The organism is Akkermansia sp. KLE1798, assembly GCF_001580195.1.
In the GTDB taxonomy this organism is placed as follows: domain Bacteria; phylum Verrucomicrobiota; class Verrucomicrobiia; order Verrucomicrobiales; family Akkermansiaceae; genus Akkermansia; species Akkermansia biwaensis.
In genome coordinates this window covers 34343-90508 of record NZ_KQ971100.1, presented here as the reverse complement: position 1 = coordinate 90508, position 56166 = coordinate 34343, and the positions used below count along the sequence as shown (strand labels likewise).

The following is a 56166-nucleotide window of genomic DNA, read 5'->3' as shown; positions in this document are numbered from 1 at the left end:
GCTCCAGCTCCAGCTCCAGTTCCAGCTCCAGTTCTTCCCTTTCTTCCTCCTCCAGCGAACCGCCTACTGAAGAAGAGCCATGCCCGTGCCCCTGTGAATGCGGTGAAGAAGGCGATGAGAACTGCATCCAGCAGCAACCCACTCCGGGGGATCCTAATGGCGGACTGCGCTGTCAAGGCGAGGCCTGCATCAACTCCTCCTCTCCGGGAGGCCCGACGCCCCCCTCTCCGACCAGATTCATGCGCATGGCCCGCACTTCCCCTACCTTCAACACTAATAGCGGGCTATCCATACGCTACAACCACCCCATGGCATGGAGCGCTTCCTTCTCTGAAGACGAACGGCGAGTGACCGTCAAACGCCCCTCTGGAAGTCATATCTATTTCAAAGCAGATAAGGGAAGCAGCAACGCTTCTCCCATTGGCAGCTCCAGAAAGCTTGATTACCATGTTCAATTGCTCAATGGGGATATCACTCCCAACACTGAAGGCACTCCCGCCTACATGGATATGGCCCTTCCTGATGGCATGATCCTGCGCTTCTCTACCTCTACAGGAGAGATTTTTTCCGTCATCACCTCCGCTGGCCACATCATTTCTGCCGAAGAGTATGCCAAAAAGGTTCAAGTCACCTACAACCAGAGCGGTTCGCTCAACAGCGTCTATTCCCAGGCCCAAGGGCTAATGCGAAGCATTCCCGGAAACAACAGCCTCTCCTTGGAGTGGTACGCTCCCGAGAATGTTTCTGCCTCCCATGATGGGGAATTTGTGGTTACCGGAGAACCCTACAAGACGGCCCTCTATGAGACTTCCGTTGAGAACGGCGCTACAGTAACCCGTATCACTAACCAGCGAGCTGGACAGGAACCGCACTTCATCGAGCGTCGCGAGGAAGGCAACAAAGTGAGCATCATCAAGGGAGAGGGAGACGAGCGCATCCTGCGCACGATTGAACGAAATGCACTGCCCGACTCCAAGTGGGAGCGCATTGAAACCATCAAGGGCATCAACGACTCCAAGCCACTACGCAGCACGCGTACAGTCAGAAAATACACCGATGGAGGCTGGCTGACTATCAGCTATACGGAAGGCTACAATACTTCCAAGGAACAAACAACCCTCTATATCTACAACGACCAGTTCCACATTTCCTTGGAAATCAAACCAGATGGAGGCTATACGCGTTATGAATACGACGAAGAGGGACGGGTAGTTCTACAAGCTGCACCGTGGGCTGGAGGAGGCGAAAAAGCTACACGTACCACGTATGCCGAACTGCGCTTCAATGACTTCAGACCGGCGACTCAAATGGAGTTAATCATTGCACCAGACGGAACAGAAACTGTATTGCACACAAAAACTTACGTATATGAAAACGGACCTCAGATCAACCGTACGACAATAACGGAAACCGCTTTGGGTTCAAATCAAGTCCATACAAGCATTTCGGAAACCTATGGAGAGGCCGCTGAATATCCCTATGCCAGGGGAAAGAGGAAGATGAATCAGGGTATTGACGGAATAGAGACCGTCTACAGCTATGAAGCCGCTACCGATCATGACGCTATACACAAGGTGACAGCCACAACTCAGGCCAACGGAAGTATCGTTCCCGGCCACAGCAGCAAGAGTGTGGAGTACATTGCTGAAAACGGTACCACTACCAGAAAGGAACAATATGTCCATACCGGAGATACATGGTCTCTGATTTCTTCCGAAAACTATGAATACGACGCAGAATTCAAATTGATTAGAACCACCAGGGGCAACGGTAGAACCAGCACTACGGAATGGATGTGCTGCGGCCCGCTGAGAGAAACAGATGAAGATGGCATTGTGACAAGTTACAGTTACAATTCGGCCAAGCAATTGGTTGAAACCATCCGCTCAGCTACCGAGAGCACTCCGGAAATAATTACGACTTATACCTATGATGCTGCGGGAAGAGTCCTTTCCACACGACGCGACGTGGGAGCCATGACCACGGAAGAAAGTACGGAATACGATGAATTGGGAAGGGTTATTTCCTCTACGGATATCCTTGGACGTGTAACCAAAACTGAATACAATGATAATCTGCTTACTATCACTGTCACCACTCCCGCAGGAGCTACTTTAGTAACGAAAAAGTATTACGACGGCACGGTTCTCTGGCAAGGCGGGACCGGACAACGGGAAATAGAAACGGACCTTGTGCTGACCGAAGAAGGCATTCTTACTACAACTTTATCCCAAGGTGTTATTCTCTACCGTTCTCTGGCTAACGGATTTAGCCAGAACGTAAAGGAAGAACAACCCAATACAAAAGGAGGGTTTATAGTAACGCGTAACAGCTATAACGACAAAGGGAAGCTTGTATGCATACAAACGGACGGCATGGCTTCCATACTTAAACACTACAATGAGCTTGGCCACTCTGTAAAACAGACCGCTGTTTTGAACGAACTTGATCCTGATGATACCACGAAAAACAGAATATCAGAGAGTTCAGCATACTACTGCATCGGAGAAGACGGTATTTACCAAGTAAAAAAGACAATAAATTATAACGCGTCCGGACGTCCCCTTATCCAATCCAGAAGCCAACTTGTCTCGTCCTTAAATCCAGCGTTAGAAAATAAAACAATCTCTGTTGACGTCTATGGGCAGCAAAGTACGCAATGGGTAGAGTATACCGCTCCAGCCAAACGGACGCAATTTAACCAAATACCCACTTCGGATATCGTAGCTAAGGTCATTGTGGTCGACGGCTTTACTGTTCAAAGGACTGACCACTTCGGACTGACTAATACACAAAGAAGGAGTTATACAGCTGCAGGAGTAACCTTGCAATATACAGATCCACGAAATAATACTACCGTTATTTTAACTGATTTGGCAGAACGGGTGATCACGATTACTGACGCCGCCGGAAATACTACAACCACAGCTTACAGCCCACATTTTAATAATCCTGCTGTTATTACCAATGCAGAAGGGAAAACTATCTGTTCTACCTACGATATCCGGGGCCGTAAAACTGCCGAATACGGAACAGGCATCTACCCTGCATGCTTTGCCTATGACGAAGCTAACCGCATGATACTGATGACTACCTTCCGTACGGATGAGGAAGAAATCATTTCCGATCCTTCCGATCGAACCGATGGAGATACCACAGTGTGGCTTTACGAGGATGCCACCGGGCTGGAGCTCAAAAAAACCTACGCCGACGGCGCCTGTATCTTAAAAACATACGATTTCCTCAACCGTCTGGAAACCCTCACCAAGGCCAGGGGAAGCGTGACAACTCATTCCTACGCACCACTCACAGGGGAACTTGTCTCCGTTACCCATGACGATAAAACTCCGAGCTTGAATTTTATCTACAATCACCTTGGACAAATGATATCCGTTTCCGACGCCTCAGGTATCAGGGAACTCTCTTATGATGCTTATGGCAGACCTAATCAGGATACTTCCTTTGGATACGTGGAAAGTTGCCTTCAAGAAGCTTTTGATGCTTTCGGGCGCCCTTGCGGCTATCAGCTTATGATCGGGAATCGTGTTGCTCAACACTCTTTCCTTGACTATGATGACCAAGGTGGCATTATTGGGATGAATCTGGAAGGTCTGGCTTCTCCCTTCACTTGGGAGTATGATACAGCCAATGGCTTCCTCGCACAACTCTCCTACCCCAACGGCATGGTCCGCAGCAACAGCTATCATTCCACGCTCAATCTTCTGACCGGTATTGGCTATGAGAGTTCCATGAAGGAGGGCACTGTAGCGGCGCATGCCTACAAGTATGACGGATTGATGCGTCCCACTTGGAAGCAGGATTCTTGGGATGCTACTACTCCTGCAACCACAAGATATTTTGGTTACAATGACCGAAGTGAGTTAACCAGTGATCAAATCCTGTCGAGAGGAAGATTTGCCTATCAATACGATAATATCGGCAACCGTAAAACCGCCAGAGAACTGGAAGAAGAGGTGTCCTATGATGCCAACCTTCTCAACCAGTACACCCATATTACGAAAAAAGAAACACCGTTCACTCCCTCCTACGATGCAGACGGTAACCAGATCAGGATCAAAACCTCAACTGGTACTTGGAATGTTTCCTACGATGCAAATGACAGACCAGTTTCCTTCATTAATGAAGATGATAGAACTGTAGTATCCTGTAACTACGACTATCAGGGTAGGCGTTTCGAAAAGAAGCTGATTATTAACGGTATTACTTCAAAACATACTTACTACCTATACCGCGATTACCTCCAGATAGCTGAATTGGACCTGATGCATCCCGAACCCGTGCTGGTGAAAAGCTATCTATGGGATCCCACAGAGCTAGCCGTCACGCGTCTCCTGATGATGACATGCTGGAAGAACAAAGGAATGGAAGTGGAAAAACATCTCTACTTCATGCATGACGCATTGAAAAATGTCACTTCCATCTTCAGTGAAGATGGTGAAAGAAAAGCACGCTATGAATACGCTCCCTTCGGGAGTCTTCTTACGGCGGAAGGGGATATGGCAGAAGACAACAAATACCGCTTCTCCTGTGAATACATGGATGACGAGCTGGGACTGATCTATTATAATTATAGACATTTGAATCCTGCTGATGGCAGATGGATTAGTCGTGACCCCATTGCTGAGCAAGGTGGCCGTCTTTTGTATGGATTTATTGGAAACAGATGGGGCAATGATTATTTGGGTTTTGGAGAAACAGGAACTATATCTGGAAAAGTTATGGCATTTTTCCAATCATGCCTTCCTGGAGACAAATCTTCACAAAAAATAACCATTGATTTAACAGCAGGTACGTTGGATGCCGGATCATGGACCCAATTTTACAGTAAACCTGAGAAGCTTGAGTTTGCAGGATCGTTAAAACTTAATGATATAACCTTCCCATTATCAATGACAATGCAAGCTGGCGAAGATTTCCCTACATTTAGTGCTGGCTTCAACAATTTGGTGCTTTATAAAATTCCCCTCATGACTATTTCCGCATCCGGGGAATGGAAACAGCAGGAGGATGACAAATGCAAGGCATCCCTAAATGCAAAACTAGGAAACTTTATCGACGGTCTCACTATTGAGGGAAATCTCGCAGGCAACTGGGAAAGAGGGTTTATTCAGGAGCAATATATTCCATCATTTACGGTAGGCTACAAAACCAAAATTACTGAGTGGCTGGCGGTGAATGCTTCTTTCAAGATTCCCAATGCAAAAGATGACCCAAAGAAGAATTTGTGTTCACTTGCATTTATAGCATCTGGAGAGACTCAAGATGAAACAGTAAAAATTTCTATCTCATTAAAAGCACAACAGCAGACGGGTCATGGTGTTCCTCCCGGATCAATAGGAATTGAAAGCGAATTTCAAATAAAACCCAGTGAACGTGCCTCTCTATTCTTTAACTTTAATTCAGATCTTCACCCTAAACAGGATATATCAGCTAAACTAGGAATAAAATATTCATTCTAATCATATTTCAAAAAAAAATACATATTCCATACTACTATAAAAATATAGTTAAAATTCATTAAATAATATAACATTTTAGAATTACATAACATGAACTTGTATATCGCTACCCTAATAATTGGAATAGAATGTTCAACATGTCTGATATATGCTGAACAAAAAGAAAATTCCAATATTTCAAAACATTCAGTTAAATTCGAAAAAATCACAAAGGATAATCATATTCAGGAACTGGAAGCAAAAGCAATACAGGGAGATTCCACGGCCCAATGTGCTTTAGCTATCTCCTATGGTAAAGGCGATGGCGTACCCATAAACTACGACAAAGCATTTTATTGGGCGACAAAAGCTGCACAGCAAAATGATCCTCAATCCTATCCTATTCTTTTTACTTGTTATTCCCGTGGACTGGGATGCCGACAGGACACTCAAAAAGCCTTGGAGTGCTTAAAAAAGGGGGCGGAAGCAGGAATTGCCTTTTGCCAAGCCAATCTTGCTGTTTGTCTTTATTACGGGGGCCAAGGCCTCCCGATAGATGCAAAACAGGCGGTGGAACTGGCCTTGAAGGCCTCCCGGCAGGGTGATGTAGAAGCTATAGGTTTGCTGGGGGATGCCTATTTCACAGGAAACGGAGTCGACAAGAACATGGCCAAAGCCCTGGCCTATTTGCAACAAGGAGCATCTTCCGGAAGTTCCAATGCCCAGTACGCCTTGAGCCGTCTTCTCAGATCCGGCAACGAAGGAGTTCCACAAGACGTGCCCCAGGCTTTGCAATGGCTGCAGAAAAGCGCCTCTTCCGGAAATGGGAATGCCCAATATGAATTGGGCATGTTGCTCATGTCCGGCGATGGTGGACTCAAGAAGGATATACCGCAGGGTGTACGGTGGCTGCAAAAAAGCGCGGATCAGGGACATTTCGGAGCGCAAAATAATCTGGGGCTTCTTTACCTCAATGGAGAAGGCGTGGAACGCAATGAACAAACAGCGTTCCAATGGATAAAAGCAAGCGCCATGCAGAACCACCCCCTTGCCCAGTATAATCTCGCGGGCCTTTACATGCAGGGACTGGGCGTAGAAAAAAATTACAAGGAAGCGGCCAAATGGTACCAGTCAAGTGCGCAGCAAGGACAACAAGAAGCTTTGTTCCTTTTGGGACAGCTATACCTGACGGGGGGGCCAGGACTTGAAAAAGACTGGAAATCAGCCCTTAAATGGTTGAATTTAAGCGCAGAAAAAGGAGATAAAAATGCATTTCCCCTTTTGGGGCAATTATATCTTGCGGGGGGTCCGGGCATGGAAAAAGATGAAAAGAAATCCCTTAAATGGTTCCTCCTCAGTGCTGAACAGAAAAATCCGGATTCCATGTGCATTCTGGGAGAATTGTACATGAATGGAACGCCGGGATTGGAAAAGGACTGGAAGGAGGCGGAAAAATGGTTTCAACTCAGCGCCAGGCATGGAAATAAAAAAGCAATTCCCTTTTTGCGGTACCTCTATATGACGGGAGGGCCTGGACTCGAAAAAAATTATGGAGAAGCGGCCAAATGGATACAACCGCTGGCAGACGAAGGAGACCGGGAATCCCTTGATCTTTTGGGACAATTGTACATGTTTGGCGGCCCCGGACTTGAGAAGGATTACGGGAAAGCAGCCAAATACCTGACTATCAGGGCTGAACAGGGTGATACATCCAACTTGCTCAATTTAGGCAATTTATATGCCATGGGAGGAAACAACCTCCAACAGGATTTTGAAAAAGCCCGGGAATGGTGGATCAAAAGCGCTTTGCTGAATGAGGCTGATGCTCAAAAAAATTTGGGCGCACTGTATTTTAATGGAAATTCCGTCCAAAAAGATTATCGGGAGGCGGCCAAATGGCTGCTCCAGGCAGCCCGGCAGGGAGACGCGGACGCTCAATACTCTTTGGGATTGATCTATGATCAAGGAGGCCATGGAATCGAACCGGACCGGAAGGAAGCGTTGACATGGTACCGTAAGGCTGCCGAACAGGGCCATGAAGAGGCCAAACAGAAACTCAACAAGGCAGATAGCGGGACAACCGCAAAGTAGAAAGAAGAGTCTTCTTCCTGCCTGAAAAATCAGGTGTCAAAATCGTCCCCATCTTCATGGATTTCCTTCATTGCCGCGTTGATGAGGTGCCGGGTTTTCACGCCGGGCAGCACGTTCAGGTCCATACGGTTCATGACATAGCCGAAGGACAGGCCATATTCCGGGTCGGCATAGGCATGGGAGCCGCCCGCCCCCGCATGGCCGAAGCCGCCGAAACCAAATAAATGGCGCAGCTTGCGGCCCGTGGAAGGGTCCACGGGGTCGTGCATGAATCCGCAGGAAAAGGCGGTAGGCGTTTTCAGGGTCAGGTCCGGCCCATCAACCACCACGTCTTTCATCCAGCCGAGCACGGTTTCCGGAAATACCTTCAGTTCATCCAGACCCAGGCAGGCTTGGTAAAATTGAGCCATGCCGCGGGCGGAAGCCACGCCGCCGAAAGCGGGCATTCCGGACGTCCACGCTGCGGGAGTGTTCATCTGGCGCACACTGTTCAGCCCCGTCAGGGTATTGAACGCACGGTGCACGGGCGTCCCTTTCTTCATGTATTCCAGATAGAACGGGGTTCCCATGTTGGACATGTCCATTTTTCCGGGGTAAAGGACAGCCATCCGGCTGAATTCCGATTCCGGCAGCCTGATGAAGAAGTCCAGATTCAAGGGGAGGCGGATGTATTCATCCCAATATGCCCAAAGACGCTCCCCGGTCAGGCGGATCATGAGCTCGTCCAGCATGACGCCGTAGGTATGCGGATGGTAGCCGTGCTCCGGAGGCTGCCACGCGGGAGCGGTTTCCTCCAGGGCACGCACGCAGTCTTCGTGGTCGAATACATCAGCTTGGCGGGAGAAAGCGGCCAAACCGCACTGGTGGGACATCATTTGGGCAATCGTAGCATACGGTAGCGGGAATTCCGGCCACAGTTCCCCCATGCTCATCTCCGGGGAGGCTCCCTGCTGGTGCAGAGCCAGCAGCAGAACGGCGGAAGCGGGTCCCTTCGTAGCGGAGTAAACGGGCGCCAGTGAATGTTCCGTCCACGGACGCGTTTCATCCGCCACGGCAAACCCGGAGTGTAGGGAAACAATTTCCCGCCCCTCCTTCCAGATGGAAACGGATGCCCCCAATTCCCCGTAATCACGGAAGTTTTTTTCAAATGCTTCAATTATGTGCCGCGCGCCTTTCATTCCTCTCAACCGGGCAGGAACAGCTTCCCCGCCTTGGCGGAAAAGTTTACTCCCCACTGCCCGGGAAGGCAAGTCCGGCACGATTCATATCCCATCCACGTCTTCACACCTTCCGCAGGATGATGCAGGAAAAATTCTTCCGCCGGAATGCCTGCCGAAAGGAAAGAGACCTTATTTCCTCCTCTTCCCGGGAGGGAACAGGGCACAATGCCGTTTTCACCGTCAGCTTTAGGAAACATCGCTTTTTGTGCGCAGCCAGGTATTCCCGCGTTCCCGTTTCATCCGGTCCTCCTTCAATTTATTCAGGGAGAATTTGATGCGGAACAGCTTCATGACGAATACGCACGAACACGGGATCAGAAGAAGGCCCACCTGCGTGCCCCCATGCCGATGGCGACCACCGTACCAATGGCGTTGCGCGCCAGCGCTCCGGAGCCGGAGGAGAGCATCAGCGGAATGCAACCCAGAATGAAGGCCAGGGAGGTCATCAGAATAGGCCGCAGACGCAGGCGGGCGGCCTTCCATCAAGCCTTTGTCGCACTGCATTTCCAGATTGGCAAATTCCACGATCAGGATGGCATTTTGGCCGCCCACCCCGCCAGCATCACCAGGACAATCTGCGCACAGAGTGCCAGTTCCAGACTCACCCGGGAGATGGTGTCCGGCGTGAACTCCGGCACAGGAAACCGGCAGAAGGTGGGGATGAGAACGACGGGAACGGCAATCGGTGGAATAAGCGTGGCGCGCTGGTTTTACAGGAAGATATACACAAGGAAGCACCACAAGGGCGACGGCTTCAATGCATGTGTGACTAGTCCTCTGCCCGGCATTCCATGAAAGAACACGGAGTCAGGGATTACGGAAAGCGTCCGATGCCATAAGAAGGCGGGACGGAAAACAGAACCCCGTTCCGGAAGGAAAAATCTCCGGAAAGAGCGGCGACTTATATCGGAACGGCCTACCTTTTTTAAAAAGGAAGCGGAGAGTTTTTGCCAACTATTAACTTTTAATTATTAACTGTTAACCACTAATTAGCACTTCCAACTCAGCGCAAGTACGTACAGCCGAACGCCTTCCACCCTGAATTTGACTTCCCAGCCGGAGAAGGAAAGGCCGTATACCCGTTCCGGGTCGTCCTGGTACTGCGGCCGCGGGTCAAGGGAGAGCGTATCCTCCAGCACCGCCAGTTCCTCCGGGGGAACGGAGGCGGCCAGCTCCGGCGGAATTTCCACTTTCAGCCGCTGAAAGGGGGAGGACGTGAATCCTCCGGAAGCCTCCGGGATGCAGTCCGCCTGCGGCACGTAGGGCTTGATGTCCAGAATGGGCGTGCCATTCACCAAGTCCACACCGGAGAGGTGCAGCACGGGACCGTCCCGGGGGTGCATTTCCACCCTGTCCAGCCTGACGGCGGACAGTCCTATGGGATTGGGACGGTACGGGGCGCGCGTAGCGAAGACCCCCATGCGGACATTACCACCCAGGCGGGGAGGCCGAACCGTCGGACTCCAGCCTTCCCTCAGGTTTTCACTGAATATCCAGAGCAGCCACAAATGGGAGAATCCGTCCAGTCCCCGCACGGATTCAGGGTTCCGGAATTGCGGCTCAAACACCAGCCGTGCGCGGGCACCGGGCACCAGCCCGCTCTGGCGCGGAACGCCGAATTTTTCCGGATAACAGGTGCTGACGCTGGCGATTGGCTGCAAGGGCAGTTAATAGTTAACAGTTAATAATTAAAAGTTAATAGTTGGTGAAAATTCTTCGCTTCCTCTTTAAAAGAGGTAGGCTTGCTCTCCAAAGATTACGGCGTCCACCTTTCCCTGGAGCGTTTTGCCCAGGAAGGGGGTGTTGCGGGCGCGGCTGCGCAGCGTTTCGTCCGTGACGGGAGTCTCGCCTTCCGGATCAAATACCACCAGATTTGCCGGGGCGCCTTCCTCCAGGGAAACGGGGGAAAGGCCCATGAGCCTGCGGGGGGTATCGCTGCAAGCGCGGACAACCGTTTCCCAGGACATCCTGCCGGTCTGCACTAGATACTGGTAGATGGCGGGCAGGAAGGTATCCAGGGCAATCATGCCCTGCGGAGCTACCACGAAGTCCTGGAGCTTGGAGAACGGGGTGCAGGGCGTGTGGTCGGAGACGATGCAGTCGATGGTGCCGTCATTCACGGCTTCAATCAGGGCGTCCACGTCCTTCCGGTCGCGCAGGGGCGGCAGGGTCTTATAGTTGGTGTCGTAACAGCCCACGTCCTCATGCGTGAATAGGAGATGATGCAGGGCCACTTCCGCGCTCAATCCGGTCGTTTCCGGCTTGCAGCGGCGCAGGATGTCCGCGCTTCCGGCAGTGGAGACGGTCTGCACATGCAGGGAGTTGCCCGTGTCCACGGAGAGGCGGATGATCGTTTCCAGACCGATTTCCTCCGCGCAGGACGGGGAGCCCGCCAGCCCCAGGCGGTAGGAGGTGGAGCCGGGATGCATGGCGGCCCTGGCCGTCAGGGCCGGGACATCCCCGCGCAGGGCAAAGGTGAGGTTCAGGTTGCTGGCGTACTGCATGGCGCGGTACAGCAGCAGCATGTTGTCCGGGGCACGGTCTCCGTCCGTGATGAAACGCACGCCCTTCGCCCGCAGGGAGTCGTAGGAGGCCTGTTCTTCGCCCCCGTCCCCCTTGGTCAGGCAGCCGGAGGGAATGACGTCCACCAAAGCGTCCGTGCGGCAGATTTCCATGAAGGTGGTGATCTGCGCGGCATTGTCCATCACGGGGGCGGTATCCGGCATGGCCATCAGTCCGGTCACGCCGCCGTGGAGGGCCGCCGCCGTTGCCGTGGCAATGCGTTCCTTGTCTTCCCGTCCGGGCTGGCACAGGTGGGCGTGAATGTCAAACAGGCCGGGAAGAAGCAATTTGCCGGAAGCGTCAATGACCGTTTCAGCGGAGTCTGCGGGAAGAGTTCCGGCAGGAGCCTTCCCGGCAATCACCCCGCCGGAAACCAGAATATCCGCCGGGCATGAGCCGGACGCCATCCGGGCATTGCGAATAAGTACGGAAGTTTTCATGAAGGATCAATGCTGGGTTTGGGGAGTGAGATGGTACAGGATGGACATGCGGCAGGCGATTCCGTTTTCCACCTGGCGGTTGATCAGGCAGCGCTCATAGTCCATCGCCAGGTCGCAGATTTCCACACCGCGGTTGACCGGGCCGGGGTGCATGATGTACAGGCCTTCATCAGAGATGCGTTTCAGCCGCTCCTCCGTAACGCCGTATATTTTGTTGTACTCGCGCGCGCTGGGGAAGAAGGGGGCGTCCTGCCGTTCCTTCTGGACCCGGAGCAGGTAGATGACGTCCGGTTTCCAGGCAAAGGCCTCGTTGAAATCGGAAAAGCGGGGAATGCCGGAATATTCCGTGCGCGGCACCAGGGAGCCCGGTCCCAGGTAGGCCACTTCCATGCCCAGCCTTTTCATCAGGATGGAGGTGGAGCGCGCCACGCGGGAATGCAGGATGTCCCCCACGATCAGCACCCGCCTGCCCCGGACGTCCGGAAACATTTCCCGAATGGTGAAGGAGTCCAGCAAGGCCTGGGAGGGGTGCGCATGCGCCCCGTCCCCGGCATTGACCACGCTGGCGTTCGTATGGCGGGCGATCACGTTCGGAAGGCCGCTGTTGTAGTGCCGCACGATGACGTAATCCACTTTCATGGCCTGGAGCGTGGCGATCGTGTCCTGGACGGATTCCCCTTTCACCACGGAGGAGGTGGATACGGTGAAGTTGGTCACGTCCGCAGACAGGCGTTCCGCCGCCACCTCAAAGGAAGAGCGGGTGCGGGTGCTAGGTTCATAAAAAAGCGTCAAAACGGACTTCCCTTTCAGGGCAGGCACCTTTTTGACGCTTTTGGTGAAGAGCTCTTTCATCGGTCCGGCCGAATCCAGCAGCGTATGGATTTCCTCGTCGGTCAACGAGGAGATGTTGAGTAGGTCCTTGCGGGGATTCATGAAAGTCAGGGAATGGGTTGAAACTGTCTATTTGCCGGAGATGACCACCCGGTCCACGCCGTCGGCCTCCTTCATGCTGACGACGACCTTGGCTCCGGCGTGGTCCAGCACCTGGCCCGTGTAATCCGGCTGGATGGGGACTTCCCGGCCGCCGCGGTCAATCAGGCAGGCCAGTTCAATGCGTGCCGGGCGCCCGTAGTCGAACAGGGCGTTCAGAGCCGCGCGGATGGTGCGGCCCGTGTACAGCACGTCGTCCACCAGTACCACCCTCATGTCGTCCGTGGAAAAGGGCAGATTGGAGGAGCGCAGGGAGGGGCGGGCCTCCAGCTTGAAGATGTCGTCCCGGTACAGGGAAATGTCAATGGCGCCGTACTGGGCGTCCACGCCGAGTTCCTTGACCTTGTCCACCAGCCGCCGGGCGATGATGTCCCCCTGGCTGAGGAGGCCGACAATGGCGAGCGGTTCCCCGGCGCAGCGGGCCACGATGCCGTGGGCCATCCGCTCCAGCGCGCGGGAAATTTCCTGCTCGTCCAACACGATTTCCTGTGACGGAGGAGAAGTCATCAGCCGGAATGGGAAAGAGTGGATACTTACAGCCCCGCCAGTTTCAGAATGCGGTGAGCGGCCATGGCGGCGTTCACGGGAGTCTTTTTGTGCAGGCCTACCGTCGTGCAGGGCACGCCGCCCGGGCACTGGGCAATCGCCAGCAGGGCGTCAATACCGTTCAGGGGGCCTCCGGGAACCGGTACGCCGATGACCGGCAGGGAGCAGCTCATGACGACCACTCCGGGAAGGGCGGCGGACAGGCCGGCCACGGCCAGGATGACGGCCTTTTCCCCGCTGGCTTCCAGGTCCTCCAGGAATTTGATGAGCTGCGGAAGGTCGCGGTGGGCGGACAAAACCGTTTCTTCATAAGGGACTCCTTCCTGTGCGAAATATTCGCGGGCGGGTTCCATAAAGGGCTTATCATTCGGGCTGCCGTAGATGACGATTACTTTCATGGCTGTGCGTGCGGTTGTGAAACTTTCGGATTATGGCCCCAAGCCCCCTGCCCTGGCAAGACTTAACCTGAAAAAAACGGCTCCGCGGATGGAGATTCCATTCCGGCAGGGGATCATGATAGATCACGGGAATCAGGAGAAAGGATCGTCCTGCTCCTCATCTTCATCTCCATATAATCCGAAAACATACCACAGCAGCGTATTATAACCGTTTTCCCCGTCATCCTCCCAGGGGTCCTCTTCGCCGAATCCATGTTCCCTCTCCCAATTCCCGGACCATTCCATCATTTCTTCAACGGAAGGCAGCGGAGGATTCCCGGTTTCAAGGCGCCACCGGAGACCGGCCGCACGCCTGCTCCAGTCCTTTTTGTCAGGATTACCAATGTTCCGCGGATTCAAGGTGAGGAGCACAAAGTTCAACAAGGCGGGGGAAGACGCAAACCGCTGAAGATTGTATTTATCCATGTACGCCCTCATCTGAAATTCCAGCTTTTTCAGATCGTCCGCGGGCAGTTTCTTCAGAGGAACCTTTTCCCTGATGCTTGTAAACAGAATATCCTTCCATATCTCCTTAAAATCCTCCGGACACCTGTCTAGGGCTTTGACCGGAAAAGAAGCCATTTCACGCCTCATGACCTCAACGTCATGCCCAGCATCTTTCCGGCTCCATTTGAGAACCATGTGCTCCAGCATCAGTGCGATCATGAACCGCTGTATGGATTCCCGCTCCTGCATTTGCCGCCGATCCAGATTGTCCGGAACATCCGGATTCGTCTTCTCCGCAACCCCTACATCCCGTCCCTGGACAGGACTGACAACGCAGCACCATGCCCATCCTGCCGCAAGAAACCATTTTACCAGCTTCATGGCTTATTTGACCTGACAAATATAAGGACAGATGTCCGCTTTTTACTCTTCCTCATCTTTCCACTCGTCTTCTTGATTCAACAATCCAGAAGAAACAGCCAATTTCCCGGAATAAATATCCTCTTTCAACTGATTCAGACGTTTTAGGTACTCTTCCGGCGATTCTCCCTCCTTTTTTACCGCACCATTGGCCTCCAGCCATCTGTCTGCGGCTTGATCCAAAACCTGGCAACCATATTTTTCCTCAACCCTTTTCATGGAGTCTTGCAGCTGCTGCACCATGTCCCTGCCTTCTTCCGTTTCCTCCCATGCGTTGTCATCCTTCAACCACATTTTAAGTACTTTCCTGCTCTGCAACCATGCTTCACGAAAGTCCTGCGGACAGCCGTCCAACGTTTTCTCAGGCCACAGTTCCATCATCGTCTGCAATAGGAGGCGCTCATCCAAGGCCTTCTGCTGCATGTCCAGTTTTATTCCCGCAATCTCCAGGCATAGTTTCCCTATGATCGCCTGCCTGGCTATAGCCAGGCGATCTTTCTCAAATTCCGGCGTTTTCCGGTACTCATCCACATCAGGCATATCCGGCGCCGCGATGTCCTGGCCATATCCTGTATCAAAACTGCAACAGCACGACAACACCGCCACGGGAATCCATTTCCATAAATTCATCACTGTTTTTATTCTAACATCCATCAAGAGAAATGCCAATCCGGCATTGCCATCATTTTCCGCCGCCAATCCAATTCCCGGACCGTCACTATGTCCCCGCATTTTCTTTTTCCCCGCATGCTTCACGCCTTTCAAGCATCAGCCGTTTCCCGGGCAATCACTGTCCGGCGACCGGAATCATGCACTCCGGTCCCGGCTTTTCTCCCGGCAAACCTTCTGGAATAACCCATTTCCCGGATTCAAGATCACTTTTTAATTGGTAGAGACGTTTCAGATATTCCTGAGGGCTTTCTCCTTCCCGGCGAGTTTCCTGACCGTCCAGCCAATCAATCAAAGGACGCATTAAAGGTTCCAGGTCATACTGGTCACTAAACCGTTTCCTGGCCTCTTCCAGCCTGGAGAACATTTCCTTGCCTTCCGGAGTTCCCTCCCATGAAATATTATCATTCAGATTTTTTTCTATACCTTCAAGAACCTCCACATAAGATTGCCGAAAATCTGCGGGACATTGTGCCAGAATCGATTGAGGAATCAGGTCACACATTTTCCTGTACTTGATTTTCCCATCAGGCAGCCGCGGATGTTCCTTCAATTCCAGTGAAACGATCCCACAGCACAATTCAAGCAGCACATGATACCTCACGATGGCCATGCGCGATTTCCGGAACCCCTCCATCTCCCCATCCACATTGGCCATATCCGGTTCCATGATATCCCTGTTTCCCGCCGAACCCAACGGGCAGGAGGCAGCCGTCCCTGCCAGCAAAACAAGTTTCAGAACATTCATGACCAATATCTTGTTTCAAACATACCTTTAAAAATCAATAAAGAATCACTCTCATTCCAAATTTTTCCCTTTCCTGTTCCGTTATTTCCGGGAATGTGAACGTTTCCTGCTCCACTTGTCTTTTCAAAGCCTTGAAGCGCTCCAGCAATTTCGCCTTGTCCTTCCTGAAAGGATCTATCTCCCGGCGGAGGAATATGATGGGGTCAGCCAGGGCTTCCTTCACCCTGTACCTGGACTTGACAGGCTGCATGATGGCACGGCATTTGCCCTGGTACCGGGAATATTCCCTGTGAAATTGCGGCTCCTCCATTTCCACTCCTTCAAATTGCCGCACAAAGTCACGGCCAGCTTCCATGCAGGCCTGAAATGCCTGCCGGTAATCGTCGGGACACGCTTCCAAAACCTTGCCGGAAACAGAGGCAAGCTTGAACTTCAGCAGACCAAACAATCTAGCTCCCGCTCCGGTTTTTTCGGTTTCCAGGAAAAAAATCTCCTGCATGAGCCGGTCCAGTATTTCCATCCTGGAAATGGCCAGAATCATTTTCCTCCTTTCCTCATCGGACAGGCCGTCCAGGTCAACATTCGGTTCACCGGAGACAACGACATCCTGGGCAACAGAGGCAGGCAGCCCCGGCAAGCCGAGGCTGCACCACAACAATAAACGCAACATGAACTCCGGGTTTCCAGACATGCCCTCACCTGGTTTTATTTATTTCCGTCCCCTTCCGTTTCCACAGGTATGACCATTTCGCCGGACTCTATTTTTTCCTTCAAATCCTTATAATATTCCAACATTTCCTTTTTATCGGGCTGTTCTTCTCCATTGAAGGGAACCAGCAACCGGAGAATAAATGCATTCAGGGTCTCGTTCACCATGTATTTTCCCATCAACAGCTTCATGTTTTCCGTCATCATATACCGCAATTCATCAGAAACGGCTCCCGATTCCACGAGTTCCTTCTCACAGGCATCCTTCCATTTTTCCATCGCCAGCCGGAAGTCTTCCGGACATTCGGCAAGCGCCTTGCCTGGAATGGCGTTCAGCTCATGCTTCAGCCTGGTTTGCAAATCCACGGCATTGTCATCCTCCACCTCGGCCATCTGAATGTTTCTCTCCAGAAACATGAGCATAAAAAACCTGCATATGGCAGCCCGGTCCCTTTCCATATGCCTGCCCGCCTCCGTTTCCACATCCACATTCGGCATCTCCGGAGATGCCACGTCCTGAGCTACGGAAAGAGGAAAAACCGGCAATCCGGTGAAATGCCATAACAAACACGATGTCACAGCCCATTTTCCACGCATGTAATTCATTAAATTTTTAATTTCAAATCCCATCTTCTGCTTCGACTGGCGCCATAACGCTCCGTCCCTCTTCTATTCCCCTTTTCAACTCTCTGAAATAGTCCAGCATCTCTTTTTTGTCCCCGCCGCATGGAGTCAACAGCCAAAGAACGGATGAATAGTCCCTGGCCTCCTTTTCCGTGATCAGCCATTGAAAGGAGGACTGAACGGCTTCCTTCAGCAGGTACTTGCCCAACAAGAGCCTCATTTCCTGTTCATTGTGGCAGTATAATTCGTCAGATACTTCCCCCGTTTCCCAGAGTTCCCTTTCACAATCCGCCTTCCACTTCCGGGCTGCCCGCCTGAAATCCTCCGGGCTTTCGGCAAGAACCTTCTCGGGAAAGGCTGCCAATACATGTTTTAACTGCATTGACGCATCCGCGGCTTTTCCATCCTCCAATTCCGCAAAAAATATTTTTTGCTCCAGACACAGCAGAAAACAAAAATTCCAAATGCTCCCTTCCTCTTTTCTTGAGTTTCCAAGTTCCTCCGTACGCATATCCACATTCGGTATTTTCGAAAAAGCAATATCCTGGGACATGCAAGGCGGCGCAACCAGCAACGCGGGAAAAAGCCACCACCGGAACATTTTCATAAGGCTACAATACACGCCTCCCTGCCCGCGGGCAACAGGATTCCTCCCCCTCCTTCCGGTTTGCCTGAAGGCACCTCCCCCCTGCGCCGCGTTTTAACAGGAAGACGCACCGATTCTGATGCTGTTTCCCGATTTGGGGCCCATGTTCATTCCTCCACTTTTTCCGGCATCACAATTTTCCCGGATTCCACCCCGGCTTTCAAGTGCCGGAATGCCTGGATGACGGATTCCAGCTTTCCGTCACTTTCGGAGCCTATCTGCCTCCCCATCCAGTTCATGATCTGCTGGTCCAGGTCTTCCATGCCGTATGCGGCCAGAAAAGCTACTATTTCAGGTTCTTCCGGATCAAATGGTTCCGGCTTCATCTGCTTTTTGCCCGCCAGCATGTCCTTCACTCCCTGTATTTTGTCGTTCATCAGCTTCTGGAGTTTTTCAGGGCACAATTTCAGTTCCTTTTCCGGGAAAACCTTCAGCATGAGGGGATAGATGTCCTCTTCCTTCCCGATGCGCCCCTGATTTTCCATCACGGGAATAATGGCGGACAGATAGAAGAGCACGAAGAATTTGCGTATGGCCGCCCGTTCACCCTCCATTTTTCTTCCTTCCTGCGTTTCCAGATCCACGTTAGGCATCGCCAGAGCCGCCACATCCTGAGACATGCAGGGCAACGACGCCAGCATACAGCACAATAACAGGGGAGTTGGAAATGTCTTCATGATTCATACTTGGACACCGTAACGATCCAATCGTTCGGAAACCTGCCACCTTACCTTTTTCTTTTTTATTTTACGTTTCTAAAGATCCGTCTCCGGGATTTTTTTAAAAAGAACCATCTTCCGGCAAGCTGCCTTCGAAGAGGTTTTTCTCCATGGCATCCCGTATTTCCGGAAAGACCGAATGCCGTCCGCAGGCCGTTGCGGAAAAGCAGATACGGAACACGCCGCAGAAGATGTTTCTTACAGGAGAATTAGAATAGAAAACATGCTTTTTCCGCATCCCCCGGCCATACTTTCCTCAGGAATAATTCAGTCCTGCATCTGCTCTGCCAAGGCTTCCGCACAACGGCGGCCATCCAGAGCGGCGGAGACGATGCCTCCGGCATAGCCGGCGCCTTCCCCGCACGGATACAGCCCTTCCAGTCCGGGATGTTCCAGCGTACGTTCATCCCGGGGGATGCGCACGGGAGAACTGGTGCGGGTTTCACAGCCTATCAATTGAGCGGATTCTCCGGCAAATCCGCGCCATTTATGATCAAACATCCTCAGCCCTTCCCTCATGCGCCAGACGATTTCCGCCGGGAGCAGTTCATGAAGGGGATGAGGTACAATGCCCGGGTGGTAGCTGGTTGGAAGAAGGGAGGAGGACACGCGCCCTTTCAGAAAATCAGGCACTTTCTGGGCGGGAGCCTTCTGCATGCCTCCTCCGGCGCGGCAGGAAGCCGTCTCCAGGGCTTTCTGGTAGGCCACGCCCGCCAGCACGCCGTGCTCCCTGCGGAAGGATTCCGTATCTTCCGGATGCACGCTGACGACAAATCCGGAGTTGGCAAAGGGAGAATCCCGCCGGGCCAGGGACATGCCGTTGACCACCACTTCATCATTTTCCGTGGCAGCCGGAACGATGAATCCTCCGGGGCACATGCAGAAGGAGTGGACTCCCCGGTCCCGAATGGTGGCGGTGACGGAGTAGCGCGCCGCCGGGAGCTGGTCCGGCCGCTTTTGGCCCGGGTTCAAATGGTACTGCCTGGCATCCACAAGCGTCTGCGGATGCTCAATGCGTACGCCGACGGCAAAGGGTTTCTGCTCCAGGACAAGCCCGTCCGCCAGAAGCATGCGGTACACGTCGCGGGCACTGTGCCCGGTAGCCAGCAGAACGGCGTTTGCCTCAAATTCCCGGCCGTCCGCACAAGCGACTCCGCGCACGCGGCGGCCGTCCGCGGAACGGAGCAAATGCTCCACCCTGGCGTTGAAGTGGATTTCCCCGCCCGCCTTGAGAATGGATTCCCGGATGGCCTTGACGACATTGGGCAGCAGGTTGGAGCCTATGTGGGGATGGGCGTCCGTCAGGATTTCCCGCGGGGCGCCATGAGCCACAAAGGTCTCATAAACATCCCGCACGGGGCCACGCTTGGTGGCGCGGGTAAACAGCTTGCCGTCGGAGAACGTGCCCGCGCCCCCTTCTCCGAAGCAGTAGTTGGAGTCCTCAATCACCCGGCCCTGCCTCATGATGGGCGCCAGGTCAAACCGGCGGGAGGAGACATCCTTCCCCCGCTCCAGCACCACGGGTTTGACGCCCAGTTCCAGACAGCGCAGGGCGGCAAACATTCCGGCGGGCCCAAATCCCACGATCAGAGCCGCCGGAGCGCCGGACCTGACGGGAGGATAATCCCGGGAAGGCACATGTTCAGGCGGCAGCGGCCCGTCCACCCCTGCCAGCAGTCGGAGCTGGAACAAAATTTTCTTCTGCCGGGAGTCAATGGATTCCTTAACCAGGCGGAGTTCCCGGATGCGCGAAGGAGAAATGCCGAGCCTGGCAGCCGCAGCGGCGCGGCGCGCCTTTTCATCCCTCGCCTTTTCCATCGGCAGGATCACATCCACCATGACACCGCCTTCCCCGCTCATGGAACCTCCTTCCGCGGTTTGGGCTGCTGCTGCGTGATACAGTGGATAGCGCCTCCTTCCAAAACCAGCTTGCGGGCATCCAGGCCCACCACCTGTTTTCCGCTGAAGCATTCCCGCAGGATGCCCAGCGCACGGTCGTCATTCCGGGGCTGGTTGAATACGGGCACCACTACGGCATCATTGACGATGAGGAAATTGGCATAACTGGCAGGCAGCTGTTCCAGCCGCCAATCCTCCGCCCTGAGCGGATCCGGCATGGGGAGGGGAACGATTTCCACCCGGCTGCCGTCCAAGCATCTCAGGTCCTGCAAACGTTCGTTATTTTCCGCCAGAGCGCGGTAATGGGGGGAGGACGAGTCCGGCTCCACGATGGATACCGCCGCATCCCGTGCGACGAAACGCACCATGTCGTCAATATGGCCGTCCGTATCGTCCCCTTCAATGCCGGAGCCCAGCCAGAATACCGTGTGCACACCCAGCATGCGCCGCAGTTCCGCCTCAATCTCCGCGCGGTTCCAGTCTGGATTGCGGTTGGGATTCAACAGGACGGCTTCCGTGGTGACCAGCAGGCCATCTCCATTCCCTTCAATGGCCCCCCCTTCCAAGATCATTCGGGAACTGCGCACGGGCAGCCCCAGGGAAGAGCCGATCAGGGAGGGAATGCCGTTGTCCAAATCCCAGGGAGCGAATTTGCCGCCCCACGCATTGAACTGCCAGTCGGCCAGCATCAGGGAACCGTCGCTCACATCCTGCACAAAGACGGGACCGTGGTCGCGGCACCAAACGTCGTTGGCAGGGTGGTTGAAGAGGCGGAAATGCTCCTCTTCCACTCCGGCCTCCTGCAAGACCTGCCTGATGACCGGATGCAGGGCCTCCGCCGCATTCACGCGCACCTGGGCGTGCGGAGCAATGGAGGCGGCCACAAGTCCGTATATCCGCTGCAATTCGTCCAGTCCGCCCTGCCAGAGGTCCCGGCGGTGGGGCCAGGACAGCCAGACGGCCTCCTGCGGCTCCCATTCGGCGGGCCAGCGTACATCCGGTTCCTTGGTCACGGCGTTTGTCATGTCAGTTGGACTGTTCCTGAAATTCGTAAGGTTCTTCAAACGCCCTGCGGAAACTCATGAATCCCTTGAAGTCGTCCAGAGAATCTTCCGGCTGTTTGGAAAAGACATCCTCTTCAATCAATAAAAAGACCATTTCCCCCACATGGCCGCCGTTCCGTATTCCCCATTCCTTAAGCACGGTAGAAGCCATGGGGCCGAACTGGCTCAGGGCATAGTCCCGGAATCCCTCCAGCAGTTCCTGCCCGCTGACGTGGCGCTGCGCGCCGTTTTCCTGCTCTTCTATACGCTGCATGGTGAAGTCCAGGGCTTCCTTCAGAAAGAAATACGCCCTTTCCGCAAAACGCGGGTCTTTCTGCACAATGCGGCTCACGGCCTCTTCAAAGGTGGGAATGGTCATAACGGCTCCGCTCCACCCTATACGGCTACCATGGAAAATCAAGATTTTTGCCGAGGGAACCGTCCTTGCAGCTCTATGGGGAGTCCCGGAGAATTCCGACAAAAATCAGCGTGAAAGAGAGGCTCATGAATCCTTCCTCCCGCAGCCGTCAAAGACAGCTTTCAACAAAAGAAGAAAAGAAGGCGGTGGAAAGCGACAACCAACTCCATGACACGCAGCAAAGAAAAACAGCAGATAGCAATAACCAGGACATCATATTCCCGGTTTCTTAAAACGGTTCCATTTGACGATCCTTATGGAGGATACCGCCAAAAAGCACCATGAAGCAGGAAGGAAACCTTGCCAGCCACCGAACAGTCTGCTAATAGTGAATAGCTTTATGTTCCGTTTTTCCATAGTACTGCTGGCTACGGCGCTGTGCGCATCCTGCGTATCGCACCGTCCCATTCAGGACAGCAGTTCGCCGCCCATCGACGCAGCCAACCCGCTGGACGGCACCCCCGTAGCCCTTGCCTGGAGTTCCTCAACCCAGTTGATGATGGGGGTGGATACGGGAGCGGTCCAGACTTCCCTTCTTTTTTCACCGGCGGTGGAATCCATCGGTGCGCGCCTGCGCGGCCGTGGAGCCATGCGGACGGCCAATGTCCCCATTTCCCTGAAGCAGGACGGAGAGCCCATGTCCAGAAAACAGGACGTGGTGATGGTGGACCAGGCTCCCTACGACGGACTGCTGGGATGGGAATGCATCAGGAAGTATGTCTGGAACATCAATTACCCCAAACGGTCCCACCGCTTTTTCAATAAACTGCCTTCCAGAATACGGTCCTGGCACAAGCTGGCCCTGGTTCCGGGGTCCGATTATCCGCAAATCGCAGACAAGCACGGACGCCGCATCATCCTGGATACGGGAGCACCCCACGCCGTCTATATTTCCAAGAAACGCTGGAACGCCATCAAGCTGGCCTATCCTGATGCTTTCGTGAGCGTTTATTCCGGCTACAGTCCGGCGGCAGGCGGCTTTTACGCCCACGAGTGCATGCATGTGAGTTCCTTCCAGCTTGGCCCGCTGGAGTTGAAGAATATCCTTTTATGCGAGAGTTTTGCCAATCCGGAAGTAATGGGCATCCCGGACGATATTGACATCATCCTGGGCTATGGAGCCCTGATTTCCCGCCAGTTCTGGCTGGACGGGCCGGGATGCGCCCTCTATTTCAGCTCCACCAGCCACCCCATGCCGGGACCTTCTTCCTTTAACCTGATGGGGGGAACTTTTATCCAGGACCGCAACGGGAACGGTCCCATGAAGGCTTTTGTGGCCGAATGGTCTCCGGCCTGGAACGCAGGCCTGAGAACGGGCGACGTTCTGGTTTCCATCAATGGCCGAAAGAATCCCTACCCCGACCTCGTAGAGTACGTCACGACCCAGCGCGGGGCGCAGGCCACCGTCATCGTACAGCGCAGGAACAAGCTGGTGCGTATTCACTGGGAAGTACCGGCCGCTCCACCCGCCGGGGATTATCATCCCACTCCCCAGGCGATTACCGAGCAGGAATTCGAGTCCCACGTCAAACAGCAGGAAGAAAAAGAACAAGACCAATCCAGGCAGCCGGACCCCCAGCATACGCCCCCAGTACCACCAGTAAATCCGTCCGAATCTCCTCCGTCGGCAGACGGGAAAACCGGTGATTCCTCCACGGCATAACATGGCACGCCCTCCAGCCCTTTTCTCTCTACACGCGGCATGAACAAGCAACATCAGAATTCCACCCCTCCCCCACCCGCCGGCAATATTCCTTCCTCCTTCCAGAAAAGGATTTGCTGGTATGCCCTGACGGGCGTCTCCTTTCTGGTGATGCTGAGCATTGCCGCCTTCGTCATTTTTGAGGTTGTGAACGTGCTGGGCTTTCTGGAGCCCGTTCTTCTTCCCATCCTGATCGCGGCCGTCATCGCCTATCTGCTGGAACCCATCGTCTCCTGGCTGGTACGCCGCAGGTTTTCCCGGCCCTGGGCCGTCATTACGGTCATGGGAGCGGCGCTGGCCGTCGTAGTGGGATTCGGGGCTACCATTCTGCCGCCGCTTATCCGGCAGACGGACGAATTGATCGACAACCGGATGGAACTCTGGAACAAGACTTCCGAACTGATTGATTCCACCATTGAAATACCTTTCATCGCCCGCACCATAGACAGTGTTTACAAAACCAGCCTCAGAGAATTGAATACCGGCAATTACGCGGAAGCGGAAGAACAGGAGCTGAGGAACGCCCAGACGGCCCGCGAAAAACTGGGGGCCTACATGACCATCAATTCCTCCTTCTACCAGGAAAAACTGATGACCTGGCTCACGTCCGGCGGACGCGCCCTGTACAGTTCCATAGGAATCATGGTGAGTATTCTGATCACGCCCATTTTTGCCTTTTATTTCCTTCTGGAAGCTGATAAAATTAAAGAAAAGTGGCCCAGCATCCTTCCCCTGAAAGCCTCCAAATTCCGGAAGGACGTGGTGGACACGATGGAGGAGATCAACGGCTACCTGATCTCCTTCTTCCGCGGTCAGATGCTTGTGAGCATCATTGAAGGCATCCTGATCGCCATCTGCCTGAAACTGGTCGGACTGCCGTATGCCGTCACCATCGGCGCGGCGGTCTGCGTGCTGGGCATCATCCCGTATCTGGGCATCATCAGCGCCTTTATTCCTGCGGTGCTGCTGGCCTGGTTCACGTGGGGGGATTTCCAGCACATCCTGATCGTTTCCGGCATTTTCCTGGCCGTCAACCAGTTTGACGGATGGGTTATCCAGCCGAAAATCGTGGGGGATTCCGTGGAACTCCATCCACTTACCGTCATGTTTTCCGTGCTGATCTGGACGCTTATTCTCGGTGGCCTGATCGGAGCCCTGCTGGCGGTACCCCTCACGGCAGCCATCAAGGTTCTCTACAAGCGGTACATCTGGCAGAATTCCAGCATGCGCCCCATGACGGAACCTCCTCCCAATTCACCTCCCACGGAAGAATCTCCCGCATTATCCCAATAACACACACAACAACAAACCATGTACAAACCTGCAATACACCTCATACTGGCCCTGGCTGCGGCAACCGCCTGCACAGCCGTAGCCGCGCCCAAGATCAAACCGCCCAAAGCCATCGTCATGATTTATGCTGACGACCTCGGCTATGGAGACATAGGCTGTTACGGGGCCAAGGGAATTCCCACCCCTTCCATAGACAAGCTTGCCAAGCAGGGCGTCCGCTTTACGGATGCCTATTCCACCACCTCCGTCTGCACCCCTTCCCGGTATGCCCTGTTTACGGGAGAATATCCCTGGCGCAAGGAAGGCACGGGCATTCTGCCGGGAGACGCCGCCCTGATTATCGACACCAAGAGGCCTACCCTGCCGAAAATGCTCAAATCCCACGGCTACAAGACCTATATGGTCGGCAAATGGCACCTGGGGCTGGGCGAGAAGGGAAAGAAGATTGACTGGAACAAGGAAATCGCCCCCGGCCCGAACCAGATCGGGTTTGACGAGAGCTTCATCTTTGCCGCTACGGGGGACCGCGTTCCCTGCGTCATCCTGGAAGACGGGAAGGTGCGCAATCTGGACCCGAACGATCCCATTGAAGTGTCCTACAAGCACAATTTTCCGGGGCTTCCCAACGGCAAGGACAACAAGGACCAGCTCAAGCTCATGTGGAGCCACGGCCACAACCAGGCTATCATCAACGGCATCGGCCGCATCGGCTTCATGAAGGGCGGCAAAAGCGCCCTTTGGAAGGATGAGGAAAACGCGCAAGTGATCACGGACAAGGCCGTGGAATACATCAACAAAAGCGCCAAGGCCAAGGAGCCGTTTTTCCTCATGTTCGCCACGCATGACATTCACGTGCCCCGCTGCCCCGGAAAAGAGTTTGAGGGCAAGAGCCAGCACGGCGTCCGCGGCGACGTGACCGTGGAACTGGATTACTGCGTGCGCCGCATCACGGAAGCCCTGCAGAAAGCCGGACTGGAAAAAGACACCCTGTTGATTTTCTCCAGCGACAACGGTCCCGTTCTCGATGACGGCTACAGGGATTTCGCCGTCCGGGACAATGCCACCCATTCTCCCGCCGGCCCCTTCCGCGCGGGCAAGTACAGCATCCTGGAAGGCGGCTCCCGCATTCCGTTCATCGTCAAATGGCCCGCCGTCGTCAAACCCGGCATGACCAGCAAGGCGCTGTTCAACCAGATGGACCTGGGAGCCTCCCTGGAGCAGCTTCTGGACCCCGGCAAGGCTAATTCCTTCCGCGACTCTGAAAACGTGATGCCCGCCATGCTCGGCAAATCCGCCAAAGGCCGGGATTACCACGTGATCAACAGCACGGGCAAGGCGCTGGCCATCCGCCACGGCAAATGGAAATTCATCCCCGCCGGAGTCGCCATCCGCGACGGCATCAACGGAGGGAATGCCAAAATGACCAAATCCCCCGAAGGAGGCAGCCTGTTCGATCTGGAAAAAGATCCCAAGGAACTCAACAACGTGGCGTCCCAGCACCAGGACATCTGCGAACAGTTGAAGGCCAAACTCCAGGAAATCCGCGAAAGGCCGGAAACCAAGGCCGACCTGGTGGACCTGCTGCCCCTGGACGACTAAACCCTATTCCGGCTGAATCATGAAAGAATCCGCTACATGTGCCCTGTGCGGGCACGGATACGCCTACCCGGCCGATCTGGACGCGAAAACCGGCATGCACTGCGCCTCATGCGGAGCATTGATTTACGCCAAAACGGGGCTTCCCTTCGGGGAAGCCCCCACTTCCGGTTCCCTGCCAGGGCCGGAATCTCCGGCAAAAAAGACGGCCCCGCTGCCTCCCGTCAAAAGGAAAAACATTCCGGCCGTTTCCGAACGGAATCCGGACACACGAAAACTTGTTGAAGAGATTCTCAAGCAGCTGCCTGCCGAAAAAACGGACAGAACCGTTCCGGCCGCATCCTGGCTGGCGTGGCTGCTGTCCCTGGCCTGCCTGGCTCTTGCCTCCATATTCCCTTCCTACGGGAATGATTCCACGGACCCTCTGTACATGCTTCAATGGCTGCCTAGCATTATTTTCTGCTGTACGGCCGCCATTCTCTTCATCCAGGGCCTGGCTGCCGCCACACGCCGCTGATTCCTGCGGCACTGCCTGCCACCGTCTCTTCTCCGGCCCCGTTCCGGATTTTATGCTTGCCTGTCAACTTAGCAGGCTCTAAGTTACCCCCGTAATTTATGGAAGGGGAGGAAGACGTCCGGGACAACATGTGGAGAGCAAGACTGGACGCCATACTGATGCACAAGGTGTGGGGATCGCTCATTTTCCTGGGCCTAGTTTATCTCATTTTCTTTTTGAGCTTTGCCATCGGCGACCCTCTTGTCAGACTGATCCAGACGGGAACGCAAATGTTCAGCATCTGGGCATGCCGCCTGCTGGAGCCGTGGCCCGGCTTGCAGTCTCTTCTGGGAGAGGGCGTCGTAGGTGGCGTAGGCGGCGTTCTGGCCTTCCTGCCCAATGTGGTCCTTCTCTTCGGAGCGATCACGGTGCTGGAAAACAGCGGCTACATGATGAGGGTCTCGCGCCTCATGAGCCGCATCATGAAAATCATGGGGCTGAACGGCAGCAGTTTTGCCCCCCTTTTACTGGGATTCGGCTGTTCAGTGCCCGCCATTCTTTCCACCAGGAGGATTGAGGGGCGCAATGACCGCCTTGTCACCATCGCCATACTTCCCATGATGAGCTGCGCGGGACGGCTTCCCATCTACATGATGTTCGTTTCCGCCCTGTTTCCTTCCCATCTCCAGGCCACCGTTCTGTTTGGAATTTACGCCGCCGGCATCCTGCTGGCGCTTTTATGCGCCCGGCTGCTGAAAAACACCTTTTTCAAGACCGTGCAGCGGGACGCGCCCCATCGCCTGAAACGGCTGCGCATTCCTTCCCTGCGGAAAGTAGGGCTGCTCATGTGGTCGCGCGCCTTCATGTATGTGAGAAAAGCGGGCACCTTTATCCTCGGAGCTTCCATCATCCTGTGGTTCCTCAATACCTACCCCAGGCCGGAAGAAGGAAACGCGGAGAACGCGGCCGCGGCCATGGAGCATTCCTACGCCGGGCAAATAGGTCACTGGATGGAACCCGTCACCAGGGTAGCGGGATTTGACTGGAAGGTGAATTCCGCGCTTTTGGGAGCCTTCGCGGCCAAGGAGATTTTCGTCACGCAAATGGGGATTCTCTACGCCGTGCAGGACGGGGATTCCGGTCCGGAAGCCCAGCAAACCCTGAACACCCGGCTAAAAGCTAGTTATACTCCGTTGCAGGGTATCAGCATCATGATTTTCTGCCTGATCGCCCTGCCCTGCATAGGAACAGTGACCGTCGCCAAGCGCGAAGCCGGCACCTGGTGGTTTGCCCTAGCGCAATTCGCAGGTCTTACTGTAATGGGCTTTGTGACGGCTACCGTCGTCTATCAGGTGGGATTGCTTCTGTAAGTTCCGGTATTTCCGTAAAAATATCTTCCGCCTTCTTCCGCGGAACACTTGGTTTTCCGGTGCTGTCCACCGCAAACCACAGCAGAATTCATCATCCCGGACGAACAGGAAAAACGCCCGCTGCCCAAGCTTTACTTCCGGATTTCAGGACGCCTTGGATGGAAGAAAGACGGCAATGGCTCCACGACGGCCAAGTTTCATGCAGGTTTTCCGGAAACAATTCACGGAAAAAAGAAAAAAGAGAACCGGAAGGATTCCTCCTTCCGGTTCCCCTGGCCAGTCTGAAACTGGATTTACATTGTCTTGATGACGGAAGACTCGTCATCGTCGTCCTTCGCCTTTCCGGCGCGCTTGACGGGAGCAGGCGTCTTCTTGATCTTTTCCAGAGCCTTTTCCACATCTGCAATGACATTGTCCTCACCGGCCTTTTCATTGGCCAAATCATTAGCCGCGTTATTCTTGGCTTCATAATCAGCCTTCGCCGCCGCATCGTCGGGACTGTTCCTGTATTTGGCTTCCGCCTTCATCAGGGCTTCTTCCGCAGCGCGCAGCCGGGAATCCAGCTTATTGCTGTTTTCTTCCGCCGTCTGCTTGATGCGTCCAAGCAGACGGATGACATAGGGCCTGTTGCTCAACCTCTTGAACGCGGAAACCAGAAAACGGCGTCGGTCGCTCGTCTTGGCGTCCGCAATCAGGGGTTCAAACAGCTTGATGGTGGCGTTATCGTCGCGGTCGCGGTCCACGGAAAGCACACGGAGAATGGAGTCATGGGCCTGGGAGCGCACGCGGGAGTGCAGGGATTCATCCTTCCATGCCCGGAACAGATAGGGAACGGCATCGTCCGTATTCCAGTCCCCCCATGCCGTGACAATGACCAGGGCTTTCTTGGGGTCTTCCTTGTAGCTCTTTTCCATCATGTCCAGCACCTTGGGATCTCCGGTACGGGCAAGGAGCCTGTAAAGTATCTTGAGATTTTCCTCCGGCATGCCCTGCTGGTATTGCAGCAGCTTGGAGGAAAGCCCGACACGCTTGGCTTCCGGAGCCTCGTCAATGAGATAGCGGGCCGTGCGGAATGCGGAAGAAACCAAGTCTGAAGAAACGTTTTTCTGCTGCAGAATTTTCATGACGTCATCCAGGTCGTCCAGCTTCATGGAGAAACGCATGTACTGGAGCACCACGGCCTGCTTGTCCTGCACCTTTTTGTTCTTGCTGTCGCTGATGGAGTCGTACAAATCCTTGAGCAGCTCACGCATGACCGGGCTGGAGGACTTGGCCAGCAGCGTCACCATCATGGCGTATTTCTCCTTGCTGTAGTCACGGACGTTTTTCTTCATGTCCCCGACCACCTGCCGTGCGATGTTGTCATCCATCTGGGCCATGATGGAAACCAGATGCGCCGCACCGGGCCAGTTGTCCCGGTGCCCCTTCACACCTCTCACGTTATCCAGAAGCAGTGCAGCGTCCTCTTCATTGGGGACGACTTTCACATCCGGCACGCGCCCGAGGTTCTTGGAGTCAAACAGGCGGCTGCGCCCCAGCTTGGCGCCTTCCATCACCAATTTATTCAACTGGGCGTTTTCACCTTCCACCTGATCCTTCTTGGCGTTGGTCTGCCAGGCGTAAATCCCCACGCCGCCGGCCACCAGAACCAGGGCGCACACACCATAGATGATTCCGCGAAGCAGGGATTTGGACTTGTCCACGGAAGCGGCCATCTCCCTGGCGTTTTCTCCCCCGGCAGGGGGCTGGATGCCTCCCGCTCCCGCCAGAGGCGTGCCGGGAGAAGGCGCCGCGGATGCCGCCGGAACCGGTCCGGAGGACGGAGCGGCCACGGCGGAAGGAGCCGGAGGAGAGCCCAAGGGAGATTTTAAAACCTTCAGCTTGGGAAGGGCTCCCGAATCCGGAGCGGCGGGGGCGGCCGCCTTTGCCGTTTCAACGGGGGCGGAGGCCGTTTTTAAAACTTTCAGTTTGGGAATGCTTCCGGCGGTCGGGACCGGAGCAGGTTCCTGGGGCTCCGGAGCTTCCATGGCAGGCTTTGCCACTCCGGCAGCCTGGGCCAAAGCCACAGCCTGGGCTTCTGCAAGGGCCTTCTGGGCTTCCGCCACCTTGGCAAGGGCATCCTGTATCTGGGCATCCACGGAAGAATCAGCCAGGGGCTTGGAAGCTTCTTCCTGTTTTGCCTGTTCAGCGGCCAGCCTGGCCCGTTCCTCTTCAGCCGCGATGCGGGCCGCCTCTTTTTCCGCAGCCACGCGCGCAGCTTCCGCGGCCTCCTGCTCCGCCTTGATTCTGGCGGCTTCCTTTTCCGCTGCCATTCTGGCAGCCTCTTTTTCTGCGGCAATACGGGCAGCCTCCTCTTCAGCGGCGGCTTTTTCCGCGGCTATCCTGTCCGCCTCCGCCTGCTCCGCAGCACGGCGCGCCGCTTCTTCCTGCTCCCGTGCCAGTTTGGCCTGCAATTCCGGAGTAAGAAAACGCGGCTTGGCCACTTCCACACCTTCCGCTGCGGGAGATGCGAATTTCACTTTGGGCTGCGCTGCGGGGGCGGCCGTCACCAGACGGCGGCGCGCGGGCGCCTGTGGAGACGGCTGAGATTCTGGCTGATCAGTCATAATTGGAATGGAAATACTGAGAGATTGGGTTGAATTTACATGATCCGCCCCGGCCCTGCAATCTCAAAATCCGTAACCAGCGCCCCCTGTGACAGTCGCTGAAACGTCTCCCGGAGGCATGGATCCACAGGTTCTCCCTGACCGATAAACCATGCACAGGGCCAAAAACGTCCGCCCGGGAAAAACCGTTTAAGCAACAAGATTTTTTCCCCATGGATACATTAAGAAACATTAATTTTTTTAATTACAAATAAGCCTGAGAATGTGAAGAGTATGATTGAATAGTACATCATCCTTTAAATTTTTAAACAGTCTTTTAAATTATGTCAAAAAACATATTATTTTTCCTTGATAGCAAAGGCTGCATTTATTAAATATGTGCCACTCGTCATACCATGAACTCCAACGATACAAAAAACCGGAGGCGTTATACGCCTGAAGAAAAGCAGGCCGTTCTTGATTTTATCGCCGAACGGAAAACGCAGAATAAAAGAGGCGCCCAGAAGGAAGCCGCTGCACAATTCGGCATCAGCACGGTCACTATCTCCAGCTGGATGAAAGCCTCCAAGGCCAAGAGAGGCCGCAAGCCCGGCACCAAAAACGCCCCCGTTGCCAAAAGCCAGCCCCTTGCCTCCGCACAGCCTGCGGATTTGCGCCGCCTGGCAGCCGTTCTGGAAGAAATAGCAGAGCTTGAAGCTCAAACCGCCAAGCTTGAAACCCTCCGTACCGAGGCAGACGACCTCAGGGCCAGGATTACATCCAAATCAGCCTGAAATTTTACATCAATTTAACACTACTGATAACCGGCCCTTCTTTCAGGAAGGCCGGTTATTTTTCTTTACGGAGATCGCACTTGCCCCGCCGGAACAAATCCTTTAATATTTTTGGCCGTGACTCAACCCGCCCACATCGCACCAGCGAGCCAGTCCGTGGAAGGCATGTATGCCGACTACTTTCTGGATTACGCCTCCTACGTTATTCTGGAACGGGCCGTGCCGAAAATCAATGACGGGTTCAAGCCCGTTCAGCGCCGCATCCTGCATGCCATGGACCGGCTGGATGACGGGCGCTACAATAAAGTAGCCAATATCGTCGGGGATACGATGAAATTCCATCCGCACGGGGACAGGTCCATCGCGGACGCCCTGGTAGGCCTGGGCCAGAAAAACCTGCTCATCGACACCCAGGGGAACTGGGGGAATATTCTAACGGGAGACCCTGCGGCGGCTTCCCGATACATTGAAGCCCGCTTCACGCCCTTTGCCCGCGACGTGGTGTTCAGCCCCAAAGTCACGGAATGGCAGCTTTCCTATGACGGCAGGAACAAGGAGCCCGTGAGCCTGCCCGTCAAATTTCCTCTTCTGCTTGCGCAGGGGGCGGAGGGCATTGCCGTGGGTCTTTCCAGCAAAATCCTTCCCCATAATTTCAACGAATTGATTGACGCTTCCATCGCCCACCTGCGGGGGCAGGAATTCCAGCTTCTGCCGGATTTCCCCACAGGGGGAATCATGGATGCCACCAATTACCGCGACGGGGAGCGAGGCACGGGCCGGGTGCGGATACGGGCGCGCATTCTCACGGAATCAAAAAAACTTCTCCGCATCACGGAAATCCCGTTCGGCGTCACCACGGAAATCCTGATAGATACCATCGTTTCCGCCGCGGAAAAGGGGAAAATCAAGATAGCCCGCATTGAAGACAATACGGCCCAGCACGTGGATATTCTGGTTCACCTGCCCGCCGGAGTGGATCCGGAACAGACCAAAAAGGCGCTGTTCGCCTTCTCCGCGTGTGAAGTCAGCGTCTCCCCCAACGCATGCGTCATTGTGGAAGACAAGCCCCGGTTCATGCGCATCAGCGATATCCTGCGCTACAACACGGATGCCACCAAGGAAACGCTGCGGCAGGAACAGGAAATACGCCTTCAGGAACTTAATGCGGCATGGCACCAGGCCAGCCTGGAGAAGATTTTTATTGAAAACCGCATCTATCTGACCATTGAAGACTGCGAAACATGGGAGGAAGTGCTGGAGACCATTGACAGGGAACTCCAGCCCTTCGCCAGGAAACTGCGCAGCCCCATTACCAGGGACGACCTGATCCGGCTGACGGAAATCAAAATCAAGCGCATCTCCAAATTCGACGCCTTCAAGGCCGATCAGCACATTCAGCAACTGGAGGCGGACATCGACCAGACTCAGAAAAACCTCAACCAGCTCACCAGATTCACCATCCGCTGGTTTGAATCCCTCCGCAAAAAATACGGAGCTTCCTATCCCCGGAAGACGGAAATCTCCTCCTTTGGTTCCGTGGACCGGGCCCAGGTAGCCGTGGCCAATGAAACCCTCTATATTGACGAAGAAGGCTTCGCCGGTTTCGGCGTCAAGAAGGGAAATCCCGTGTGCAAGTGCTCCACGCTGGACGACGTCCTGATCGTGGACAATGCAGGCGTGCTGAAAATCGTGCGCATTCAGGACAAATTCTTCGCCGGAAAAAACCCTCTCTATATCTCCATCATCAAGAAGGATGACGACCCCGTCTTCAACCTGATTTACCGGGATGGAAAGGACGGCCCCGTTTACGCCAAGCGCTTCCGGATAGGAGGCTTCACCAGAGACAAGGAATACCCCCTGACACGCGGGACGAAGGGAACGCGCATCTTCCACTTTTCCGTGCATGAAACGGAGCAAGACAGTGAACAAATCAGCGTGAACGTTTATCTGAAAGCCGTCCTCAAACTCCGCAATCTGATCAGGCCCTTCCATTTCGCGGACTTGCGGATCAAAAACCGCGGCGCCCAGGGCAACATCATCACCAAGCATCCGGTGGAACGCGTCTCCCGCATCATGCCTGCAGCCAAAGCCGGCAATGAAACCACGGAAGAGGAATCATCCACACCTGCCGGCGCGCCGGAATCTGCGGAAAGCGCATCCGCTCCAGCCGAAAAGCCCCAACCGCAGGATGACGCTCCCTCTTCCCCGGATTCATCCGCAGAACCGCCGCTGGAACAGGGTTCCCTGTTTGACGCCTGACACGTTTAAAAATACGGAAGGCCCCCTGTGCCGCCCATTTTCGGCTTGCCAGGAAGGGGCTTCTTCTGTAGACATGTGCGCATCCATTCATTGCGCCGCTTTAGCTCAGTGGTAGAGCACCCGCCTTGTAAGCGGACGGTCGTCGGTTCAAATCCGACAAGCGGCTCCATCATAAACCCCTCAAGTTCACAACTTGAGGGGTTTGCTTTTTCGCCCAGGGAAACAAGCCACTTGATGTTATCCACAGCCGGGTGCTTCTCCTCCACTATTGCAGGCCAGTGGATGAACCAGACTGTCTTGTTGACAGCAAATTATTTAGCCAATCATTTTTCATTTCTTGAATAAAGTAATGCTTTATTGAAAAGCTGGTCTGAACACTCTTATTTGATTTTACGGATGGACACGTGTCGAACCAACTGCTTGGCAACATATCAAACCAAACGGGTACCACCATTTTGTGTACATGGAGACCCATCCGAACACCGCAAAAATGCAAGGTAATACCTGCCAATGATGGCGCACAGCCTTAACGCAACAGGCGGGATGACATTGCTCCAGAATGACCCCAATCTTGTATCGAAGTGGAATCAGACATTCCCGTTTCATCCGGTATGCTGGTGTTCATCGACGAAACTGTTATCACCCAATCATTCTCATGGCCCATTTGCTCCATATCCATATTGTCTCCTATGCGGGCAATGCCCACACATTGCCTTATGCCGTAACCGCCGCTCGCCGGGCGTGGCCTGCATCCCCAATTACCATTCTCGACGATGCCCGGCAGCCCGTGCCTCCTTCCATGCAGCAGGACCTGGAGAACCATCTGCAAATTCAGTACCGCGCTACACATTGGAAGAGAGGCGGCAACTTGCGGGGCCGCGCCTGTTTGCGGGGGCTGCTGGCCGAATACAAACGCAGCCTCCGGGAAACAAAAGCCCCCTATGTCCTGAAGCTTGATGCCGATACACTGGTGCTCAACCCTGCAACTCTCAATACCCTGATGCTGCAAGGAGTGGATTATGGTACTCACAGCACTCTTGACGGCCCCTTCGGAGGAGGGTGCATCCTGATGTCTTCTCCTGCTGTACGGGCGCTTGACAAAGCGGTACGCCTCTGCCCTCTTGTTCCCTGTGCACGTGAAGACAAGACGTTGAATGGCCTGGCAATGGCCTCGGGACTAAGCATGGCGCTTCTTGACGGCAATACGCCCTGTACGGACAAACCAGTTTTTTTCACGGGCATTGACACTCGCCAGCATGACCAGAAAGACTATGTCACCCGCATGTCCGCCAATGTAGCCGTTGCCAACGTGGGTACGTCCAAGCTCACCGGAGCGGAACCGCTTACCGAAGCGTACATGGCCCGAGCTCTGCTTGATGCGAACACGGGCCTATGAGGACCAGACATCTATGAATCCGGCGGAAAAAAGAACCAGAGGGGATGGATTAAAAATCCGCCACGCTGCCTAGTTCCTCTTCCAGGCCAAAAGAAAGGCCGCTTGACACAGTCCTCTCAACGCAAAAATCCCGGCAAGTTACAGCTTGCCGGGATTCAACATAGATATTCTTTTCCATTTCCACTCTTGCGGTGTTTTTTTAGAAAAAAGCCCGCTCAAGACCCAACCGCATTTCCGCATGCTTTAAGAAGCCGGCAGAAGCGGGAGGAAGACAGCTTTACCAGACGGCCGTCTCCGCGTTTGCCGTGCTGGGTCAAAATCCACGGCAGGGAGAGTATCTCCCGTTCATGCTGTAAAAGGAGGCTCGCGTCTCCCGACAGGAAGTGAAGATGCCAGGCGTCGCACCGCCGGCGCGGAAACCGGAAACGCACGTTCAGGATTTGCGCCGCGGGAGCGGATGAATCCACCCGGCGCGCCAACAGCACGAGGCCGGGCGTGCGCACATAGACGTCCTGGCGGAGACCGTCCTCTTCCATGTTCCGGACTGTCCTGCCCGCGGCATGGTAGTAGGCCTCCGCCAGTTCAATGGCATTCTTCATGACATGTTCCGCCGGACAACGCCGCCGGTTTTCTTATTTGCTTTTCGCCTGCACGACGGGAGGGATGTCTTTATCGGAAACGGCCTGCGTAAAAGTCAGACTGCCGTGGGACATCGTCAGGCAGCTTCCATCCTTGCAGATGACCGCTCCTTCCGGCCCCAATTTTACGGAATGGCCGCAGCCGGACAGGAGGCAGGAGGCCGCAGCGGCCGCACCGGCCAGAATGACCCACAGAAGACGTTCCCACCAGGACAGATGGGACATTTCCCGGCTGCGTTCGTAGGCTTTTTTCATTCCTTCCTTCCCCGCTTCCAGGGCGGCCTGCTTTTGTTCTTCACTCGGTTGATTCATGATTTTATTCAGGGTTTACGCCTCCCGGCATAGCGGAAAAAGATATGCCTTTTCATCCATTCCAAACCGTTTTCCGAATCCTGAACTTTCCAAATGTCTGCCACTCAAACAGGCACCGGACGCCCGGCTCCCGAATTTCCTGCCACGGAAGACAAATCCCCTGTTGAAAACGGTAACGGATCATGATAGTCTTTTTCCAGTTATGGCAAAACCGGCTCTGGGGAAAGGCTTTGACGCCCTCATCAATCAAAATCTGTCTCGTGAATCCTTGGCAACTCCCCAGGCGGGAGATGTCGTCCATCAGTTGTCCCATGCCTCCATCATTCCCAGTTCGCTCCAGCCGCGCGCCATTTTTACACCTGAGCAGTTGGCGGAACTGGTGGATTCCATCAAGGAACACGGAATCATCCAGCCCCTGATCGTCCGCAAGACGGACGACAACAAGTACGAGCTGATTGCCGGGGAACGGCGCTGGCGGGCTTCCGGCATCCTGGGGCTTTCCACCGTACCCGCCATCATCCGGAAGGCCACGGACAAGGACGTGCTGGAACTGGCGCTGATTGAAAACCTCCAGCGCGAAAACCTGAGTCCTCTGGAAGAGGCCGCCGGCTATATGCGGCTGAAAGCGGAATTCAAGATGAAGCAGGGAGACATCGCCAAACGGGTGGGCAAATCCCGCGCGGCCGTGGCCAACAGCATGCGCCTTCTGGACCTGCCGCGGGCCGTCCAGGACATGCTGGGCAATTCCTTCATCAGCGTGGGGCATGCCAAGGTACTCCTTTCCCTGAAGAATCAGGACCAGCAAATCCAGCTTGGCCGCGACATCGTGAACAAGGGCTACACCGTCCGCCAGACGGAAAAAGCCATTCAGAAGATTCTCAACCCGCCTGACCCGGCCCCTCCCAGGAAGCCCTCCTCACCGCAGTACAAGAAAATTTCCGGAGTGCTGGCCAAGCAGTTCGGCACGCCGGTGAGCATTTCCGAACAGGGAGGCAAAGGCTCCATTGAGATCACTTTTTCCAGCAAGTCCGAATTCACCCGCATCCTGGAGCTTCTGGGCCAGGATGAATGGGCCGATTCCTGATAACCCCGCACCCTTTTTCCCCATGATGCCCCGCATTGGACTCCTTTTCCTGACGGCTCTGCTGGTGCAGTGCGGCAATCCTGCAAAAACTCCGGAAGCCCATCCGGAGCCCGTACCAGCCCAGTTGCAGGAGACAGACGATTTCCACGGCAGCAATTGCATGTACCATGCCGCACGGATTACGGATATGGGGGACAGAAGCCCGTCTTCACCCGGCTACCGCAAGCAGCTGGACTATTTGAAAGGGGAGCTTTCCAAGCACGGCTGGGAATGCGTGGAACAGGCCTTTGAAGCGCCCACGCCGCAAGGGCCAACCCAATTCGTCAATCTGCGGGCCCGTTACGGGAAAAATCCGGATTTCAAGACTCCGGTCCGCGGTCTGCTGACCTGCCATATTGATACCAAAACGGGCATTCCCGACTTCACCGGAGCCAATGACGGGGCTTCCGCCGCGGCCGCCATTCTGGAAACCGCGCGCATCCTTTCCAGGGACCCGGCCCGTGCCGGACAGCTGGAACTGGTGTTTTTCGACGGAGAGGAAAGCTTTTCCCCGCACATGGACAACGATGACGGCCTGTACGGCTCCAAATTTTACGCGGCCTCCCTGCCCAGGCCGCTGCCGGAGTGGATGGTGAATCTGGACATGGTGGGCCGGCAGGGTAAAAAGATCAGGATTCCGGCCATGACGCCCCAATCCATGTACCGGGTTTATTCCCGCGCCATTCGCGAACTGGGCTATTCCCCGGTAGAATGGGGAGTCTCCGCCTACGGCATCGTGGACGACCACGTTCCCTTCATGGAACTGGGCATGGATACGCTGAACCTGATTGACGATTTTCAGGACGGCAACTGGTGGCATACCTCCAGAGACAACATGGAGATTCTGGGGGCGGATTCCTTTAAAAGCACCGGAGAAATGACGCTGCACATCCTCCGGCAGCTGCTGCCCGCACCTCCTTCTACCTGAACCCCTCCCCCGAATCCGTAACTCCCCTATCCTCCTATGTCCTTTACCTACCCGTGGCTGCTCTGGGCTCTCTTCGCAGCCTCCATCCCCATCATCATCCATCTGGTCAACCGCTGGCGCCACCGGTCCGTGCGCTGGGCGGCCATGGAATTCCTGCTCCGCGCGGCCAGGGAAACCCGCGGAACCAAGAAGCTGCTGCATTACCTGATTCTGGCCCTGCGCGTGCTGGCCGTGGCGGCTCTTGTGACGGCATTTGCCCGCCCCCTGCTCGGCAGCTTCTTCGGCTGGGGAAGTTCCGGATTGAATGAAGTGCTGCTCGTGCTGGACCGTTCCGCCTCCATGGACGCACGGCCGGACAAAACCAATTCCCTGCGCGACACGATCCCGCCCCTCGTGAAGTCCACCTTTGACCAACTGGGAAGCTGCCGCCTGTCCCTCCTTGACTCTACCACTGAAACCATTACCCAGATTCCCGCACCGGAAGCCCTGGCGGACCTGACCGTCAGCAAAGTGACGGACAGCGGAGCGGACATTCCCTCCCTGCTTCAGAAGGCCATTCCCTATCTGGAGGAATCCGCCTCCGGAAAGACGGAAATCTGGATCGCCTCAGACATGCAGTCGTCCTCCTGGCGGCCGAATTCTCCGGTATGGTCCAGCGTACGCCAAAGGCTGGCGGCTCTTTCCATTCCCCCTGCCGTCCGCATCATGGCCCTGAGAGACAGGCCGGAAACCAACCGCGGCATCAGAATCACGCAGGCCCAGATCAATAACGGCAGGCTGGTGCTGGACATGGAGGTTTTACGGCAGGGTTTCGATCCCAACCAGCCGGAGGAAGTGCCGGTGAACATTTCCGTGAATAACGCCGTGGCTTCCTCCACCCTCCAGCTGGCCGGGGAAACAACCACCGTCCGCAAGGAAATCCCCCTGCCGCAGGACAAGGAATCCGGCTTCGGCTACGTTTCCCTGCCCCACGACGATTTTTCCAAGGACGACATTTCCTTCTTCACCTTCGCTCCCAAGCCCCTGGCAAACATCCTGATCAACGGACCTGCCGGGGAAGCGGGCAAAATCCTCTCCCTAATGGCCGCCCCTCCGGGACTTCCCGGAAGGAAGGCCACCATGCCGAACACCGTGCGTTCCGGGCAGCTCAACCTTTCCTCCCAAGCCCTGGTGATCTGGCACGGCCCCGCCCCGCGGGCGGACATGGAAGAGAAGCTCAAGACTTTCATTGAAGAAGGCGGCCTGGTTCTCTTCCTCCCGGACGATACGGCCCACGGCACGCGCCACCAGTTCCTGGGAGTTTCCTGGGGGGCGATGGAAACGGCCCCGGCCGACGAGTATTTCCGCGTGGAGTCCTGGGACCGCCAGCGCGGTTTCCTCCGGGACGGTACGGACCAGACACCCATCCCCGCCAACCGCCTCCGCGCCATCCGCCGGAAACCCCTGGCTGGCAAATACCGCGTGCTGGCTTCCTGGGATGACGGCACCTGTGCCCTGGGCCAGGTCAGGGCCGGAGCGGGTTCCGCCCTGTTCCTGACCACCCTGCCGAAATATTCCTGGTCCAACCTGGCGGACGGCCACCTGCTGCTCCCCCTTCTCCAGCGCATGGCTGACCGCGGCGCGGAACGCTTTTCCTCCGCCATTTCCCTGCGCGTGAATGATCCCGCCCTGCCCCAGTCCGCCACGGATGTTCCCATGCGCATGGACGACGCGCAGGGCTCCCATCCCTCCGGTTCTCCCGTGGACACAGCCGGCGTTTACCGCCTCGGTGCGCAGACTTACGCCGTCAACCGGCCGTGGTCGGAAGACAATCCCGACCAGATTACGGATGAAAAAATTCACACCCTCCTGCCGGACGCCGCCATCAGCGCCATGCAGGGCGGCGTTGAAAATCCCTCCCTGGTGCAGGAAGCCTGGAAGCTGTTCCTGCTGATTGCCCTGGGCTGCCTGCTTCTGGAAGCTCTCCTTTGCCTGCCCAAGCGCACGGCCAAACGCCCCACCCCCGCCAACCGCCTATGAACCTGAGCCTTCAACCCACCGTCCTGAGCGTCGCCGCGGCCGTGCTGGTCATGGCGGCCGGAATATGGATGAGCCGCATTTCCTGCAAGCGCAATCCCCGCCCACTGACGTTCAAACTGGAAATACTGCGCCTGATCATCCTGGGAGCCGTATGCTTCCTGCTGTTCCAGCCGGAATGGGTCATCATTTCAGAGCCCAAGGAAAAGCCCAAGGTCTCCATCCTGGAAGACCGTTCGGGCTCCATGGAAACCCAGGACGTGGAAATCACCCCCCAGCACGTTGTCACCCGCGCGTCCTATGTCCGGGAACTGCTCAAAGGCCACAGCACGGATTCCCTGAAAGAAACCCATGTGGTGGAGAACGCCCCGTTCAGCGTCCAGCCCGCCCCGGATTCCCCGGATTACGCGCTGGCATGCACGGACCTGGCCAAACCGCTGGAGGAAGCCATGCAGTCTTCCGACAATCTCCGCGCGGTCGTCATGTTCACGGATGGCGGCCACAATGCCTCCTCCTCCGTGCTGACGCAGGCCCAGAGGATGCGTTCGCGCGGCATCCCCCTGTTCATCATCCCCGCCGGCAGTCCCGTTCCCCTGCCGGACCTGGCCCTCCAGGACGTGAAAGCCCCCACTTACGGCATCATCGGGGAGACGGTGCAGATCCCCTTCACCATTAAAAGCACCCTGGGCAGGGAAGTCAGGGCAACCCTTACTTTGTCTTCCAAAGACACGGGAAAGGTCGTCACCCGGACGGTCACCATCCCGGCCCAGGGGGAAGTGTCCGACGCCGTGCTGTGGAAGATAGAAAAGGAAGGTTCCGAAACGCTGGAACTCAAGCTTCCCATCCAGCCGCAGGAACGGGTGCGCACCAACAACGCCTCCTCCTTCAGCATCGCCGGGCGCAGGGAATCCATCAAGGTGCTGGTGATCGACACGCTGCCGCGCTGGGAGTACCGCTTCATCCGCAACGCCCTGTACCGCGATCCGGGCGTGGACGTCCACACCCTTCTGTTCCACCCCGGACTGAAGGAGATGGGAGAAGGCCCCGGGTACTTGGTCAAATTCCCGGAGAAAATGGAGGAACTGGCCCAATACGACGTCATCTTCATCGGCGACGTGGGCATGGGGGCCAAAGGGCTGACGGCGGAACAGGCCAAACTGCTCAAGGGCATGGTGGAACAGCAGGCCAGCGGCATCGTCTTCCTGCCCGGCTACCAGGGCAGGCAAATGGAACTTCTTCAATCGGAGCTGGCGGACCTGATTCCCGTCACCTTCCTCACAAACAAGCCGGAAGGCACCACCCAGGCGGCCCCGTCCCCGCTCATTCTCACGCCGGAAGGCCGCGGCTCCCTGCTGACCATGCTGGCGGACACGGAGAGTGAAAACGAGGAAGTCTGGCGCAACCTGCCGGGCTTCAACTGGTACGCCCCCGTGGAACGCCCCAAGGCGGGCACCACCGTACTGGCCGTGCACGCGGCGGACAAGAACGCCTACGGGCGCATTCCCCTCATCGTCACCCAGTCCTACGGGAACGGGAAAGTGCTGTTCATGGGCACGGATTCCGCCTGGCGCTGGCGGCGCGGGGTGGAGGACAAGTACCATTACCGGTTCTGGAGCCAGGTGGCGCGCTGGATGAGCTACCAGCGCAACATGGCGGCAGGGGAACGGATCAGGCTGATTCCCAATCCGGAACGCCCGCGGCTGGGAGATACCCTGACCGTCACCGCCATGGTCTCCGACAAGCAGGGCGCCCCCCTTCAGGACGGAGAGGTGTTCCTGGACATCACCGCCCCGGAAGGCACGACGAGCCGGATCCAGATGGAAAACATGGACCACACCTGGGGTTCCTTCTCCGCCTCCGTCAAGATCAACCGTCCCGGCAAATGGACACTGACGGCTTCGTCATCCGACCAGCCGGACAAGGCCGTCATCCTGCCCATCATCACCATGAATGAAACGCTGGAAAAAATCGGCCAGCCCATCAACACCGCCTTGATGGAGGAAATGACTTCCATCACGCGCGGACGCATGGTGAAGGCGGAGGAAATCCAGCAGCTTATCCGGGAAATCAAGGACCTGCCCGTGCCGCCTCCCATGGAAAAGCGCATCCTGATCTGGTGCCATCCCTACACGCTGGCAGCCCTGCTCGTTCTGCTCTCCCTGTTCTGGATAGGCAGAAAGCTTAACGGAACCATTTAAGCGGAACGGCGCCCCGCCCGTTTTTCGCAGGTATTTTCTTCCCGCCCCACCTCAACGGGCCGGGAAGTCCCGCACGTTAGTCCTGCGCCTTCCCCTCCCCGGGAGACGGCGGCGCAAACTTCAACTTCATACCAAACTTCTTCCAGGCTTCCGCCATGTCCTTCTGCACCTCCGACGGACTTTTGCCGTCCAGCAGAATGGCACGGGCCTTTTCCTGTTCTTCCGCATCCCAGGCCATGAGGTAGCGCCTGAGCCGGTCGGCCCTGCCCTCTCCTTCCAGATGGCACCAGTAAACGGTCCACAGCAGATCGGCCCAATATTCCGTGCCTTTTCCCTTCAGAATCTGGTCATGCCCGGAGGCGGAATGGGAAGAGTCCCGCGCCAGCAGGTCTTCCAGCGCCGGGAGGGAATCCCGGCCCGCGCGCAGGCTGCGCGGCAGCATGGCCGCCAGCCTTCCGGGAATTTTCCGGAAGACGGTTTCATCCTTTTCCCTGGGGAGAAACGCCATATAGGCGGAAAAACCGTCCACCAGCCAGTGCTCCACATCCAGGGACTGCATCACCCAGTGGGTAACGGCAAAACGGGGGTCCACCGCGTCCGGTTTGACCGGATTGCCCTTTTTGTCCCGCAGAAGCAGGGCCGTAAAGCTGGTGGGGGAGAATTTGAGCCTGCCGTTCCGGAGGCCGGGGACCTTTTCCATCTCTTCCTCGCTGAAACACACCCTGACCAGATACTTGCGGGACGGCTTGCGCGCCACCGTCAGATTCAGGGGAATCGCCGCCAAAGTGCGCAGAATGGATTCAAACCGCCGGGCAACGGCCTCCTGTTCCGGCTTGGCCAGCCGTCCGGGGGATTCAATGATGAAGTGGTCCGTCTCGTAAATGCTCAGGTCGTCCGTTTCCTGAACGGTTTTCACCAGCAGAAAGCCGGCCAGTCCGGCCTTCCGGGGCCAGTCCGCATTCCAATTCGGTTCCAGACGCGTATAGGACATCCCCCCCTTTCCGGTCTCGGGAGCGTTCCCGACATCCGTATCCGGCAGGGTTCCTCCGGACTTCACCCACTCCTGGATATATTCCTGGTCGGCCCCGGAAAAGATGTTCCTGGGCACGGCAACCACCCGGCCGTCATTCAGCTTCAAGTCCACCTCCGCATCGCGGACGGCCACCAACGCGGCTGTGACCGTCGCGCCGCGGTCGTTCGTCCAGACGCGCGCATGAACGCCCCCGGCGAGACTCAGTCCGACCAATGCGGACAATATATTTACGGGGAAGGTCATAGGACTCCGTCTATGCGCAAACGCTACCACAATGCCCCGCGGACGCAACCCTTTTTCAGGGCACGCCTCCGGCAGCGGCGCCCGGCGGAACAAGAAGCCCCGCCTTCCTCCCCGCGTCATGACAACCGGCCGGAGGAGTTGACATGCCCCTTCAAAATCCATAACCTTGCCAAAGAAAGGAGAAGAATACATGCATATCAGACCATTCAGAAAGAATCTTCCGGTGACCGCCGTCACCCTGATGGCGCTGGGCATCATGTTCTTCCTGTTCTTCATGCACCCCCATTCCCAGGAAGAATCCCTGGAATTCTACACTCCGGACGGCAACGGAGTGGGCTCCTTCCGGGTGGATATTACGGAAGTGCAGGCCGATCCCGCGTATACGGAAATCAGGATCGTCCCGGAGGACATGGAATCCTTCCACCGCTTCATGGACAAATTCCGCAACAGGTCCGTAACGGCAAAAATCCCGGAACGGGGAAGTCACGCCATCGTTCCGGGCAGGGACATCCAGAATGACGGCATTCTTCGCCTGGCCGGGAATTGACATAAATTCCCTCTCGGGACGGAAACGCCGGGAACCGGGAGGTTCACGCTTCCGGCAGGCTTCCCGGCCAATATGGGGCCAGAGAAATTTTTCCCGTCCATGTTCCGGGAGCCAGGGACCATGCCGGGCGGATTTTCCATGGGCAGGGTTGCCGGAAAACAGCCTGAAACAGCTTTTTCCTGCCTGAAAAAAGGCTTCCCGCATCCCTATAACCGGCAACCCGGCTCTCCATGCCTACAGGGAACCGTCCTTCTTCTCCTCCAGGTCCCTGCCCCACCTCCGGGCCAGGATGGAACAGACCATCAACTGGAGCTGGTGGAAAATCATGATCGGGATGACCAGCAGGCCGATGGGGGAGCCGGCAAAAATCACGTTCATCATCGGGATGCCGGTAGCCAGGCTTTTTTTGGAACCGCAGAAGATGATCGCAATCCGGTCTTCCCGTGAAAAACGGAGCCTGCGGGAAAGAAAAGCCGTCAGCCAGAGGACGACGGCCAGCAGAAGGGCGCAGAACCCCAGCACTTCCACCAGGGAAAGCCAGGGCAGGTTCTTCCAGACGCCGTTGACCATGGCGTGGCTGAATGCCGTGTAAATGACCAGCCAGATCGTGCTGTGGTCCGTCCAGGAGGTGACGTTCCTGTGCGCCACCACCCATTTGCCTATCCAGCGCTGGGCGATCTGCCCGGCCACGAACGGCACCAGGATAATGTAGCAAATGTTCAGGAAGGTGGAAAAATCCACGCCGTCCGCCCCTCCCCGCGACCACACCAGCCCCACGAGAAGAGGGGTCAGAAACACCCCCAGCAGGCTGGAAACGGAAGCGGAGCAAATGGCAGCCGCCACATTCCCGCCTGCCATGGACGTGAACGCAATGCTGGACTGGACCGTGGAAGGCAGCATGCACACGTAGAGCATCCCCATGCACAGGTCGGGCCCCAGCACGGCATTCCACATGGGAATGCTCAGGATGCCCAGCAAAGGAAAGATGACGAAGGTACTGGCGGCCACCAGGCTCTGGAGCCGCCAGTGCATCAGCCCCTCCCACACGGAGCGGCGGGAAAGCTTGGCCCCGTACAGGAAAAAGAGCAGGATGATGGCTGCATCGCTCAAGCGGCTGAAGACGGTATCCCACACGCCGGAACAGGGAATCAGAATCCCCGCGCTCACGCTGACCACCAGGCCGACGGTGAAGCGGTCCAATTTGGAAAGGAATCCCGGCATGGAAAAAAGGATCAAGGATGATGAAGAAAGAAGGATCTTCCCTTACTTAAAACGCACGGCGTGCTTCTTGCTCAGGCGCAGAATGCTGCCGGGCGACAGTTCAAGCGCGGAAGAGGGGTCCGTCACCTTGACGTCGTTCAACTGGATGGCGCCGGGGGTGAAATGCTCCTTGCGCAGCACGCCGTTGGATTTCTTCAACTGGAATACCGTTTCAAAGATGAAGCCCACCAGCGCCAGCGCGTTCATTCCGCCGGGGAGGGAGGAAAGCTCCACTTCCGGGAGGTCCGCGGCGGCGAGGTCCCTTTTGGAAAAACGGGTTTCCCAGTCCGCGCGCGCGGCGTCCGCGGCCGCGGCGTCATGGTAGCGGGCCGTGATCTTCCAGGCCAGCAGCTTTTTGGCTTCCATGGGGTGCAGTTCCATGTCCCGCTTTTCCCCCAGAAGAACGAGGTAGTAGCGGTCCATCAGCTCGTCGCTGGCGCTCATCATCTTGCCGAACATCATTTCCGGCGCTTCGTCCACGCCCACGTAGTTCCCGTAGGATTTGGACATCTTGCGCACGCCGTCCAGCCCCTCCAGCAGGGGCATCGTCATGGCGATCTGGGGCAGCATGCCCTGCTCTTTCTGCAAATCGCGCCCCACCAGAATGTTGAACAACTGGTCCGTGCCTCCCAGCTCCACGTCCGCGCGGATTTCCACGGAATCCCAGCCCTGCATGATCGGGTACTGGATTTCGTGCAGGCGCACTTCCTTGCCGCTTTCCACACGGGCCTTGAAATCCTCGCGCGCCAGCATCTGCTGCATGGTGACGCGGGCGTTGAGCTTCAGCACCTCTTCATAAGTCATCTTGCGGAACCAGTCCCCGTTGTACACGATCTCCGTCTTGTCCCGGTCCAGAATCTTGAAAGCCTGCTTGGTGTACGTCTCCGCATTTGCCAGCACCTGCCCGCGGGACAGGGGGGGGCGCGTTACGGAACGGCCGCTGGGGTCTCCGATGGTGGCGGTAAAGTCCCCGATGAGCAAGACGGCCTGATGCCCCAGTTCCTGGAACTGGCGCAGCTTTTCAATAGCCACCGTATGACCGAGGTGAATGTCCGGCGCAGTGGGGTCCACGCCCAGCTTCACGCGCAGGGGGCGCCCCAGCTTGAGGCGTTCCTTCAACTCTTCACGGCTGATCACGACGGCGGTACCGCCCATCAATATATCTAATTGCTCATCTATAGTCATTGATCTGGCGCATAGAGTGCCGGGGGCCCCGCGTCTTTTCAAGCTTATATCCTGTGCGCGAGGCATTAGACCCGGCAAACGCCCGGCCGGAACCGCAGCCATGCGCCGGAACAAATCCGCTCCCTCCCGTCCTGCCGTCCGCCTGGATGGCCATACGGATGCAGCCGAAAGAGTATTGCCGTGTACTTATCCGCCGCGGAGAGACCGGCAGGCGCCCTGTTTACGGGATGCGGCGCTCCGGAATCTCCGGGCAAAAGGCGGCTGCCTCAGATAGTGCGGTACAGGTAGGGATAAGTGGTACGCTGGACGGCGGCGTAATGCGGCCGCGGCCTGGGGCCGGGCCTGTTCTGGTTGTTGTGCCAGCCGTTGTCGTGGTTGTTGTGATTGTAATGGTGGGAGGGACCGGGCCGGTAATAGTCGCGGTCATGATGGTGGCAGCCCGCGGCCAGGACGACGGCGGCCGTTGCCGCAAGAATAGTTATTATTTTAATTTTCATATACAAAGGGTAAGACCACTTTGGACATGAAATACGAAGGGAAAAAGTCTGTCACCCCAGCAAACGCTCCCTGTTGACGAAGAAAACAGCGCCCAGCACGCACAGGAAAGCCCAGAGGTAGTCCCACTTCCATTTCTCCCCGATGTAGAACAGGGCGAACGGCACAAAAACGCACAGCGTGATCACCTCCTGCATGATTTTAAGCTGCGCCACATTCAGGCCGCCCGCATTGCCGATACGGTTGGCGGGGATCATGAAGCAGTACTCAAAGAACGCCAGCCCCCAGCTCATCAGGATAATGAGCAGCAGGGGCTTGTCGTCCACCGGGGAACCCTTTTTCAAATGGCCGTACCATGCCCACGTCATGAAGACGTTGGAAACGACCAGCATCGCAATCGTCAAAGCAACTTTCATTCTCTCTATAAAAAATCAATCCTTGGAGGACTTCGGGTCCAGCGCGTCCCGCAGGCCGTCCCCCAGAAAATTCAGCGCCAGCAGGGTCACGGAAAACAGCAGGGCCGGGAACAGGAGCAGTTCCGGGCTCACTTCCATGCGGTCCGCCCCCTCCTTGATGAGCGTGCCCCAGGAGGAATTGGGGGCCTTTACGCCCAGCCCCAGGAAGGAAAGGACGGCTTCCAGCAGCATGATTCCCGGCACGGCCAGCGTCGTGTACACGATCACGGAGCCGAACAGGTTCGGGGCTATGTGGCGGAAGAGGATTTTCACATGCCCTATGCCCAGGGAACGGGCCGCCTCCACGAATTCCCGCCCCTTCAATTCCAGGGTCTGCGTGCGCACGATGCGCGCCAGCGTAAGCCATCCCAGCGCACCGATGGCAATGAAGAGCGGAATCAGCCCGGTGATGGGGCTCACCATTTCCACGGACCACCCGGTAATGCCGGAGATCCACTGCGTGAGCTGCCGGGAAGGTTCCTCCACGGAGAGGGAGAAAATGATCACCAGCACAATGAACGGCAGGGCGAAGAGAACGTCCACCAGGCGCATCATCAGGGCATCCAGCCTGCCCCCGGCATAACCGGAAACCAGGCCATACGCCACGCCGATGACCAGGGACACGCCCGTAGCGACCACGCCCACCAGCAGGGAAATGCGGCCGCCGTACAGCACGCGTGCCAGAAGGTCCCGCCCAAGCTGGTCCGTGCCGAACCAGTGGTCCCAGGAAGGGGCTTCCGCGATGCGCGCCAGGTCCTGCACGTTGGGATGCGGCAGCCACGGCAGCAGGGGCCCCAGAAAACAGGAGGCCACCATCAGGACCAGGGCCAGCAGGGAGCACATGGCTGCACGGTTCCGGGAAAGCCGCAGAAAAGCGTCCTTCCACAGGGAAGAACCCTGTTCCTCCGGCGCGTTCAGGCTCTCTTTCTTCATGACTCCGCTCTCAGTCTCGGGTTGACGGCCATCTGCACCAGGTCCACGGCCAGATTGGCCGCGACGATCAGAATGCCGTAAAACAATACCAGCCCCTGGATGAGGAAATAGTCCCGGTCCGTGGTGGCGTTCACGAAGTGCTGGCCCATGCCGGGCACCTGGAAGCAGGTTTCCACCACGAAGGAGCCGGTAATCATGGCGGCAAAAGCCGGCCCCAGGTAGGAAATGGCCGGAATCAGTCCGCCGCGCAGGGCGTGCTTCCAGACCACCCGGAAAGGCCCCGCCCCCTTGGCGCGGGCCGTCCTGACAAAATCCTGCCCCAGAACTTCAAGCATGCCGCCGCGCGTCAGCCGGGCCAGGTAGGCGGCGTTCACGAGCCCCAGCGTCAGGGCAGGCAGCAGCACGCAGCCGGGGGAGTCCCACCCCGCCACGCTCAGGCCGGGCACGTGCATGCCCAGTCCCACGCCCAGCAGCGGAGCCACGACGAAGGCGGGAATGCAGATGCCCGCCATGGACACCAGCATCACCCACCAGTCAATCCAGCGGTTTTTATACAGGGCCCCCAGAATCCCGGCGGGAATCCCCACCATGATGGAAATCACCATGCCGAGGACGCCCAGCTGGAGGGAAACCGGGAAGGACTGCCCGATCATGTCCGCCACGCTAATGCCCTCCTTCACCAGGGAAGGCCCCAGGTCGCCGTGGGCCAGCATGTTCCACCAATAGCGCCCGTACTGGACAAGGGCGCTCTGGTCCAGCCCGTAACTGGCCTGCAACTGGTGCAGAACGTGTTCGGGCAGCTTCTTTTCCCCCATGAAGGGATGGCCGGGGAGCATGCGGATCAGTAAGAACGTCACCGTTTCCAGCACAAAAATGACCAGAATCCCCTGCCCCATGCGTTTCAGGATCATCCTGGTCACGGCCGTTCCCCCTTTCCTGCGGCCTGCGGGGCGCGCAGGCTGATATCTTCAAACAAATGGTTGTCCAGCAGGAGGGGATGCCAGCCCTGCACCTCCGGCCTCTTCAGGTAGGAGCGCCTGGCCCAGTACAGCGGAATCACCGGGGATTCCGACAGCATCAGAACTTCCGCGCGGGCCAAAAGTGCCATGCGCTTTGTCTGGTCCCCCGTGGCCCGGCTTTCCGCCAGCAGGCGTTCATATTCCGGATGTGACCAGCCCGTGTTGTTGTTGCCGGAAGCGGCGCTCCACAAATCCAGAAAACTGGACGGGTCCAGGTAATCCCCGGACCAGGAGGAGGAACTCAAATCATACTGCATGGAATTCTGGGCGAATTTGTAGGCGGTCCATTCACAGGAACGTATCTCCACATGAATCCCCAGGTGCTTTTTCCACATGCCCTGGATGGCCTCCGCCATCGTCTTCTGCACCTCGCGGGAAGTAGTCATCAATTCCAGCCGGGGAAATCCCTCCCCGCCGGGAAACCCGGCCTCCTCCAGCAGGGCGCGCGCCTTTTCCGGATTGAATTCCACGCCGTGCGGCGTGCCGTACCCCGCGCCGTCCGGCGTGAAGCCGAAGCACGGCTGGCCTCCCCCGCACACCACGTCCCGCACCAAGGCCTCCCTGTCCACGGCCATGGAGAGGGCCTTCCGCACGCGGGCGTCCTTCAACGGCCCGTGCCCGGTATTCAGCCGGTAAAAAATAGTCACGTAATAATCGTCCTGGCAAAAGTCCGCCCCGCCGCGCTCCCGTGCGTACGCCGTCATCTCCGGCGGCACGTTGTTGGTCACGTGCATCTTGCCGTTGAAGAACATGCGGGTTTCCGTAAATCCGTTCACGGTGGGAAGAAAGCGGACGCCGTTCAGGCGGACCGCCGCGGCATTCCGGTACCGGGGATTCCGCCTCACCTCCACATAATCATTGAAACGGTGCTCCGCCATCACGAAGGGACCGTTGCCCACGGCCGCTCCGGGCCTAGTCCATGCCCCCGCCCGGCTCAGCATGCCTCCATGGGCCTCCACCGCATGGCGGGGGACCGGAAACCAGGTGCAGTGCAGAAGCAGCAGGGGAAGCTGGGGCATCGGGGAACGCATCGCCAGCTCCAGGGTATGGTCGTCCACGGCGCGCGCGCCCACATGCGCGGCATCCCACAAATCAGGGCGTCCGGCGCGGAGGTCTTCCAGCATGATGGCCGCCATCCGTTTTGCGGCATCCGGCGGCATTCCGGCGGGCCATTCCATCAGGGACGGCTCCCGGACCAGTTCTTCCAATTCCGGGGCATCCATGCCGTCCAGCTTCTTCCAGTCCACGCGGTCCAGCAGGGCCGCATCCAGCCCGTATTCCACGGCAAATGCGGAGCCGGGACCGAATAAAATCAGACTGCGGAAATTCCTGTTGTACGCCTCCGCATTCTTCAGAGGATAAAGCATGTCCGCATACCTGCCTCCGAACTCCGGATGCAGCAGGCGGTGGTAGGCATACACGAAATCATGGGCCGTCAGCGGAGTCCCGTCGCTCCACACGGCATCCTTCCGCAGGGAAAACCGCCATACGTCCGCTTCCGGATTGTGCGTCCACGATTCCGCCACGGCGGGATGAAAAACGGAATCCTTCCGGGAATCCCCGCGCAGCAGCCCCTCCATCACGGCGTTGATGATCTTGAAGTCGGAAACGGAGGTGGCTACGTGCGGGTCAAAACTCTGGGGCTCCGTGTTATTGCCCACAATCAGGATTCCGTCTTCCTGCGCCCGTTCCACGCTGGTACGCGTGTCGCATCCTGCAAGCAGGAACATCACGCAGAAAATCATGAACAGGCGCATGGCCGGATTCTGTCAGGTTTCCGCTTTCCGCGCAAGATTTCACCTGAAAGAAATTCACTTTGCGGACTGCCGTGATTCTGGTCTTTTCCTAGTCGCCAGCACTCCAAACTGGCTTTCCCCCGAACGCTTCCCTACCATTTTCCCATGTTTCAATTCAAACATCATCTGTTTTGCCTCCTGGCCCTGCTTGCAGGCGCCTCCATGGCGGCAGCGGCGGCGGACACGGCTCCCTGGCTCAGGGCCTGGATCGATGGGGAAGAAATAACGGGAACCACGCTGGAAAGCCGCTACAGCACCCCGGACGACGAACCTGCCAGCCCCGTCATCCGCTGGGAAAAAAGCGATTCGAGAAACGGCAAACCCGTTCTTGTCCAGCAGGGAAAGGACAAGGAATCCTACACGCTGACGGACAAGGACGCGGGCCAGTACTTCCGCATCATCGTGGGCAGCGGCACGAAAGACGCCATTGCCAGTCCGTGGATAGGCCCGGTGATCACGGAAAAGCAGGCGGAAAGCATTAATAACCGCTTCGATCCCGCCAACACCTACCAGGAAAACGTGGACGCCCTTCAGAAGGAACTGTCGGAAAAACTCAGGGGCGCCGTCTATTTCACCGTGGAAACCGGCAAGCTCCACGGCTCCCCCTACGCCATGGTCAACAACGAACGGGTACCCCTCCCGGAAGATATCCGGCCCTTCCGGGAAAACGGGAAAATCTATATAAACCAGCCTTTTGTTCAAGCCGTTTTCAAGAAGGAACTTCCGGACGAAATCATGGAGGAAGCGGGAGGCCAGAAAGCCTACGAAATAGGCAACGCAGCCAGGGCGCTGAAACTCAACCTCTGGCAGGGAGACAAGGAAAAAGCCCCCGTGCCCAATTTCCGGCTCCAGCCCATGGCCGAGGGCCTGGTGGTCTTCACTCCGGAGAAGAACATCTTCTCCCCGGTCAGGGACCGCGACCTGGTCAATGAAGCCATTAACCGGCTCTTCGACTTCAAGGCCAATGACGAACAGCTCCAGTGGTTCCGCGACGCCAAATTCGGCATGTTCATCCACTGGAACCCTTCCTCCCTGCTGGAACGGGAAATCAGCTGGGAACGCAATGCCGCTCGCCCCTTTGACAGCAACAGCGGCAAGAAGAACGTCATGGATTTCGAATACGATTCCACCTACCGCCGTTTCAACCCCAAACAATACGACCCCAAAAAATGGATGTCCGTCGCCAGGAAAAGCGGCATGAAATATGCGGTGCTGACGAGCAAGCACCACGACAGTTTCAGCAACTTCCCCTCCGCCTACGATACGTTCACCATCGCCAATACCCCCTACGGCAAGGACATCGTGGGCCAGTTTGCGGCGGCGGTACACGCGGCCGGGCTTAAACTGGGCTTCTACTACTCCGGGCGGGACTGGTACAATCCCTACTACCTGACCAACCAGCACTACCGCTATCTGGAATATTACTTCGGCCAAATCAGCGAACTGCTCACCCGCTACGGGCAGGTGGACATCATCTGGTTTGACAGCCTGGGCAGCAGCTCCCTCAACCAGTGGGACCCCCGCACCATGATCCGCCGCATCAAGCAATACCAGCCCGACATTCTGATCAACAACCGCATGAACGGCACCAGGGGCGGCAACAAGGGCCCCCTGGCGGAAAACCTGAAAGGCGATTTCCTGACTCCGGAATGCAAGCTGGGGCCGTTCAACGACAAAACTCCGTGGGAAAGCTGCATGACCGTGGCCGACATTCCCGGCACCCGCTGGACGGGCAACTGGTCCTACACCTCCAAGGCCAAAGTCAAGCCCGTGGAAGAATCCATCAAATTCCTGATCAACAACACAGTCAAGGACGGAAACCTGCTCTACAACATCGGGCCGACGCCGCTGGGCACCTTCGTCCCCGAACAGGCCGACACCTTCCTGGCCATGGGCAAGTGGATCGCCCCCTACCGTGAGGCTATCTACGGCACTCGCGGCGGCCCCTACAAGGATATGCCTTGGGGCGGAAGCTGCTACAAAACGAACCGCAACGGCAAAAAAACCGTTTACCTCCACGTCAGCCCCCTGATTGCGCAGAAAGGAAAAGAACTGAAAGGTTCCGAACCCTTGTTCATCAAGGACACCGGCGACAAATTCACCAGGGCGACCGTAATCGTGGACGGTACGTTCAACGGAAAGGAAGCCAGGCTGGAGAAGGAAGGCGGCCAGTACAAAATCACGCTCCCCGCAGGCATGTCCTGGGACAAGTGGGATACCGTCATCAAGCTTCAATAACCGCTCTTTTTCATCAGAAAACAGACAAGGCAGCAGGCCGGTCCCGGTATCATCCGGGGCCGGCTTTTATTCTTCCCGGAGACTCATGGGGCCGCCTTCCGTCTCCTGCGAGGAACGGTCAAAGCAATGGAAGGGGCAATATTCCCGCAACATGACCGATTTCTTCCGCCTTGTTCCCGCAAAGCGGCTTCCGCAGGCATGAAAAACCCCGCAAGGACCATGCGGGCCGTTGCGGGGCAGTCCTCCGTATCAGGAGGAAAAAAGCAGTGTCAGCTTACTTGTTCTGAGCCTTTTTGGCAGCTTCAATCTGGGCCTTGATCCGGTCCTTGTTGGCAAGAATTCCAGCCTTGATGCGGGGAGCCTGCTGGCCCGCTTCCGTACCCGGCTTCAATTCCGCGACCTTGTCCAGGATCAACACGGCGCCGTCCACGTCACCGGTGGAATTCAGGAAAGTGCCGAATTCCATCATCAGCAATTCCTGCTGGGTTTCCGGAAGGAGCTTGTCACGGTTGGGATAGGACTTGACCACCTGAAGGGCTTCGGCAGGCGTGGTATTGGCCGTCATCTTGCCGGCCAGGTAATCCTGCACTTCCTTCTGTTCCTTCTTGAGCTGGTCGGCGTGGGCGTCCGCAGCCTTCAGACCGGACTTGTCGTCCTTGTCCAGCTTCTTGATTTCCGCCTTCACGTCACCGTAGAAATTGTCCACATAATCCTTGGGAGCCAGCTTGAGCACTTCCATCAGCGCGGCAACCTTGGCTTCATCCGTGGAAGCCTTCGCAACGTTGGCTTCCGCCGCCTGAAGGGCTTCCTTGTTCTTCAGGGCGTCCTGCATGGCTTTCATCACGTCTTCCCTGGGCCTTCCGCCCACAAAGCCGCCGAAGGGCTTGCCGGAAGCATCCGCAAACACCACGGTCGGAAAACCCGTCACGCCGTACTGTTCGGCAAGCTTCTGGTTGGCCGCCTTCACTTCAGCGGACTGTTCCTTGCTGCGCGGGTAATCCAGCTCCAGCAGCACAAAGTTCTTCTGGGCTTCCTTCTGGAAATCAGGCTTGCTGAACACATTGGCGCGGAGCTGCATGCAGGGCGGGCACCAGTCGGAGCCGGTGAACTCGATCATCAGGTCCTTCTTCTGTTCGGCAGCTTCCTTCTTGGCGGCGTCCATATCGGTCAACCACCCCTCCGCGGCAAAGCAGGGTGCGATGCAGGCGGCAACAACTATTGGCAGAATTTGTCTAATCATAGCTACAATTAATATTGAAGGGTCGGACACGCGCCGTCAATCTCCCGTTCAATCATTTTTAGAAAACATCCAAAATGGCGCATCATATCCGGTTAAAATGACAGACGGGCCAAATACGGCCATTAAACGCCATCCTTCCCTTTTCTCCGGAACAGCCTCCGAGCAATCCAATGCCATACCTTTCCGACGTATCTCCTGTTTTCAGGACAATGCGGGCCCCCAGCCACAGGCTATTTCCCTCATTTTCCGCAAGAAAGAATCGGGAGGCATGCCACACCGCATCCCACAGCAAAAACCCGCAGCAGCTCAGGCGTTGCGGGGCAGTCTTCCGGAGCGGGAAAAGAAAACAATTACTTGTCCTGCTTCTTCCGAGCCGCGTCAACCCGGGCCTTGACACGGTCCTTGTTGGCAAGGATTCCGATTTTGAAGAGAGAAGCGTACCGTCCGGTTTCCGTATCGGGAGCCAGCTCCACCACCTTGTCCAACATCAATACGGCGCCGTCCACGTCGCCGGTGGAATCCAGGTAGGCGCGGAACTCCGCCATCATTAAATCCTGCCGGGGTTCCGGAAGAAGCTTGTCGCGGTTGGGATAAGCCCGGACCGCTTGGAGAGCCTCGGCAGAGGGGGTCTTGGCCGTTATCTTGCCGGCCAGGTAATCCTGCACTTCCTTCCGTTCCTTCTGGAGCCGGGCGGCACGGATGTCCGCAGCCTTCAGACCGGACTTGTCGTCCTTGTCCAGCTTCTTGATTTCCGCCTTCACGTCACCGTAGAAATTGTCCACATAATCCTTGGGAGCCAGCTTGAACACTTCCATCAGGGCCACGGCCCTGGCTTCATCCGTGGAAGCCTTCGCAACCTCGGCTTCCGCCGCTTGGAGAGCCTCTTTGTTCTTCAAGGCGTCCTGCATGGCTTTCATCACGTCTTCCCTG

The 56166-nt window shown here is 56.4% G+C and carries 47 protein-coding genes and 1 tRNA gene; 18 read left to right on the top strand and 30 right to left on the bottom strand.

Features of this window, described 5'->3' with window-relative positions:
* Positions 1-245 precede the first annotated feature (245 nt).
* Both HMPREF3039_RS13205 and HMPREF3039_RS13200 read left to right on the top strand, forming a co-directional pair.
* Entirely contained in the window at positions 246-5480 is a 5235-nt protein-coding gene (locus HMPREF3039_RS13205) for an RHS repeat domain-containing protein (RefSeq protein WP_197483353.1), read from the top strand.
* 90 nt (positions 5481-5570) lie between these two features.
* On the top strand, positions 5571-7550 hold the full coding sequence (locus HMPREF3039_RS13200; protein ID WP_067573642.1) for an SEL1-like repeat protein: 1980 nt from the start codon (positions 5571-5573) through the stop codon (positions 7548-7550).
* Positions 7551-7579: 29 nt separating this feature from the next.
* Here HMPREF3039_RS13200 and HMPREF3039_RS13195 read toward each other — a convergent pair whose 3' ends face one another.
* The 17 genes from HMPREF3039_RS13195 to HMPREF3039_RS13110 form a co-directional block, all read right to left on the bottom strand.
* Complete coding sequence (locus HMPREF3039_RS13195; RefSeq protein WP_067982844.1) at positions 7580-8728, bottom strand: serine hydrolase domain-containing protein; 1149 nt, start codon at positions 8726-8728, stop codon at positions 7580-7582.
* A 356-nt stretch (positions 8729-9084) separates the two neighbouring features.
* Entirely contained in the window at positions 9085-9216 is a 132-nt protein-coding gene (locus HMPREF3039_RS14530; RefSeq protein ID WP_147550279.1) for an efflux RND transporter permease subunit, read from the bottom strand.
* A 543-nt stretch (positions 9217-9759) separates the two neighbouring features.
* Positions 9760-10431, bottom strand: coding sequence for a tRNA (N6-threonylcarbamoyladenosine(37)-N6)-methyltransferase TrmO (gene tsaA / locus HMPREF3039_RS13180; RefSeq protein ID WP_067573650.1), 672 nt, complete (start codon positions 10429-10431; stop codon positions 9760-9762).
* Positions 10432-10497: 66 nt separating this feature from the next.
* Positions 10498-11772 (bottom strand): dihydroorotase, encoded by a 1275-nt coding sequence (locus HMPREF3039_RS13175; RefSeq protein WP_067573652.1) that lies wholly within the window; start codon positions 11770-11772, stop codon positions 10498-10500.
* Positions 11773-11778: 6 nt separating this feature from the next.
* Positions 11779-12705 (bottom strand): aspartate carbamoyltransferase catalytic subunit, encoded by a 927-nt coding sequence (locus HMPREF3039_RS13170; RefSeq protein ID WP_067573654.1) that lies wholly within the window; start codon positions 12703-12705, stop codon positions 11779-11781.
* A 27-nt stretch (positions 12706-12732) separates the two neighbouring features.
* Positions 12733-13269 (bottom strand): bifunctional pyr operon transcriptional regulator/uracil phosphoribosyltransferase PyrR, encoded by a 537-nt coding sequence (gene pyrR, locus HMPREF3039_RS13165; RefSeq protein WP_067573656.1) that lies wholly within the window; start codon positions 13267-13269, stop codon positions 12733-12735.
* A gap of 26 nt (positions 13270-13295) precedes the next feature.
* A complete protein-coding gene (locus HMPREF3039_RS13160) occupies positions 13296-13706 on the bottom strand; it encodes an AIR carboxylase family protein (protein ID WP_067573659.1) in 411 nt (136 codons plus the stop codon).
* A 132-nt stretch (positions 13707-13838) separates the two neighbouring features.
* On the bottom strand, positions 13839-14573 hold the full coding sequence (locus tag HMPREF3039_RS13155) for a hypothetical protein (RefSeq protein WP_067573661.1): 735 nt from the start codon (positions 14571-14573) through the stop codon (positions 13839-13841).
* Between the two features lie 42 nt (positions 14574-14615).
* Complete coding sequence (locus tag HMPREF3039_RS13150) at positions 14616-15377, bottom strand: hypothetical protein (RefSeq protein ID WP_067573662.1); 762 nt, start codon at positions 15375-15377, stop codon at positions 14616-14618.
* A 22-nt stretch (positions 15378-15399) separates the two neighbouring features.
* Positions 15400-16029 (bottom strand): MCP four helix bundle domain-containing protein, encoded by a 630-nt coding sequence (locus HMPREF3039_RS13145; RefSeq protein WP_067573664.1) that lies wholly within the window; start codon positions 16027-16029, stop codon positions 15400-15402.
* 34 nt (positions 16030-16063) lie between these two features.
* Positions 16064-16699 carry a hypothetical protein gene (locus HMPREF3039_RS13140; RefSeq protein ID WP_147550282.1) on the bottom strand — a complete coding sequence of 212 codons (636 nt, stop codon included), beginning with the start codon at positions 16697-16699 and terminating at the stop codon, positions 16064-16066.
* Positions 16700-16734: 35 nt separating this feature from the next.
* Complete coding sequence (locus HMPREF3039_RS13135; protein WP_147550286.1) at positions 16735-17154, bottom strand: hypothetical protein; 420 nt, start codon at positions 17152-17154, stop codon at positions 16735-16737.
* 202 nt (positions 17155-17356) lie between these two features.
* Complete coding sequence (locus tag HMPREF3039_RS13130) at positions 17357-17914, bottom strand: hypothetical protein (RefSeq protein ID WP_067573671.1); 558 nt, start codon at positions 17912-17914, stop codon at positions 17357-17359.
* A gap of 200 nt (positions 17915-18114) precedes the next feature.
* Positions 18115-18648 (bottom strand): hypothetical protein, encoded by a 534-nt coding sequence (locus tag HMPREF3039_RS13125; protein ID WP_067952202.1) that lies wholly within the window; start codon positions 18646-18648, stop codon positions 18115-18117.
* A gap of 345 nt (positions 18649-18993) precedes the next feature.
* On the bottom strand, positions 18994-20565 hold the full coding sequence (locus tag HMPREF3039_RS13120; RefSeq protein ID WP_231863941.1) for an NAD(P)/FAD-dependent oxidoreductase: 1572 nt from the start codon (positions 20563-20565) through the stop codon (positions 18994-18996).
* Between the two features lie 17 nt (positions 20566-20582).
* A complete protein-coding gene (locus HMPREF3039_RS13115; RefSeq protein WP_067573677.1) occupies positions 20583-21650 on the bottom strand; it encodes an agmatine deiminase family protein in 1068 nt (355 codons plus the stop codon).
* 1 nt (position 21651) lies between these two features.
* Positions 21652-22047, bottom strand: a complete 396-nt coding sequence (locus HMPREF3039_RS13110; protein ID WP_067573678.1) for a Minf_1886 family protein — start codon at positions 22045-22047, stop codon at positions 21652-21654.
* A 125-nt stretch (positions 22048-22172) separates the two neighbouring features.
* On the opposite strand from HMPREF3039_RS13110, the gene HMPREF3039_RS13105 reads away from it, so the two are divergent.
* The 6 genes from HMPREF3039_RS13105 (at position 22173) to HMPREF3039_RS13080 (ending at position 28543) form a co-directional block, all read left to right on the top strand.
* A complete protein-coding gene (locus tag HMPREF3039_RS13105) occupies positions 22173-22319 on the top strand; it encodes a hypothetical protein (protein WP_156469868.1) in 147 nt (48 codons plus the stop codon).
* Positions 22320-22426: 107 nt separating this feature from the next.
* On the top strand, positions 22427-23749 hold the full coding sequence (locus HMPREF3039_RS13100) for a PDZ domain-containing protein (RefSeq protein ID WP_067573680.1): 1323 nt from the start codon (positions 22427-22429) through the stop codon (positions 23747-23749).
* A gap of 39 nt (positions 23750-23788) precedes the next feature.
* On the top strand, positions 23789-25081 hold the full coding sequence (locus tag HMPREF3039_RS13095; RefSeq protein ID WP_067573681.1) for an AI-2E family transporter: 1293 nt from the start codon (positions 23789-23791) through the stop codon (positions 25079-25081).
* An 18-nt stretch (positions 25082-25099) separates the two neighbouring features.
* On the top strand, positions 25100-26680 hold the full coding sequence (locus HMPREF3039_RS13090; RefSeq protein ID WP_067573686.1) for a sulfatase family protein: 1581 nt from the start codon (positions 25100-25102) through the stop codon (positions 26678-26680).
* A gap of 19 nt (positions 26681-26699) precedes the next feature.
* A complete protein-coding gene (locus HMPREF3039_RS13085; RefSeq protein WP_067573688.1) occupies positions 26700-27194 on the top strand; it encodes a hypothetical protein in 495 nt (164 codons plus the stop codon).
* 128 nt (positions 27195-27322) lie between these two features.
* Entirely contained in the window at positions 27323-28543 is a 1221-nt protein-coding gene (locus HMPREF3039_RS13080; protein ID WP_197457911.1) for a ferrous iron transporter B, read from the top strand.
* A 293-nt stretch (positions 28544-28836) separates the two neighbouring features.
* Here HMPREF3039_RS13080 and HMPREF3039_RS13070 read toward each other — a convergent pair whose 3' ends face one another.
* Positions 28837-31149 (bottom strand): hypothetical protein, encoded by a 2313-nt coding sequence (locus HMPREF3039_RS13070; RefSeq protein WP_067573694.1) that lies wholly within the window; start codon positions 31147-31149, stop codon positions 28837-28839.
* Between the two features lie 395 nt (positions 31150-31544).
* Here HMPREF3039_RS13070 and HMPREF3039_RS13065 point away from each other — a divergent pair, with 395 nt between their 5' ends.
* The 4 genes from HMPREF3039_RS13065 (at position 31545) to HMPREF3039_RS13050 (ending at position 35577) form a co-directional block, all read left to right on the top strand.
* Positions 31545-31922: a hypothetical protein gene (locus HMPREF3039_RS13065; RefSeq protein ID WP_067573696.1), complete on the top strand. Its 378-nt coding sequence runs from the start codon at positions 31545-31547 to the stop codon at positions 31920-31922.
* Positions 31923-32039: 117 nt separating this feature from the next.
* A complete protein-coding gene (locus HMPREF3039_RS13060) occupies positions 32040-34181 on the top strand; it encodes a DNA gyrase/topoisomerase IV subunit A (RefSeq protein WP_231863940.1) in 2142 nt (713 codons plus the stop codon).
* Between the two features lie 94 nt (positions 34182-34275).
* A tRNA-Thr gene (locus HMPREF3039_RS13055) sits at positions 34276-34350 on the top strand.
* Positions 34351-34836: 486 nt separating this feature from the next.
* Complete coding sequence (locus HMPREF3039_RS13050; protein WP_067573698.1) at positions 34837-35577, top strand: hypothetical protein; 741 nt, start codon at positions 34837-34839, stop codon at positions 35575-35577.
* A 215-nt stretch (positions 35578-35792) separates the two neighbouring features.
* Here HMPREF3039_RS13050 and HMPREF3039_RS13045 read toward each other — a convergent pair whose 3' ends face one another.
* The gene (locus tag HMPREF3039_RS13045; RefSeq protein ID WP_067573701.1) at positions 35793-36176 is read right to left on the bottom strand and encodes a hypothetical protein; all 384 of its coding nucleotides are present in this window, start codon (positions 36174-36176) and stop codon (positions 35793-35795) included.
* A 33-nt stretch (positions 36177-36209) separates the two neighbouring features.
* Positions 36210-36527 carry a hypothetical protein gene (locus HMPREF3039_RS13040; protein ID WP_067573703.1) on the bottom strand — a complete coding sequence of 106 codons (318 nt, stop codon included), beginning with the start codon at positions 36525-36527 and terminating at the stop codon, positions 36210-36212.
* A gap of 202 nt (positions 36528-36729) precedes the next feature.
* On the opposite strand from HMPREF3039_RS13040, the gene HMPREF3039_RS13035 reads away from it, so the two are divergent.
* The 4 genes from HMPREF3039_RS13035 to HMPREF3039_RS13020 are packed head-to-tail and all read left to right on the top strand — an operon-like array spanning position 36730 to position 42792.
* Positions 36730-37611: a ParB/RepB/Spo0J family partition protein gene (locus HMPREF3039_RS13035; RefSeq protein ID WP_067573704.1), complete on the top strand. Its 882-nt coding sequence runs from the start codon at positions 36730-36732 to the stop codon at positions 37609-37611.
* 22 nt (positions 37612-37633) lie between these two features.
* Entirely contained in the window at positions 37634-38578 is a 945-nt protein-coding gene (locus HMPREF3039_RS13030) for a M28 family peptidase (RefSeq protein WP_067573705.1), read from the top strand.
* 36 nt (positions 38579-38614) lie between these two features.
* Positions 38615-40597, top strand: a complete 1983-nt coding sequence (locus tag HMPREF3039_RS13025; RefSeq protein WP_067573706.1) for a BatA domain-containing protein — start codon at positions 38615-38617, stop codon at positions 40595-40597.
* Entirely contained in the window at positions 40594-42792 is a 2199-nt protein-coding gene (locus HMPREF3039_RS13020; protein ID WP_067573708.1) for a hypothetical protein, read from the top strand. The genes HMPREF3039_RS13025 and HMPREF3039_RS13020 overlap by 4 nt, the downstream gene beginning before the upstream one ends.
* 76 nt (positions 42793-42868) lie before the next feature.
* Here HMPREF3039_RS13020 and HMPREF3039_RS13015 read toward each other — a convergent pair whose 3' ends face one another.
* Positions 42869-44047 carry a hypothetical protein gene (locus HMPREF3039_RS13015; protein WP_147550291.1) on the bottom strand — a complete coding sequence of 393 codons (1179 nt, stop codon included), beginning with the start codon at positions 44045-44047 and terminating at the stop codon, positions 42869-42871.
* Positions 44048-44258: 211 nt separating this feature from the next.
* Between HMPREF3039_RS13015 and HMPREF3039_RS13010 the strand changes: the two genes are divergently transcribed.
* Positions 44259-44615 (top strand): hypothetical protein, encoded by a 357-nt coding sequence (locus HMPREF3039_RS13010; protein ID WP_067573716.1) that lies wholly within the window; start codon positions 44259-44261, stop codon positions 44613-44615.
* Between the two features lie 234 nt (positions 44616-44849).
* On the opposite strand, the gene HMPREF3039_RS13000 is transcribed toward HMPREF3039_RS13010, so the two are convergent.
* The 7 genes from HMPREF3039_RS13000 to HMPREF3039_RS12970 all read right to left on the bottom strand — a co-directional run bounded on the left by HMPREF3039_RS13000 (position 44850) and on the right by HMPREF3039_RS12970 (position 51719).
* A complete protein-coding gene (locus HMPREF3039_RS13000; RefSeq protein ID WP_067573796.1) occupies positions 44850-45836 on the bottom strand; it encodes a bile acid:sodium symporter family protein in 987 nt (328 codons plus the stop codon).
* A 42-nt stretch (positions 45837-45878) separates the two neighbouring features.
* A complete protein-coding gene (gene tyrS, locus HMPREF3039_RS12995) occupies positions 45879-47060 on the bottom strand; it encodes a tyrosine--tRNA ligase (RefSeq protein ID WP_067573720.1) in 1182 nt (393 codons plus the stop codon).
* A 266-nt stretch (positions 47061-47326) separates the two neighbouring features.
* Positions 47327-47557 (bottom strand): hypothetical protein, encoded by a 231-nt coding sequence (locus HMPREF3039_RS12990; RefSeq protein WP_067573722.1) that lies wholly within the window; start codon positions 47555-47557, stop codon positions 47327-47329.
* A 51-nt stretch (positions 47558-47608) separates the two neighbouring features.
* Entirely contained in the window at positions 47609-47971 is a 363-nt protein-coding gene (locus HMPREF3039_RS12985; RefSeq protein ID WP_067573724.1) for a DMT family protein, read from the bottom strand.
* A 15-nt stretch (positions 47972-47986) separates the two neighbouring features.
* Entirely contained in the window at positions 47987-48943 is a 957-nt protein-coding gene (locus HMPREF3039_RS12980; RefSeq protein ID WP_067573726.1) for an ABC transporter permease, read from the bottom strand.
* The gene (locus HMPREF3039_RS12975) at positions 48940-49854 is read right to left on the bottom strand and encodes an ABC transporter permease (protein WP_067573731.1); all 915 of its coding nucleotides are present in this window, start codon (positions 49852-49854) and stop codon (positions 48940-48942) included. Before HMPREF3039_RS12975 ends, HMPREF3039_RS12980 begins: the two co-directional genes overlap by 4 nt.
* A 5-nt stretch (positions 49855-49859) precedes the next feature.
* Positions 49860-51719 (bottom strand): peptide ABC transporter substrate-binding protein, encoded by a 1860-nt coding sequence (locus tag HMPREF3039_RS12970; RefSeq protein ID WP_067573733.1) that lies wholly within the window; start codon positions 51717-51719, stop codon positions 49860-49862.
* Positions 51720-51863: 144 nt separating this feature from the next.
* Between HMPREF3039_RS12970 and HMPREF3039_RS12965 the strand changes: the two genes are divergently transcribed.
* Positions 51864-53996: an alpha-L-fucosidase gene (locus tag HMPREF3039_RS12965; protein WP_067573735.1), complete on the top strand. Its 2133-nt coding sequence runs from the start codon at positions 51864-51866 to the stop codon at positions 53994-53996.
* Between the two features lie 274 nt (positions 53997-54270).
* Here HMPREF3039_RS12965 and HMPREF3039_RS12960 read toward each other — a convergent pair whose 3' ends face one another.
* Together HMPREF3039_RS12960 and HMPREF3039_RS14235 are read right to left on the bottom strand one after the other, a co-directional pair.
* Positions 54271-55236 (bottom strand): thioredoxin family protein, encoded by a 966-nt coding sequence (locus HMPREF3039_RS12960; RefSeq protein ID WP_082780688.1) that lies wholly within the window; start codon positions 55234-55236, stop codon positions 54271-54273.
* A 350-nt stretch (positions 55237-55586) separates the two neighbouring features.
* Positions 55587-56166: hypothetical protein (locus HMPREF3039_RS14235; protein ID WP_197457910.1), on the bottom strand; the 580-nt coding region annotated here is incomplete at its 5' end.

Coding starts and splice junctions, on each gene's coding strand:
- HMPREF3039_RS13205 (WP_197483353.1), top strand. CDS start 246: ATGGCCCGCACTTCCCCTACCTTCAACACTAATAGCGGGCTATCCATA.
- HMPREF3039_RS13200 (WP_067573642.1), top strand. CDS start 5,571: ATGAACTTGTATATCGCTACCCTAATAATTGGAATAGAATGTTCAACA.
- HMPREF3039_RS13195 (WP_067982844.1), bottom strand. CDS start 8,728: ATGAAAGGCGCGCGGCACATAATTGAAGCATTTGAAAAAAACTTCCGT.
- HMPREF3039_RS14530 (WP_147550279.1), bottom strand. CDS start 9,216: ATGACCTCCCTGGCCTTCATTCTGGGTTGCATTCCGCTGATGCTCTCC.
- HMPREF3039_RS13175 (WP_067573652.1), bottom strand. CDS start 11,772: ATGAAAACTTCCGTACTTATTCGCAATGCCCGGATGGCGTCCGGCTCA.
- HMPREF3039_RS13170 (WP_067573654.1), bottom strand. CDS start 12,705: ATGAATCCCCGCAAGGACCTACTCAACATCTCCTCGTTGACCGACGAG.
- pyrR (WP_067573656.1), bottom strand. CDS start 13,269: ATGACTTCTCCTCCGTCACAGGAAATCGTGTTGGACGAGCAGGAAATT.
- HMPREF3039_RS13160 (WP_067573659.1), bottom strand. CDS start 13,706: ATGAAAGTAATCGTCATCTACGGCAGCCCGAATGATAAGCCCTTTATG.
- HMPREF3039_RS13155 (WP_067573661.1), bottom strand. CDS start 14,573: ATGAAGCTGGTAAAATGGTTTCTTGCGGCAGGATGGGCATGGTGCTGC.
- HMPREF3039_RS13145 (WP_067573664.1), bottom strand. CDS start 16,029: ATGAATGTTCTGAAACTTGTTTTGCTGGCAGGGACGGCTGCCTCCTGC.
- HMPREF3039_RS13140 (WP_147550282.1), bottom strand. CDS start 16,699: ATGTTGCGTTTATTGTTGTGGTGCAGCCTCGGCTTGCCGGGGCTGCCT.
- HMPREF3039_RS13135 (WP_147550286.1), bottom strand. CDS start 17,154: ATGTTTCTGGAGAGAAACATTCAGATGGCCGAGGTGGAGGATGACAAT.
- HMPREF3039_RS13130 (WP_067573671.1), bottom strand. CDS start 17,914: ATGTCCCAGGATATTGCTTTTTCGAAAATACCGAATGTGGATATGCGT.
- HMPREF3039_RS13125 (WP_067952202.1), bottom strand. CDS start 18,648: ATGCTGGCGTCGTTGCCCTGCATGTCTCAGGATGTGGCGGCTCTGGCG.
- HMPREF3039_RS13120 (WP_231863941.1), bottom strand. CDS start 20,565: ATGGTGGATGTGATCCTGCCGATGGAAAAGGCGAGGGATGAAAAGGCG.
- HMPREF3039_RS13115 (WP_067573677.1), bottom strand. CDS start 21,650: ATGACAAACGCCGTGACCAAGGAACCGGATGTACGCTGGCCCGCCGAA.
- HMPREF3039_RS13110 (WP_067573678.1), bottom strand. CDS start 22,047: ATGACCATTCCCACCTTTGAAGAGGCCGTGAGCCGCATTGTGCAGAAA.
- HMPREF3039_RS13105 (WP_156469868.1), top strand. CDS start 22,173: ATGAATCCTTCCTCCCGCAGCCGTCAAAGACAGCTTTCAACAAAAGAA.
- HMPREF3039_RS13100 (WP_067573680.1), top strand. CDS start 22,427: ATGTTCCGTTTTTCCATAGTACTGCTGGCTACGGCGCTGTGCGCATCC.
- HMPREF3039_RS13095 (WP_067573681.1), top strand. CDS start 23,789: ATGAACAAGCAACATCAGAATTCCACCCCTCCCCCACCCGCCGGCAAT.
- HMPREF3039_RS13090 (WP_067573686.1), top strand. CDS start 25,100: ATGTACAAACCTGCAATACACCTCATACTGGCCCTGGCTGCGGCAACC.
- HMPREF3039_RS13085 (WP_067573688.1), top strand. CDS start 26,700: ATGAAAGAATCCGCTACATGTGCCCTGTGCGGGCACGGATACGCCTAC.
- HMPREF3039_RS13080 (WP_197457911.1), top strand. CDS start 27,323: ATGTGGAGAGCAAGACTGGACGCCATACTGATGCACAAGGTGTGGGGA.
- HMPREF3039_RS13070 (WP_067573694.1), bottom strand. CDS start 31,149: ATGACTGATCAGCCAGAATCTCAGCCGTCTCCACAGGCGCCCGCGCGC.
- HMPREF3039_RS13065 (WP_067573696.1), top strand. CDS start 31,545: ATGAACTCCAACGATACAAAAAACCGGAGGCGTTATACGCCTGAAGAA.
- HMPREF3039_RS13050 (WP_067573698.1), top strand. CDS start 34,837: ATGGCCCATTTGCTCCATATCCATATTGTCTCCTATGCGGGCAATGCC.
- HMPREF3039_RS13045 (WP_067573701.1), bottom strand. CDS start 36,176: ATGAAGAATGCCATTGAACTGGCGGAGGCCTACTACCATGCCGCGGGC.
- HMPREF3039_RS13040 (WP_067573703.1), bottom strand. CDS start 36,527: ATGAATCAACCGAGTGAAGAACAAAAGCAGGCCGCCCTGGAAGCGGGG.
- HMPREF3039_RS13035 (WP_067573704.1), top strand. CDS start 36,730: ATGGCAAAACCGGCTCTGGGGAAAGGCTTTGACGCCCTCATCAATCAA.
- HMPREF3039_RS13030 (WP_067573705.1), top strand. CDS start 37,634: ATGATGCCCCGCATTGGACTCCTTTTCCTGACGGCTCTGCTGGTGCAG.
- HMPREF3039_RS13025 (WP_067573706.1), top strand. CDS start 38,615: ATGTCCTTTACCTACCCGTGGCTGCTCTGGGCTCTCTTCGCAGCCTCC.
- HMPREF3039_RS13020 (WP_067573708.1), top strand. CDS start 40,594: ATGAACCTGAGCCTTCAACCCACCGTCCTGAGCGTCGCCGCGGCCGTG.
- HMPREF3039_RS13010 (WP_067573716.1), top strand. CDS start 44,259: ATGCATATCAGACCATTCAGAAAGAATCTTCCGGTGACCGCCGTCACC.
- HMPREF3039_RS13000 (WP_067573796.1), bottom strand. CDS start 45,836: ATGCCGGGATTCCTTTCCAAATTGGACCGCTTCACCGTCGGCCTGGTG.
- tyrS (WP_067573720.1), bottom strand. CDS start 47,060: ATGACTATAGATGAGCAATTAGATATATTGATGGGCGGTACCGCCGTC.
- HMPREF3039_RS12990 (WP_067573722.1), bottom strand. CDS start 47,557: ATGAAAATTAAAATAATAACTATTCTTGCGGCAACGGCCGCCGTCGTC.
- HMPREF3039_RS12985 (WP_067573724.1), bottom strand. CDS start 47,971: ATGAAAGTTGCTTTGACGATTGCGATGCTGGTCGTTTCCAACGTCTTC.
- HMPREF3039_RS12980 (WP_067573726.1), bottom strand. CDS start 48,943: ATGAAGAAAGAGAGCCTGAACGCGCCGGAGGAACAGGGTTCTTCCCTG.
- HMPREF3039_RS12975 (WP_067573731.1), bottom strand. CDS start 49,854: ATGATCCTGAAACGCATGGGGCAGGGGATTCTGGTCATTTTTGTGCTG.
- HMPREF3039_RS12970 (WP_067573733.1), bottom strand. CDS start 51,719: ATGCGCCTGTTCATGATTTTCTGCGTGATGTTCCTGCTTGCAGGATGC.
- HMPREF3039_RS12965 (WP_067573735.1), top strand. CDS start 51,864: ATGTTTCAATTCAAACATCATCTGTTTTGCCTCCTGGCCCTGCTTGCA.
- HMPREF3039_RS12960 (WP_082780688.1), bottom strand. CDS start 55,236: ATGATTAGACAAATTCTGCCAATAGTTGTTGCCGCCTGCATCGCACCC.